This window comes from Pseudoalteromonas peptidolytica (genome assembly GCF_012641745.1).
In the GTDB taxonomy this organism is placed as follows: domain Bacteria; phylum Pseudomonadota; class Gammaproteobacteria; order Enterobacterales; family Alteromonadaceae; genus Pseudoalteromonas; species Pseudoalteromonas peptidolytica.
In genome coordinates this window covers 57,672-115,342 of sequence record NZ_WEHZ01000012.1, presented here as the reverse complement: position 1 = coordinate 115,342, position 57,671 = coordinate 57,672, and the positions used below count along the sequence as shown (strand labels likewise).

Here is a 57,671-nt window from a genome sequence, read left to right as displayed (position 1 = left end):
ATGATTTTAAGCATGATGGCTAGAGTTACCCTCGGACATACCGGTAGATCTTTAACTACTCATCTCAGCACAACGATTGCGTTTACCTGCATTGTAGCAGCGGGTATAAGTCGCGCGTTTCTCATTCACTTTACTAGCCCCCACAACGCTTGGCTGATCAGTGCATTAATGTGGGTGTTTGGTTTTTTTCTTTTTCTTATCACCTTTAGCCCAATGCTGTTAAAACAACGCCTCGATGGGCGACAGGGTTAATACTTCACCTGAGGTTTGGGTAAGGCATTCATTATTCAAAGCTCAGGCTACTCACATTACATTGGAGACAAAACAATCATGCTTACAAATGAAACGATTAGATTGGTGAAGCAAAGCGCGCCGTTACTCGCAAAAGTTGGCCCAGAAATTACCGCGAAGTTTTACCACAACATGTTTACTGAGCACCCCGAACTGAGAGGCGTATTCAACCAATCTCATCAAACCTCAGGTAGCCAACCATTAGCTTTATTTTCAGCGCTGGCCGCCTACGCTACTTATATTGATCAACCTGATGTACTTAATGATGCAATTTTACGGATCAACCATAAGCATGTCAGTCTAGGAATATCCCCAGCGCAATACAACATCGTTGGTCATCATTTAATAAATACGCTTAAAACAGAATTAAAAGAACAATTTACCCATGAGGTAGAACAGGCTTGGATCTCTGCATACCAATTTTTAGCCGATCTATTTATCACCGCTGAACATGGGCTTTACCAACATGCGCTTCAGCAAGTAGGCGGTTGGCAGGGGACACGAGATTTTTATATTGATGAAGTTGTCAATCACACGCCAAACATTAAGAGCTTTTATTTAAGCCCATGTGATGGCAAGGCCATACCTAAATTTAAAGCAGGACAGTTTGTTTCAGTATTTCTGCCAGCAAGCGCTCAAACAACTTCACAAATACGCCAATACTCTCTGTCAGCGGCACCTAACTGCAAATATTTTAGAATTTCGGTAAAATCAGATGGTCTCGTTTCCCAATATTTACACACTTTGAAAGCAGGAGATACGGTAAAACTAACGCCACCAGCCGGAGATTTTACTGCTAAAGAGACAAACCGTCCAAAGATCTATATTAGTGCTGGTGTGGGAATTACACCGATGCTTAGTATGCTAGCAGTCCATAGTCAAACGACGCCCGACATTGAGGCATACTTTTTACATGCCAACAAAATGTTCGAAGACTTAGGATTTCTTGGTGAAATTAACGAGCTAGGTAAAGGCATTAAACAATTTTCTGTAACTAATTGGTTGGAGTCAAAAGAGCATAACGCATTACCTGGGTTTATGGATATCAGTGCAGTCGCAGCATCGTTACCCTGTGCACATGGAGAGTTTTACTTGTGTGGGCCACTTTCCTTTATGGCAGCAATTAAGGCTCAATTGTTAAGAGCAGGCGTAAGCCCTTCACGTATTTATTATGAAGTCTTTGGCCCACATGAAAACTTGCCCAGTTCATAGCACTGTTCATAGCACAGACATCCACGTGTCTTAACGCTCAATTAATTTCACCTGAGCTTCGGATAATTTAGGCATAAAAAGCACCGTGATTGGTGCTTTTTGTTTTGCTCTTATCAAAAAATCGGTAAACTTTCGCCAAGGTGAAGTTAAAAAGGATAGACGCGTGAACTCAATTTCAAATATTTTAGTCGTATGTATGGGTAACATCTGCCGCTCTCCAACTATGGAGGCCGTACTAAAACATCAACTAGCACAAACAGACTGTAGCATTGAGATTGGATCCGCAGGCACCATTGGTTATCACCAAGGGAGCTTACCTGATCCCCGCAGCGTCATTGCTGGCGAGGCTCGAGGATATGACTTCTCAGGGATTTCTGCACAACAAGTAAAGCCCAGTGATTTTGAAGACTACGATATAATACTATGTGCAGATAAGTCAAACCGTCGAGATTTACTCGCACTTTGCCCAAGTGGATTAGAAGACAAAATAATGCTTTTTCTTGAATTTGGTGACCTAAATGAGCATGAGATACCCGATCCTTACTATGGAGGTACTCATGGTTTTGAGCTAGTACTTGATTTAATAGAAGCTGCGAGTAAAAACATCATTAACAAAATTTGTTTGTCGACAAGGTAAAATTAACTTGCTGGATTGCAGCACCACAACAAGGTAAAAAGGCGTCTTTGCGAATATAAGGACGCGGCTTTTGTTAGATTTAGACTTAACATTCCCATTCGAGAAAATAGCACAAGACTTACAATCAACTGGGATCAGCATATTACCCAACTTTATCGGTTCAGAGATTTTATCCAAATTAGAAATAAGGCTCGCTGAACTGACGAGCTCAGATTTTAAGCAGGCAGGTATTGGCCGCCTTACCGAGCATGAACAAAACCAGAAAATTCGCAGAGACAAAATACATTGGCTCGATGCTAACAACGAGCTAGAAGCTGCTTGGTTAGACAATATGGCAGAGCTGAAAACATACCTAAATAGACGCCTATTTATGGGACTTTTTAGCTATGAAAGCCACTTTGCTGTCTACCCTCCGGGTGCTTTTTATAAAAAACATGTGGATGCTTTTAAAGGTAAAGCAAACCGAGTTTTGACGACGGTACTTTATTTAAACCAGTCTTGGTCAGCTAAAGATGGCGGAGAATTAATGGTGTATAACCCTAACAACCACGAGCAAATTTTGACAACGGTAACGCCCAGCTACGGCACATTGGTCACATTTCTAAGTGACGAATTTCCTCACGAGGTGCTCGTGGCCAACAAAAAGCGTTACTCAGTCGCGGGGTGGTTTAGAGTGAATACCAGCATTAACCATGCGATTGATCCCCCAAGGTAGCTATGTATGCTAACGAAAGCACAACTATTTACCGTCAGACGTATTTCTGTTCAAAGCTGGCTGAGCTAAAGGGATGGTAATTGTAACATCAGTGCCTTTGCCTACCTGAGATTGAATGTGTAGCTGCCCACCATGAGACTTGATAATACTTGAGGCAACCGTTAGTCCTAAACCAACATGCTTGTCAGATAATTTAGTGGTATAGAAGGGATCAAATACTCTATGGATCAGCTCGGTATCTATTCCTTCTCCAGTGTCAGACACTGTAAATTGGATATGCTCATCAATAAGTTTGACTTTTACTTTGATGGTTTGACTTAGCCTACTAGAGCTTTCTAAGGCATTTCTAATGATACAGTATAAACTGTGTTCTAACAGCGCAGGAGCACAAAATAGCTCAAATCCGTCTCCTTTATCAAACTCAATCAATTGTAAACTTACGCCATCGAGTTCTAAATTAATCACTACAGGGTCTAAAATCTGCGTATAAAAGTCAACTAATTGAAATTGAGTCTGATTACTCTCGAAAAAAATGCTCAACTCTTTAACAATTAACTGGATCCTATCTAATCCTGAATGCATATCAGCTATTACATCGTCACTTTCACTTAGTGTCCAGTTGAGTTGGTACTCTGTCTCTATATTATTGAGAACTTGATTACAAAGCTGAGATTGAGAAGCGACCGTCTGCCAAGCTTTATAAAGTTTAACTAACGTGCTTTGTACAAACTCTAAATTACTTTTGAGGTAAGCTAATGGATTATTAATTTCGTGGGCAACGCCAGCAGCCAATTGACCAACTGACGCTAGCTTTTCAGATTGAACGAGTGCTTGTTGCTGCTTGGCTATCCGATCATATGCTTGTCGTAATGCTTTATTAGAGGCTTCTATTTCATGTGTTCGCTGTTTTACCTTGTCTTCCAAGCCTTCATTTAATGCCGTTAACTCTTCGGTAAGTAACGCTAAACGTTGAAGATCTTGATAGGATCGCAGTGAGCTGGTTAATGTCGTAAACAGTCTGGATTTAGTAAGATCAGTTTTATTTTTATAATCATTAATATCATAGCGTAACATTAGCTCATGCTCAGGTATGGCAGCGGGCTGACCAGTTCTGAGTACGATACGTACTTGATGATAACCTAGTACTTCTCGGATATATTGCACACACTCCAAGCCCGCTTCTTCACTTTCCATTATCACGTCAAGTAGAACAAGTGCGACATCTGTTCTTGAGTTAAGTATGTTTATCGCTTCTTTTTTACTGTAGGCGTGAACGAGCTCAAGTGGTTGTTGTTCGAAGCGGTATGAAGACAGTACAAGTTGAGTGACTTGATGCACTTCTGGCTCATCATCCACTATCAAAACAACCCAAGGTTTTACTAGGTTTGCAGATATAGGCTTAGCCGGTTCCGACTGGCTTAAAAATGATAACGTCCGCTGCTTGTCCATCGTGCTCACACTCTTTCGTTTTTTTAAAGCATGGTACAAGCTACGTGTTTTTCCAAATCATACGGATAAAACAGAAATTGTTTTTTGCGGTTTATCTAACCCAAAAAGCCTCTTGAGGGTGCTGTTATTATATCCTCAAGAGGCTCAATCACGAGAAATTTAGCGGTCAGTCTTGATGATTAGTTACTGCTTAGTGCCTCTTTATAATGTTTACGACAAAGCGACACATACCTATCATTGCCACCGATAACGACTTGATCGCCATCCGCAATCGCTTTTCCATGTTCATCCGTTCGTAATACACGGTTCGCTTTGCGACCACAATGACAGATAGTTTTGAGTTCAATTAACTTGTCAGCCCAAGCGAGTAAGTATTGAGAGCCCTCAAAAAGCTCCCCGCGAAAGTCGGTCCTAAGTCCATAACACAGCACTGGGATACGCAACTCGTCAACGATATCTGTAAGCTCAGCCACCTGAGATTTAGTCAAAAACTGACATTCATCTACCAAAACACAGTCAATTTTATTATTACCATGGGCATCACTGAGGAGTACTTTAACATCGGTATGGTTTTCAAAAACATGTGCCTCGGCCTCTAAACCAATACGAGAAGCAACCTTGCCGACTCCTGCGCGGTTATCTATGGCCGCCGTGATAATAAAAGGGCGCATGCCCCGCTCTCTATAATTAAATGCCGATTGTAGTAAAGTCGTTGATTTACCAGCATTCATTGCCGAGTAATAAAAATAAAGCTGAGCCATAATGGTTATTTGTAGATAAAAATTCGTGGTAGTTTACTGACTAAGCGAACAAAGGTCTATTGCTTATCTGAGTCTTCAGGCTGGGCATCCAAGTACAGCTGGTACATTTTATCAAGATCAATCCGCTGACTTTCACGCCACAACAGCCAACTGGCGTCTGGATATAGCTGATAGAATTGTTTAGAAAAAGCCATAAAGCCAAAGGTGGTCTCTAGTGGCGGGAACACTGGCTTAAGACGATTAAATGGAGGTGAAAGCGTAATCGGCATATTACCGATCTGGCACAACCCTATTGTCGCATCTAGTAGATCATTTTCAACTAACGTAATTGCATTTTCTAAGGAATCGGTTTCGAATACTGAAAAATTGGCTGGCATACTCTCTTTAATCGCGTATCCTCTTGGCACAGCAAGTTCAACCGCGTCTTGGAGTGTAATTTTGGTGTCGTTAGCGATACTTTGTAATAAACACACACCAATCTTATTTATAGCGTAGCGGTTGTCAATTTTACCATCTGCTCGCTTGGGATATGCCATGTGTTTATCTCTTGATTGACGATAGCTCGCTACCACTGCATCTACCTTACCCTGCTCTAACTCGTGTAAGCAACGGCTCCAAGGTTTTCTTACATAATTAATGCGAATGGGTGATAGCTGAGCGTCTAGTTGCTTTACAATCTCTATCGTCACCCCCGGATTTTCAGCAGGTACTACTTGCCCTGCTCCATGTATAAACGGTGGTGCATGTTTATCCTCGTAACAAAAACGTACCTCTGTAGCAGCAATCAGAGGCATACTAGCAAAAAAACAGAGGACTAAAAAAAATCTCAACCGTATCTCCAAGTGTACTTTGCAAACTAACTATACGCCTTGTTTAACAGTATATGCTATTTTTCGCAGATAACCCCTTCATGTTGTAAAAGCCAACGTTTAGCCTCAATTCCACCTGCATACCCTGTCAGTTTGCCATTTGTGCCAATAATGCGATGACAGGGTACAATAATACTGATGGGATTTTTACCATTTGCAGCACCAACCGCCCTTACCGCGTTGGGGTTAGCTAATTGCTTGGCTATCCAACCATAGGAGTAAGTCGCGCCAAAGGGAACTTTCGCCAATACATGCCAAACCTGCTTTTGAAAGTCTGTACCTGCTACATCCAAAGACACATCAAACTGCTTACGCTTGCCTGCAAAGTACTCGCGTAACTGGCACTTCGCCATGGTTGAATGTTGATTCTCCCCGTACTCGTATCGCGTTTTTGGGAAGAAACCGACATAACTTAACCCCTTATCGGATGCTTGAATTATCCACTCGCCAACAGGTGACGCCAATGTAGTTTCTATCATAATAGTTGCCAAAGTTGAAAAGTTAAATAAGAACGAAACGGCGCACATTTATCAACATTTATTGCTTGCTGCGACTTTTCTAGGGCTTTTTTTACCCCTAAGTCGCCGCCTAAATAAATATCAGGGTGACTCAATCCTCGCATTTTTGCATAATTCACAGTCCACGGACCAATCCCTTTTATATTTTGCCAACTATCAATGTCAACTTGTGGTTGTTCAACATATTGCTGCGCAAACGCGCGGATAGCAGCTTTACGACTTGCTGGCATATTAAAAAATACTAATTCGCTATCAAACACCGCCTGCGCTGATGGAAAATATTGCATGCCATTTTCGGTCTTCTCCCCAAGTTCACTCACCAGTAAGGTCAATAGGTTCTTTGCTGCCTGAACACTGATTTGTTGACCCAAAATGGCTCTGATCCCTGCTTCAAATTCATCCCAAACTCCAGGTAATCTTAGCCCTTCTTGTAAACGTAAATCAGGCGCTGCTTTGCGAAGATGTGATTCGATAAAGTGTGTATCTGCATCTAAGTCTAGCACTCGCCTGATCTGTGCAATCATCGGCACTAATAATGATAAATCAGACAAGGTAACATCAACTTTAAAACGATGTTTGTGTGGTTCTATAGTTGCGTAAAAACGCCCTGTTATACCCTGAACAGTGACAGTGCGACCATAACTTTGTTCATTCAGCCATTCTAGATTTGGGACAATTCGTTTAGCCAAAAATTGCTGCATGCTTTGCCAATTATATGGAGGGCGGTAAGATAAATAAATTGAGATCAAAGCGTCGCGGTTTGTTCCCTTTCTAAACTGGCTTGGTGATAACTGATATAACTTCTGAAACGCATCGTTAAATCGCCTCAATGACTTAAACCCTGCGGCAAAAGCAACTTGCGTTACAGGAAGGTCGGTTTGTTGCAACAGCTGTTTAGCCAAGTCACACTGCTTGTACAAGGCATATTGTTTAGGGCTGGTACCGAAATAATAGCTAAATATCTTATTGAGGTATCTGACGGATATACCTAGTCGCTCTGCTAAACATGAGGTTGAACTGCGCAACAAAGCTCCCTCATCTATTAGCTTTTTAGCTCTGACAGCTGTCGTTTCTGTTCCAAGCCACGCATAACTTCCAGGCGCACTATCGGGGCGGCACCGAATACAAGGCCTAAAACCTGCTTGAGCAGCATTATGGGCAAACTGAAAGTATTCCACATTACTTTCTTTGGCAGCAGGTGCAGGACAAATTGGCCGACAATAAATACCGGTGCTTTTAACAGCAACAAAAAATAAGCCATCAAACCTAGCATCGCGGCTATTTCTGGCTTCAGAACAAACCTCTGGTGTATACATGACCGTAGCTCATACATCGTTTTGTATCAGTCTACTGGCTATGGAAGTGGCAAACTAGCCATTTTTGGCACTCAATCACATAAGTTATGATATTAATAAGTACAAAAGCAGGGTTTAGCATTGAGTTACGACCAGTACTAACTCCTGCGCTAAAAATGCTGCTCTATTTTTTAAAGTTAGGCTAGTTTACCGACGGCTTCGTTATATCTTCTTTCTACTTCTGACCAGTTTATAACATGATAAAAAGCAGCGATATATTCTGGGCGGCGGTTTTGATATTTAAGATAATAAGCGTGCTCCCACACGTCTAAGCCAAGGATAGGTGTTTGTTGAGCCATAAACGGACTGTCTTGATTAAGGCTACTTGTTATCAATAACTTGCCATCTTCATCAACCACTAACCATGCCCACCCACTACCAAAGCGGCTCACCGCGGCGTTGGTAAACTCTGTTTTAAATTGCTCATATCCACCGAGTTCCTGCTCTATCGCTTGTTTCAGCGCACCATCACCTAACGGGAGAAAATTAGGCGTCATTATTTGCCAAAATAAACTGTGATTATCATGACCTCCAACGTGTTCTTGTACTGCTTTTTGCAGATTTTCTGGGAGGGCTTTTATGTTTCGCAGCAGACTTTCAGTGCTGTTATCAGCAAATTTTGTACCCTCGAGTGCCGCATTCGCTTTATTTATATATGTTTGATGATGCAAAGTATGATGGATCTCCATTGTCTTTGCGTCGATATGTGGTTCTAACGCGTCATAAGCATAAGGTAAATTAGGTAATGTAAAAGCCATTCGACCTCCAAGTTTTAGTGTAAAGCGCGCCCTCGTATATGCGTATTCAGCATCGCTTCGTTAATATGATGAATGAGCTCAGGTAGGTGTGGGTAGCGTTTGGCAAAATGTATGAGTTCTTGACGCGTTTTATGCAAATGGTGAAGGGCAATAGCCGCGACTTCACTCTCCAACTGACTAAAAACTTCGTGCACTTTAAAATGAACGGAAGTGAGCTGTGCACAGGCACGATTAGGTTGTTCAAGCGCAATGAATGTGTCTGCAAGATTATGCGCCGATACCACTACTGCTGGCAAACTGTGCTCAATGGCACCAATCACGATATTATCTTTTTGGTACAATAAGAACTCGTCCAAAATCCGAGTAGCCAGCACCAATGCGGACTGATATTCATCACGGGCACGCAAGAATGTTTGTGCTTTATATGCTTGATTACCCGACATTATTTTAGCTTGCCAAGGAGACAACACAGCAGAAAACTCGCAAGTATCAGAGATTGTGTAGTTCGCATCGCCAACCATAGAATCTTTCATATTTAACCCTTATTTAACCTTAAGCTTTACCAGAAGCTAACCCGAGCTTAGGCACACTATATGATCACAATAACACTAATGCAAACCATTTTCATTTACACCCAAATAACTCAAGAAGTGAGAATAATTCCCGGGTAAGCTCCGCCGTATAGTGGTGTAGTGCTAACTTTTGAGTAAGACCATCGTTAAGATCTGGTGAGGTTTTTTGATAACATGGTCATCAATGACACTCTTTGAATGCGGGTGAGAACCACCCGCTTCATTTATTTATGATTGCTCCGTTTGGAGAATAGAGGATAGAACGCAGGTAATACAAACAGCGTCAATAAAGTTGACGTGAATAATCCACCAACAATAACACTAGCAAGTGGCCTTTGAATTTCCGCCCCAACACCGGACGATAACAACATTGGTATAAGCCCTAAAGCTGAGGTAATAGCGGTCATCAGTACGGGTCGTAAGCGAGAAGTAGCACCTTCAAATACACTATGATGTATAGCTTCACCTCTGGCGATACGTGCATTGATACTATCAACCATCACCACTCCATTGAGCACCGCAACACCGAATAAAGTAATAAACCCGACCGAACTTGGCACCGATAGGTACTGACCTGAAAGGTATAACGAAAATACCCCGCCAATCACCGCGAGGGGCACATTGACTAAAATGAGCAGAGCCTGTGCAATTGAGCCAAATGCTAAATAAAGTAGCAATGTGATCAATAATAAAGACATAGGGATAACCAAAGCCAGCCGTTGCTGAGCACGTTGCTGGTTTTCGAACTGGCCACCAATTTCAATCCCATAACCGCTAGGTAAATCAACTTTACTATCAATAGCTTTGCGAATATCGTTTACAACGCTCCCCATATCTCGACCTTGCACATTGGCTTGTATGACCACTCTACGCTGAACATCATCCCGCCTCACTTGGGGTGAACCAGATTGGTACTCAACATGCGCCACATCAGACAGCCGGATCCAAGCGCCGGAACTTGATTGTATACGTATCTGTTCAATCGCCTCTTTAGTTTGGCGATACTCAGGTGCTAAACGCACATATATGTCATAGCGCTCATTGCCATTGATAACTTGCCCAGCCTGCTTCCCCCCGATCCCATCTTGTACCAAGGTCATTACATCACTCACAGCCAGTCCATAGCGGGACAGAACTTGGCGCTTAGGTGTAACAACTAGCTGCGCTTCCCCTGTAACCTGTTCCAATTGCACGCTCTGTGTGCCTTCAACTTGTGACACTACGGCTTCTATTTCTTGGCCCTTTGTTGCTAATACTGCCAACTCTGGGCCAAACAGCTTTATGGCCAGCTGTGCCTTTACTCCTGAGAGTAATTCATCTACACGAGTGGCGATTGGCTGCGAGAAATTGAAAAGTAAGCCGGGATGCGCTTGCAGCTTTTCTTCCATCAGTGTTTGTAGCTCGTCTCGGCTGTGTGCACTTTGCCACAGTGCTACAGGTTGTAGTCCAACATAAATTTCAATATTATTTACAGGTTCAGGGTCGCCGCCAATCTCTGCGCGACCAATCCGGCTTAAGGCATAAGTTACTTCTGGAAATGTTAGTAATATTCTTTCTAGTTTAGGTGCAACATCAAGAGCAGTCTCTAGGCTTGCAGAGGGGGCTAAGGTAACCCTAAGGTTAATCGTTCCCTCCTCTAGCTCAGGCACAAACTCAGTGCCTATTTGAGTAAATGTGAAACCCGCCATCGCCGTGAGTGATAGAACAACCATAAGTAACGACTTTCGCCAGTACATTATTCGGCTTAAGCTCAGGCGATATGCTTTTTCTAATCGCGTCAGTACATAACTTTCTCTCTGTTCGACGCCAAATTTAAAAACATAAACAGCCAAAGCCGGTACAATCACTAATGCAACAAATACCGCAGCCACCACCGCCAAAATGATACTAATTGCCATAGGGTGAAATAACTTTGCCTCAACCCCTTCAAAGCTAAAAAGTGGCGTAAAAACAACTAAAATAATACTGGCGGCAAAAAAAATCGGCCTTGCAACTTCCTTTGAGGCAAGTTTTACGACTTGAATAATAGCGTTATCGCCCTTGGGATCGTTTTGTATGATACGCCTAAAGATGTTTTCTACCATTACAACCGAGCCATCGACTAACATCCCAATTGCCACTGCAATTCCCCCAAGCGACATCAAGTTAGCTGACACTCCATACCAAGCCATTACAAAAAGTGCCATCGCAATAGAGGTTGGGATAGATATAAGTACAAGAAAGGTCGCTCGAAGATTCATAAGAAATAGTGCCAGTACGACGACAATAAAAACAAAAGCCAATATTAGTGCTTTCACAACAGTGTGTACGGCTTTACTGATCAAATCTGATTGATCATAGAATGGCTCAAATATTACCCCTTCCGGTAATGCTTGATTTATCAGTGTAATACGACTTTGGATACTATCTATCGTGGCTTTGGTGTTAGCTCCCATTCTCTTAAGTACAATACCGGTAACAATTTCACCCAATTGTTCTACCTCGCCGGACTCTCGTTTTTTTGACATCGTTACAGCACCTTGGCGGATCTCAGCTCCGACAGAAACCGTCGCGACTTGTGCCACCTTTACAACAGTGCCATCTATGGTTTTGATTGGCGCATTAGCAATCTCTTCAACTCCCCGCTCACCACTTTTAAACCAACCTGTGCCCCTGACCACTAACTGTGTTTGACCATGTTGCAGATACCAGCCCCCAACATTTTGGTTATTACGCTCTATCGCATTGATAACATCCTGCTGAGATAGCGCATAAGCTAGCAGCTTATTTGGATCGATATGAACTTGGTACTGGCGCACATCACCACCAAATGACAATACCTCTGTCACACCATCAATTGGCATTATTAATAGCTTTACGACCCAATCATTGAGGCTACGTAGCGCCATCGCATCATACTCAGCTCCCTCTTTAGTCCTAAGCATATACTGAAATATTTGCCCAAGTCCTGATGTATTAGGACCCATTTCAGGCGTGCCAACGCCATCGGGAATAAGTGCTTTTGCAGCTTCTAATCGTTCGAATACCAGCTGCCTTGCAAAATAGATATCAGTGCCTTCTTTAAATACAACTGTTACACCAGATAACCCTGTTTTGGAAATAGAACGTACTTGCTCCACATCTGGCAGGGCATACATCGTTGCCTCAATTGGATATGTGATCAGTTGTTCAACTTCTTCTGCTGCAAGCCCAGGAGCTTCTGTGTTAACCGCCACCTGTACATTGGTGACATCAGGAAACGCATCCAAATTAAGTTTGGGAATACTGACAGCGGATAACGCAACAATCACTATTAAGAACAGCACGCTGAGTAGCCGGTTATTTACTGACAAGTCGATTATTCTATTAAACATCATGAAGCTTCCTCAGTGATTATGTGGATCAAAGCCTGCCTTCGCCTGCTCTGATGCAATAAAAAACGCACCGTTGATTGCAATACGTTGACCTGGACTTAATCCAATAATTTCAACCTGTTCACCAAAACGTTCGCCCAGTTGCACTTCTTTGGGATAAAACGTACCTGGCGAGGCTTCAACATAGACCACCCAATCACCATCAGTGCTGCGATTTAGCGCATCATCAGGTACAGCTATAGCTTGTGCTGTTGAAGGGATACGGAAATAAACATTAACAAACATACCGGCATGCAGTTTGTGTTCTGAGTTTTTTACCAACAGGCGTACCCGTCGAGTTCGAGTGATTGGATCTAGTGTGTGGGCTTCTTGAATAACTTGGGCTTCGTGATCCTTGCCTTCAACATTAACCCATGCTTTTATATCGGACGTTAATTTAAGTTGTGAACTCGGTTGTATCTGCGCATCTACCCATAACTCGTTTTCATCGGAGATCGCCATTAAGGTTTTGCCTGCTGTGACATGCTGCCCTTGAGTGAATGAGTCTTGAGTCACAATCCCAGCACGTTGGGCAACTAAGGTATAGTGCCCAAACTCACTTGCTGGTTTATGTTTAATTGCATCGATCGCTGTACCTTCGACTCCCAGTGCTATTAACCTCGAATAAGCGGCACTAAAGTCAGCATTTGCTTGAACACGCGCTCGCTCACTAATGGCTGTTGCACTCAAGCGCTTAACTCTATCCCACTGTGTTGACGCAATTAGATACTGTGACTGTGCTTGCGCCATCGCTTCGGAAAACAAAGTGATCAAAGGCTCATTAACCTCGACCATTGAACCTAATGTGGTATGGCGCTCCAGTACAATAGAGTCCACTCGAGGTGCAACAAGATAGCTGGTATAACCATTAGCTTTCACTTCACCTGGCGCAAAATAAAGTCGCTCATGGTGTTGCAATTGTAGCGTTTCGATTTTAACTCCAGCAAAATCTAGTTGTTGTTGGGTGAGAACGATTTGATTGTCATTTTCATGCACAGCGTGGTCACCATCATCATGACTTTCACCTGCATATACAGATGAGCTAAACATCGCCGTGAACATTAAACAGAAAGTGCAATTTTTTAAGATTTGCATTTGACACTCTTATATTGTGAAACGCGCTTACCCTGCGGTTTGAATGAGGCATAAATTTAATGTGAGCTTAATACCGCTAAGTGAGCTCATTCCTTATTCAAAATTTGGGTGCTACCAATTCGCTTAATTGATATTTACCACACGTTTAAAATGGTTCTGTTGTAATACGAGGAGCGATGTAATACCCGCACAACAGCTCAAACTCGTAAACAAGCTTCGACTTTATACCAATTTGCTTAGTTAAGTGGTCCATTTTGAGGCGAGAAAATCTTGTCGATAACTAGGCAAAAATTTTGCTATTTAGTTATTCTAAATGAGAAATTTTTAACGCTGTTAGCGTCAGATTTACTCCTTCAAATTGAGCAAGTATTAAGTCAAATTGGTATTAATATCAATTTGCTTAATTAAGTGGTTTATTTTTAGGCGAACCACTGTTGGCGATAACACCGCTTGCACGTGTTGTAATCGCCAAATTTGCTCATTTAATTGAGCCGCTTTGGGACAAAATGGTATTGAAAAAAGTGGGCGCTATATCAGAAAAGTGATACCAATTTTCTTAATTAAGTGGTCTATTTTGAGGCGAGAAAATCTTGTCGATAACCAGGCAAAAATTTTGTTATTTAGTTGTTCTAAATGAGAAATTTTTAACGTGGTTAGCGTCAGATTTGCTCCTTCAAATTGAGCAAGTATTAAGTCAAATTGGTATTACTCCTTCAAATTGAGCAAGTATTAAGTCAAATTGGTATGAAATCAAAGCCAAGTCGATAAATTAATGCAATTGACATGAATGCGACTGAGGCTGACCTTTTTGGTATAGCGCTTTATTGGGCAGTATCATCAAAGAACACAAAAGACATTAGCTTTATAAAAAATCAAAAAATAGGATCAGTAAAAAGCTAATATCAACGACACAATGTTCGTTGATTGCTACTGCTTAAACGATTGGGGGGCGGTGAGTTTGCTCAACAAAAGTACGAACTTTGGCAGGAGCCTGACTATAGGCTTCGCTGTGAGTATACACAGACAGCACGGCTGGAGATCTCACAATGACTATCGTTAAATGTGTGCCACTGCAATGGCCACAATGGTGGCAATCCTGAGTATGGTGTTCTTTATTCTCCATGCTAGCGTCTTCAGCATGGTCATGAGGTTGCTGCAAGTGAGCTATTTCTATTTGGTGGAGGCTAGCTTCAGACGCAAAAAGGTTGACGGACTGAACCGATACCAGTAGCACCAATATCAACATAATCAGTTTTGCCAAACCTGCCCTGCACCTAATTTAGAAATCTCCTTAAATTTACCACTTACTTATAGCGTGTCAATAGCAGCTTAATATTTAATCTTTAACAATTTCGGTATTGCTCGTTTTTTATTCAAAGTGAAATAACAATAATTTGTATTGGCAGGCCATAACATCAACTTAAATGCGAATTATAATCAATATATAACACCCTGTTTTATAAAGATTTTTTATTGACACTAAAAATTAATTCGTTAGACTAGCGACATATTCATAGTTTGAGGTAACAGCATGCAAGGTAAACAAAAAGTCATTGACGCATTTAATAAGCTATTAGCCAACGAGCTTGCAGCTATCGATCAGTATTTCATTCATTCACGCATGTATGAAGACTGGGGTCTAGATAAACTTTATCAGCGCCTCGAACATGAACGTGAAGAGGAAACTACCCACGCAGATTGGCTAATCAAGCGTATTCTATTCTTAGAAGGTGTTCCAGACATGACTAAGCGTCGTGATCTACTGATAGGTAAAGACGTAAAGTCCATGATGCAGAATGATTTAAAATTAGAGCTAGAGGTGGTTGAGTGTGTCAAAGACGCAATAAAAATCTGTGAAGAGGAACAAGATTATCAATCGCGTGAAACCCTCGAAAAGTTATTATTCGATACCGAAGAAGATCACGTTTACTGGCTTGAACAGCAGATCCGATTGATTGATCTTATCGGTGCGCCTAATTATATCCAATCTCAGCTTTAAAGAAGGAACCGACTATGAAAGGTGATAAAGACGTCATCATAGTGCTGAACAAAGTGCTCGCCAATGAGTTAGTTGGTATCAACCAATACTTTCTGCATGCACGCATGTTTAAAGATTTTGGTTTTTCACAGCTTGATAAAGCAGACTATAAAGTATCAATTCAAAAAATGAAGAACGCCGATCGCTTGATTGAACGTATTTTATTTCTAGAAGGATTGCCAAATCTACAAGATTTAGGTCGATTACAAATAGGTGAAAATAGTGCTGAAATGATCGACTGTAATATGACGTTTGAGCAAACGTCTTTGGTAGATTTACAAGCAGCAATTAAGCTCTGTGAAGAGAAGCAAGATTATATTAGCCGCGAGGCGCTCGACAAAATTCAAAATGAGCAAGAAGAACAAATAGATTGGCTGGAGACTCAGCAACACCTGATCAAAGTGATGGGTATTGAGAACTACCTTCAGTCTCAACTGTAGATTGAAACACAACGATGGTTGCGTATAGTTTAGTTACGCAACCTGTTCGGTAACATCAACGATTGCAATTAGCTTTTCATTTAATATCTTCTTTGCACAGTTACAACACTTACCACACTGCTTTCCTACTGATAATGTCTGGCTAAGATCGCGCATCGAGCGAGCACCCTCGTCGATAGTTTCTGCAATCTTTTTATCTGTCACTCCATGGCAAATACATACGTACATAAATAAAAACCAATCTCAAACTCATTAACTGGATTTAGTTTAATCTAAACGATAACAATTATCAACAGTATCATTATCGATAAATAAGAATAATTTTCTTTTCACTAAAAGAGGTAGGGACTATCCCCTGCAATCATAGCTGTAAACAAAGATGATCCGTTACTTCCGACTACACATTGCATCTATCAATTTGCTGTTGAGGTTAGCAGGACTTAATACCAATTATACTTGATACTTGCTAAGTTTGAGGGAGTAAATCTGACGCTAACCGCGTTAAAAATTGCTCATTTAGAACAACTAAATAGCAAAACTTTTGCCTTGCCTATATGGATGTAGGTACCTTAGCGAAAGCAGGACGCGGTAGCGGAGTTATCGACAAAATTTTCTCGCCTCAAAATAAGCCACTTAATAAAGATAATTGGTATAAGCAGATAGAAAAAAAGCTGCTAACCTCTAAGGCATCAGCAAAGCAACGTATAAATGAACCACGCACAACAACAAAGCTTTTGAACAATAGTCCTATGACAAAACGATGTCGCACCATGTAAGCACAAACAAGGTATATAAAATGTTAAGTTTATTGTGAGGTAGTGCTATTTCTTGTTGATCTTTCGATAATAACTCCGCTAGACTTCGCGTCTCAGCTGAAGCGTTATAAAAGTAGATCATAACAGCTTGTTTTTTATGATTTCGGATTAAAGGACTAAGCCAGATTGGATATAGAAAGGTCTTTTAATGAAGCAAACGCTATTGTGTTTTTTAATATTATTTTTTTATTGCTGCATAATTCCCCCCAGCCATGCCCACAATGTTGGCCTACATACCTCTAGGCTGTCCGTTGAAGAGGGGCTGAGTCAGTCAGCCATTACCGCTATTACTCAAGACAAATATGGCTTTATTTGGATTGGCACTTTGCAGGGCTTAAACAGGTATGACGGCAATACAGTAACCAATATTAACACCAGCGCTAATTTGAATGAGCAAGAAATCGTCGGCCTTTTTCCCCTATCAGAAAATAACATCTTAGTTTCTACGCGAATGAATGGTGCTTTTTTACTTGATATTAATAGCTATAAAACCAAACATATTTACAAAGGCAAACACATAGATAGCAATGGCTTACCTATACCAATCACGACCGCTATCCCTCATAAAAATAATATCCTGTTTTCAATAAACAGTGTCCTTTACAGCTTAAATCTCGATACGCTTCGCTCTAGAGCGCTCGTTCACCTCGATGCTGATAAGCATATCCGCGCAATTACGCTCGTAGACAACTTTGTTGCAGTTGGAACAACCGAAGGGCTTTTTACCTACTCACTCGCAAGTGGACAACTAACTGAAATTAAATATAACCGATCTAATTCCGAACTATCGCGCAATGTTAAATTGTTAAAAAAAGACTCTGCTTTGGGTCTTTTGGTTGGGACTGTCGAAGGGCTATTCGTAGTTCCGTTAAGCAAGGAAGGCTTAGTTGTACCCAAAAGTTATAAATTGGTTTCTGATAAAAATATATGGGGACACCAAATCACACCGTACGGAGAGTTTATTGCAACTGAACATGGCTTGTATTCAATAGACAGAACAGATAAAAGTAGCGAGAAAGTGCTGTCTTTAACTGAAAGTAAGTATCATATAGCAGATCCGAGTATCACTCAGCTTTACGCTGATAAACACCACAATCTGTGGCTGGGTACTCACAACAGTGGCGTATACTTTTGGCCGTCTAACTCATTACGATTTCGCCCTATCGCTGCAGTGCAGGATAAATTCACCAATAACAATATCTGGTCAATTACCACCACTGACAATCGTACAATACTACTTGGCACAGAAAATGGTATTAATGAGGTTGACGCGCGTAGCCATCAGTTCATCACCACTTATCTACAAAATAGAGACCCCAAAGCTGTATATGGTAGCAATGCCGTTTTCACGGTCATGAAATCTCAGCATTTACCGACACAGACTTACCTGATCCAGAGCGCATCAAAGACCTCATTATTCAACACTAAAACAAGAAAGATTCAGCATATTCCAACACCAGATGGCACGCTCTTTTCTCGCTATGGCTGGGGGATGGCAAAATATTCAGAACGTTACTTTCCTTTTATCAGTAGCGATGGTTATTACGAATATGATGCTAAAGATAACATTGTACGCAAGCTCATTGGCTTGTCGAAGCAGCTACCAACATCTGAAAACTTTTTAATGCTACCACCAATATTTGGTGATAATTCAAACTATTGGATTAGCACAGATCAAGGTCTATTAAGATATAACAAAGCAACCAATACGCTTAATACTGTGTACCAACCACCGAATGACTCACCATCTTTTGCAATCACCAGCTGGCGTAGCACCTCCTCGGGTCAACTATGGCTCGCGACATCAACACAAGGGTTGATACAGCTGAATCAAACAACCTTTGAAACAGAGCTGCATCTAACCACTAAACAGGGGCTACCAAGTAACACCCTTTACACTGTCTTAATCGATACAAATGGCATCGTGTGGTCGAGTAGTCAAAGAGGGCTTATCAGGTTTGATCCTACAAGTAAAAATCTACAAATTTTTGCAGTGCCTCAAGGATTACCCAGCTCCGAATTTAACGGTGGTGCAGCTGCAACATCTCACACTGGCGAACTATTATTTGGCACTGTAAACGGCGCCGTGCAATTTAATCCAGATCAGTTTCTAGACAGCCCTAATCCCACGAGAAACCTACGACTAACCCAAATAGATGTGCTGAGCCAGCAACGACGCTATATAGCACCGAACGAAATAGCAAACGCATTAGATTTTAAGTTCGACGATATGGGCATTGAGTTACAATTTTCAGATTTTAATTTTAATGCCTACCATCAGCCACAATATCAAGCGCTGTTAAACGGCAAAAGTCATTCATCACTTTCAAATTTAAAAGGAAACAAGCTATTTTTAAATCAAGTGGCACCAGGTAATTACACTCTGGCCATATCTGCGCACTCAATGGTTAATGATAACTCACAAGCGAGTGTAGATTTGGAGTTCAGCGTTGCTTATTCACCATGGCGTTCACCTCTCTCTATTACTTTATATTGCCTTGCTGCTGCTCTACTATTGGTCTTTTTTGTGATTAAACATAAACAAAAGCAAAGGCAACTAAAAACCGCTTTAAAGGCCGTTACTCAAGCAAGTGAACAAACAAAACTGGCTCTGCACTCTACTCAAAGTGGCGTGTGGTCAGCTAACATATCGACCAAAAAAATTACCCAACAACGTGCGTTGGCATTGGGGTTTGAGGGTGAAACGATGACACTTCAAGAGCACTATAATGCTATTCACCCTGATGACCGGGAGATAGTTGAACGCGCTTGGAGGAAATTCATTGCGAACCCCACAAAAGAGCAACTTTCTCTTGCTTATCGGCTGCGTTGTGATGACGATAACTGGCATTGGTTTCACGACTTTGGTCAAGTAGCTGAGTTTGACGCATCGGGAAAGGCGATAGAGCTACACGGCATATATACGAATGTAACCACACAAAAAGCACATCAAATGCGTGCAAATATGCTTGGGGAAGCATTCAGCCAAGTCAATGACTGGATTTTAATTCTCGACCCTCGCTTACAGCCGATTTCTGTAAATAGTAGCTTTTGCAAAGCCTTCCAATTGCAAGAAGATGAAGCATTAAGTGCACTAACTGCAGAGCGTTTTATCAACGCGATAGGAGAAAAGCGCTTTCAAGGGCTCATTGGCAAGCTCAAATCGCTCGGCCCAAACCAATATTTACGACAAGAGGTTCAAGTAACTGATAGCTGGGATAACCTTCATCCAGTCCAACTTAGTATCAGTGCCGTTTCAAAAGACAACATCACGCTTGAGTACTTCGTCGTCGTGGTGACAGATCTCACTGAGCAGAAAAAAGCCGAAAATGAATTAAGGTATCTGGCAAATTATGACGCACTAACACAGTTACCTAATCGCAGTTTAATGTTACAACACATTGAATTTGCGATTTTCAATGCTAGCAACAGCCATCAAAGCTGCGCCCTGCTCTTTCTCGATTTAGATAGATTTAAACCAATAAATGATGCTTATGGTCATCGGATTGGAGATAAATTATTGATTGCAATCACCAACAGAGTTCAAGAGCAGCTCTGTGATGACTGTATCCTCGCACGTCAAAGTGGTGATGAGTTTCTGGTTCTCATCAAGTCCTTTGCAAGCATTGAAGATGTCAGTGATATTGTCAAACGTTTGGTACAGCGGATCCCTGAACGCATAGAGATTGATGGAATTACTATGAGTGTTTCTGCAAGTATCGGGATCGCTGTTTATCCATTCGATGCACCAGATTCCGATACCCTAATTAGAAATGCAGACATTGCGATGATCCATGCAAAACAGTCTGGGCGTAATGCTTTTAAGTTCTTTACTGAGTCCATGAATGCAGAAATCAGTAAAAAGCTGAACCTTGAAACCGCAATGAAAACAGCAGTAAAGGGCAATGCGTTTTTTAATCACTATCAGCCTATAATCAACACCACAACGGGACACCTTGCAGGCGTTGAGTTACTTCTGCGTTGGGATCATGATGGTGAGAGGATCCCTCCGAGTGACTTTATCCCTATCGCCGAAGAAAATGGACTGATAGAGATTTTAACTGAACAAGCCCTGCTCAGAGCTCTGTCCGAGTTGAGACCTTTATTTGAACAGTCGCCGAATTTCTATTTATCAATCAATTTAAGCGCAGTGCATATTCTACGATCTGATATTGCCTACCAATTCAGTGAAGTACTTCAAGCACATGGCCTGACCAGCAACAATTTAAGACTAGAAATAACAGAGTCAATATTTATGTCTGATTTAGTTAAAGCGCGCGCTACAATAAATGAAATGAAACGTGCTAATTTTGTTTTGTTATTAGATGACTTTGGTACCGGCTTTTCGTCTCTTACCTACCTTAATGAGTTTCCCTTGGACTTTATTAAAATCGATCAAGGATTCGTTAGAAATATGACTGAAAAGCCAGCAAATAAATCAATTATTAGAACTATTCATTTACTCGCGCAAAGCTTGAATATGAAATGTATTGCCGAGGGTGTTGAAAACGAACATCAACTGAGCTATTTACGCGATGTGGGGTGTGAGTATATGCAAGGCTATTTCTTTGCCAAACCCATGGCCATCAAGGCACTTCTCGAGTTTTATACCCAACATGAAAGCGCTCGGGCATAATACCAATTAGACTTAATACTTGCTCAATTTGAAGGAGTAAATCTGACGCTAACAGTATTGAAAATTTCTTTTTAGAACAACTAAATAGCAAAGTCTTTACCTTGCCTACACGGAGGTAAGTACCTTGGCGATAGCAGGACGCGGTAGCGGGGTTATCGACAAGATTTTCTCACCTCAAAATAGACCACTTAATTAAGATAATTGGTGTAATAACCACGACATTAGCTAGCGCAGCTAGTTGCAATAGGCTCTAGCTGTGCTGTCCATGTATTTGTGTAGGCAGAGAAAGAACGTATTATTTTATTCTAGATGAAAGTATAAACTATACTTTCAAAGGCGTTCACTTGTTAAGCTTTATCTCTGCAAGCGGCAAAAATCGGTTTTATACCTTCATTTCAGTTTGCTGCCACTGTGCTAGCTTCTGATAAAGTTCATTTACATCTATAGGTTTAGATAAAAAATCATCCATCCCGGCTTGCAAGCATTTGTGCTTATCTTCCTCATAGGCATTTGCAGTGATAGCTATGATATATGGTTCACCAAACACTTCGGGCTCATTTCTAATTGCTTTTGTGCAGCTAAAACCATCCATATTCGGCATTTGGCAATCCATTAATACTAACGCATAGCTTTTTGCCTTTATGGCAGATAATGCTTCTATCCCATCATTTACCTTGTCTAGCTTACACTGTGTCTTCTCTAGAAGCTTACCTACCACAACTTGGTTAATCATGTTGTCTTCAACGAGTAATATCGAGATCCCATTTAACCTAGGTACCTCCACGCTTTGCTGCTCAACTTCGACTTTTTCTCCTATCTCTGTAGGAATATTGACGACAAACTCGCTTCCCACCCCAAGTTCACTACGCAACGTAATCTCACCGTCCATTGCTTCTATCAACTTTTTAGTTATTGCAAGTCCAAGCCCCGTTCCACCAAATTTACGGGTTGTTGAAAGATCTGCTTGAGTAAACTCCTGAAAAAGCAATTCTTGCTGGGCTTGTGAAATGCCAATACCAGAGTCAGAAATACTTAGATTTAATCGACTTTGTCGATATTCTACCGCAAGTATTATATGACCTTGATGTGTAAACTTACCCGCGTTATTTAACAGGTTATTGATTATCTGAGTCACTCTCAACTCGTCAAGTAAGAGGTATCGGGGCAGCCTAGGATCTTTTTCATAGCGAAACGCTACACCAAGCTTCACATTGGCGAGCTTAAATACCCCGACTAAACTATCTAGCATTTTGTGCACGTCAATGGCGCGGCGATCAATTTTTAATGCTCCTGCCTCTATCTTTGAATAATCTAATATATCGTTGAGTATTAACATCAGGTTTTTGGCTGATTGGGCTATTATCGTTAGCTGCCCGCGCGTATCATTTGATAGCGACGTTTCTCGGAGCAGATTGTCAGCCATACCAATAATACCGTTTAGAGGAGTTCTAATTTCATGACTCATGTTAGCCAAAAAGCGGCTTTTAGATTTACTTGCTGCATTGGCATCCTCTAATGCCTTGGTAAGCTCACCCGTTTTTTCAGTAACTTGTTGCTCTAGTTCACGATTGAAGTCGGTTAGCTTGCTATTAAGGCGCTCGTTTTCAATTCGTGCTTGATTTTGTTTGGTAAAGCTTAACGTAAGTTTAAAAGCAAGTTGGTTGAACTGCTGCTGCAACTCTACTATCTCAAGGAAGCTGCTGTCTGACGTTGCTGAGTTTTCGATTAAAGTAGATGGTTCATACGCTCGAATATCTCGGCTTAATGTAACTATTGGACGAACGAGAAGGCGTGTTAGTTGACGAACAAAAACAGAGCTGAGCAAAATAATAACTAACGCAAGTCCTGCAGCATACAACCAAGCTTCAGCCGCGACAAAATTGAGATATTTGCGATCGAGTAGTGTGATCACCGACCACTCGTATTGCGTTGATACAGCTGCTTGCTTGAACAATAGCTGCCCAGTTGAGTCTGAATAGACAGCCGCCTGAGTATCAAATAATGCACTTAAGACATCGCCACTTGGCATATCTAGTGTTTTAAATTCTGTCATTAATGAGCTAAAAACGACGCGCTTATTCTTATCTATAACCACCAAATTGGCATCTTGCGCAAGAATTTTGGGAATAAACCGCTCAAAAGAGCCAAATATCAACGAGCCTTCGACTATTCCGTTAAATACACCCTCTTTGTAGATCGGCGCAGAGATGGCAACAATTGGCGCTTCATCAAACCCTCTCCCTTGAAATATTCCAGATACATAGCCGCTTGGGTTATCAATAGCGTATGTAAAATAGTCTCTGTCACTCACATTCGCAGTGACGCCTTTCATCGTTGCAGCAAAGTGCAGAGGATAAAAGTGGGTAACGTTAGCTTCAGCATCAGTAACAATTGCTGTTCTAAAGTTGCTGTACGTATTAAGTAGTCGTTCAATAACGTACGCTTTATCAATACCAAGAGCCACATCACTGGCAGATATAACCATAGCACGTCGGTAAGCATCTAAATAATCATCTATTTGCGCTGTGATGGACTGAGAAGCTGCCTCTAGCTGTGTGTTAATCTCTTTCTCAATTCGCTGATAGTAATTGTTTGTTAGTACTATCGTTGTTGTTAATACCACTAACACGATAACGAGATTAACCGTAGAGTTTAAAATTTGATTAAGTGGCATGCCTTGCCACTTACTACGAGTAAAGAAAAAGCTCAGCAAATCAACGACAGCAAGACAAATACCGGCGTTAATTAAGTACTTAGCAAGCGCGGTGAAAATGACTAAAAGTGGTAGCTCTAGCGTAAAATAGCCAAAAATAAAAAGTATCGGCAAGCCGAATAAGAACCAAAAAGCCGAACCTCGTACAAAAAATGGCTTTCCAAAACGTGCGCAAACAAACTGTAGCCATAGCACTTCCAGCAGAAATACCAGAGATGGCCAACAATGACCCCAGCGATAAAACAGAAAACTTGCACAAACTGCTACGGCAATCACGGCATACCGCCAGCCACACAGTAGCAACACAAACAAGACAAATAACTGACCGAATAAAAACTCTGAGCTGTCCAAAAACCAAATGGGTAGCAAGTTTGCCAAGCCACCCAAAACACCGAGGGCAATTGTTAAAATTAGCGCTTGTTTTTGATTCAAATGTCGCACCAGTTATTTATCTCGTAATATAGGTATAACAATAATACCGAATGAGTGAATTATCTAACCTATACTTCGGATAATCTATTTTAACCACACCATTTAATGGTGAGGGCAATCATGGCTTTCAATCTGAAGTACACTGTCATCTACTTTGAGTAACTTTTTAAGCGCCTCTTCCACTTCTAAACGACATGCTGAGTCATGAGATTCCAAAGTACAATGGTGCTTTAATACAATATGAGCTCCCACAACTAAGGCGCCATCTACCTTACTGATAGTTATATTATGCGCACTCTCAACATGCTCTGTATTTACAATCGTACTCTCAACATCCTTAACCGTAGGTAAAACCTCTGCTGGGATCGCAAGCCCTTTGATACATGACCAAATCACCTTGATACCAGTGAATAAAACAAACAATGAAATCAGCATACTTGAGAGGATATCAACCACTTCCCAGCCAGTTAAGTGAATTATCACTCCAGCGATAAAAGTTGAAACTGTGGACAACAAGTCAAAGAATGAATGCAGGAACACCGCGTATACATTGATACTATCTTTACGTCCTTTATACAGTACCCAAGCCGAAGCACCATGGAAAAGAAAACCGATAGCAGCGATAATTGACATTAGATAGCTGTTAACTTCCAGCTCGTGACCACCAGCATGGTGAGAGAGCCGTTCTCCGCCTTCAAGCAAAATAATTACCGCAATAGAAAGGTACAAAATACCGTTAATTAAGCCGCCGGTGTATTCAGCTCGCTTGTAGCCATCGTTGTATGTATTTGCAAGATAAACAGCAACACTGGAGGCGATTAAAGCAATAAATAAAGAGCTGTTATGAACGAACAAATGTCCTGCATCAGCGAGTACAGCAAGAGAATTAGCATAATATGCACCAACAACTTGAATAACCATAAACGAGCATGTAATTGCAAGCGCAATCAACAGCCTGCGACGAGAAGCTTGGTGCGTTGTGATATCTGTCATGAAAGGAGTCGAGTACCTGTATAATATTGAGCGTTACATGTGCTGTATGTGTCATTTTAATTGACATTATACTCAAAACCCAACTTTACCTTATATTACTTATATCAAAAGCCCGTTGCTCGAATTAAGTACAAGTAAAGTGTGGTAAAATAGATATGTAACGGTAGTCTAGTTTTTGCTCTAAATAGCAATGATATACAGTCGCAATTGTAACCTCTTAGCCATACAATTGCACCAACAATTGAACGACTCAATGAATAATTAAGACATCCCATTTATTTCTTTAACTCTACATAGCAGCTCAAATAACCTTAGCCCTATCCTACAATCTATTTAACCGGAGTTTGTGTTTGATACCAATTGCTCTAGATACTTGTTCTGTTTACAGGAAAAAAAGAGGGTACTGAATATATTAGAGAAGACTGCTAAGCCTATGTTATTCATAAAAAGAAATCATTTTCATGGCTTACTTATTTTGGATAGCAGTAACAATATCTTGTGCAAGTTGCTGTAAAATACCACAGTCGGCTTGAGTAAACTCTCTGGGCTCGACATCAATGATGCAGATAGTACCAATGGTAAATCCAGATGATAATTTTAAAGGCGCTCCGGCGTAAAACCTAATATGGGGGTCACCTTGAACCAAAAGGTTGTCGCAAAATCGAGGGTCTTCTAACGCATTGTGTACAACAAATATGGTATCTTCCAAAATAGCGTGTCCGCAAAAAGATATATCACGCTCAGTCTCTCGTGCATCTAACCCAAACCTTGACTTAAACCACTGCCTGTCCGTGTCAACTAGGCTAATAAGTGCGATTGGTACATCGAAAATATGTGCTGTGAACCGGGTTACTCTATCTAGGCTTTCTTCTGGCTCTGTGTCTAAAATTACTAAATCTTTGAGTGCTGCTACTCTCTCTTGCTCATTATCCGGTTTTTGAGGAGTCTTCATATTTATCGCATTAGACACTGTTTGTTTTTCTACTATAGTTGGATTTATGAAAAACGCAGATAGTTACTGTGAACAAATACCTAAAAATAACGGCACTGGTGCTCCTGGTCTCTGATCTGCTTAGGTGGATTTTATTTCGAGATTAATGAGTTCAACAAAAATCGCGTAGCACATAAAGGCCAGGTTCAATATCACGATAATCTCGTCGCGCTAAGCAGCGTGGTTGAATTAGTATTTAGCCTGCAACGTGAACGAGGTATGTCAACAGGATTTGAGTCAGAGGCTGAACACAGTATTAGACTCAAGACTTATCACCAAGAAACGGACGCACAAGTAACCGCATTACTTTCATAAACGTCCGCTAATTTGCCAAGTTTTAACCTACTAAAATCAACGATTGAAAATGATATTAAAAACCTGCGAGATACTCGCCAAAACACAACCACCGATAGAGAACAGTTGTTTCTGAGATATACCATCTTAATCACCAAATTAATTGATATTGTCAGGATGATCCAGACCGAGCAAACCTTTATACGTGGCCTGAGTGACACTGGGAATGTTGAGTATCAAAATATCTATGGTCTAGTTCGCGCCATCGAGCTTGGTGGTAAATTGAGGGCTAAAGTCAGCCGATTTTTAACCGCAGCGGAGCAGGATACTAGACTACTTGCAATGCGTAGCGCGTTGCAGTTTTATTCCACACATTTGTCACTGTTAGAGAGCCTAAAAGGCAATTTAAGTACAAAAACTCTCTACTCAAACGCCTCTACATCTAGTGAATTTAATTACTTACGTAACCAGATGAGTAACTTTAACCAAGGAGTAAATAATGATGTGCCACAGTATGTTTGGTGGGACAACAGCACAGCTTACTTAAATTTATTGGCCGACGAGAGTAAAGTGTTACTCAGTGAAATGCAGCTATTAGCTGCTGTAGCTGTATCCCAAACCAACAATAGCGCCCAAGTTTCACTGGTTTTATCCTGCATGATTGCCCTGTTCTACATTATATTAACTGGTTTACTAATCAGAACATTTTCTGCGCTAACACTCTATCAAGCTACTCCAATAAAAATGCAAACGGCACAGCTCGTTGTCATATTCTCATCCGTACTTTCTGTATTGTTCGTCGAGCACTTCGCCAGCCAAAAGCAATTACTTTATTTATCTGAGTTACAAACACAAAAGCAGTTGAACCAAGATGTGTTACAGCGGATCAACAGTTTAAAAATCTTTTGGTATAAACCAACAACCACCGCAATCAGACAAGCGAGTGTTGATGCAGATCCCCTACCCCAGCAGCTAAATTCGTTGAACATAATTCAACTTAATATACCAAGTGATACCTACTACCTCTCAAAAGAACAAGTCATGGTGCTTTATGCTGATCATCAAAAGCAACTTGAACAGGGCGGTATAATAATTAACGTAACGACCAATAAAAGTGGCCAAAGAATAGTGTTCATCACCGGTCTTGGATTATCCACGCAAGGGTTGACCAATAAGCTCTATTGGTATGAGGCACCTCTAGATTTACTTTTAGGAAATATAGGACAGAGCTTCGTACTTAACCAAACACGCAATTCTGGCTTCTATACACAACAAGACATAAAAAGTGCAGCGCAATTGAGTAATGCAAGCGCCATATTTCATCCGTTTGATGATGAATTAGCGACAAGAAATCTATTGAGTACGAGTGTTTGGGATCAAGAATTACAAATTGGTAGCTTTGCCTACTCTAGCGAAACTTTTAATCAAGATATGGTCTTTACAATTGAAAACAAGTTCATTTGGCAAATTCTCGCGCTTTTCGTTTTTTGCTTACTAGGCCTAGGTGTGAGCTATCGTGCTCAGAAAAAGGCGAGAGAAGAAAAACAAGCTGCCCATGATGCTATTCAAAAGCGACAAACTTTGCTCAATGCTTCTGAAAAGCTTGCTGCCATTGGCAGTTTTGAGCTCCCAGCACATAAAAGCTATGCTCACGCTTCCGAAGGATTCAAAGCACTATTTAACCTCCCTCCAGAGATTGAATATCATAACTTAAAAATAATCATCAAGCGGCTAGACCAACACAATAAAGATATATTGTTTACAAATCTTCGGGCGTTAACTACCAGGGAGTCTCGTGAATTTCAGCTTACCCTTAATCAAAGCAATGATCGCTGTTATTTAAATGTGGTGCTCAATATAAAGTACTACCCAAGCGAACAAGCACATTTTATTGTTGGTGTTGTTAAAGATATAACTAATCAAGTAAATGAGGCCAATCGTCAACAGCGGATCCAAAAAGAGCTAGTTGCAGCAAGAAAAGAAGCGCTGGAAAAAATGCACGAAGCCGAACTTGAGCGTACTTCGGCTCAAAAGCTATTAAGAATCCAAAAATCTATTGAAAAGCTTTTACAAGAGGCTATTGATGCTTTCCCTGCTTTTATTCTATTGTTAGACGAGCAGCAACACATTGCGATGATCAATCAATTTAATGACCACATCAAAAGGACCAATCATAACGAATATCAGTTCATGGGGACTTACCTAAATAGAGGCTCAGATATTACCGCATTTATCAAGCAACTCCCCCTAAAAGATAACGCAGAAATGCTTGAAATGCTCACAGAGTCAAAAAAAATGAACAGTATCAAGCGCAACGCATTTGTAAATATAACTACAATGATGAAATTTACTGGTTCAATGTATTAGTTAAAAACATTTCTACCGACTCTGGGAAATATACTCTTATTTATCAGACGGATATAACTAAAAATGTCAGTTTTTCCACAGAACTTGACGAGGCTCGAATACGCGCAGAACAAGCCAATGAAGCTAAATCTCGCTTTCTCGCCACCATGAGTCATGAGATCCGTCCCCCGATGAATGGAGTTGTCGGCATGCTGGATATTCTCTCACAATCAAATTTAGATATAGAGCAAGCACACCTAACAAAAGTCGCTAAAAGCTCAGCACTGGTTTTGCTTAGAATAATTAATGACATTCTTGACTTCTCCAAGATAGAAGCAGGAAAAATACAGCTAGAGTCTGTACCATTTAGCTGGCAAGAGCTGATAAAAGAACTTGCCGAACTACTTGCATATCAAGCCGACTCTAAAAAGTTAAAGCTTGCATTTTATCTATCACCGCAGCTACCAAACTGGCAACAGGGCGATGCAGTCCGTTTGCGGCAAATCCTTCTAAATTTAATAGGTAATGCCTTAAAATTTACCAAAACAACTGCCACATCAGCAGGCTTTGTTGAAGTGACAGTTAGCCGTTCTGACCTTAATAATCATATGGAGATAAGTGTAAAAGACAATGGAAAAGGTATGTCTGAAGCTCAAATCGAGAATCTTTTTAGGCCCTTTGAACAAGCAGATAGCAGTATACAACGACAATATGGTGGCACGGGCCTAGGCCTTTCTATTACTCATAAACTGGTATCAATGATGAAGGGTAATATTCATTGTAGGAGCTTGGAGGGGTTCGGTAGCAACTTTATCGTGACCTTACCCTACCATGAAGTACCTAAACAAATTGATGCCGCTGATATCACACTAGATAGGGTTAAGGTGGCAATCGTGGGTGATGAAGATAAGTTTGAGACTGATCTTCAAAATCAGCTTCGTATTCACGAAGCGCAATGCGAGATATTCCCAAGAGAGGTTTTTAACGCACAACTCATTACGAGCCAGCAATTTGATTATCTCGTGATCACGGCCGAAGCATTCCAGCAACTTACCACCGAAGGAAAAGAAGTCTTCATTGCAACAAGCAGGTGCAAATACATTCTATTAGATAACAGCCAAGCTGTATTACCTAGCCCTACTAATATTAGTGTTTCCCATCTATCGTTGTATCCTTACTACGCATATAAAGTAGTATCTCATATCGCCGCCTTGGAGGGTTTAATTGAGCTTGAATCAACACACGAAGTAACTTCACACCCAAGTAACATTTCAATGCCAAGCATTGAAGAAGCACAAGCTCAAAACCAGCTTATCTTGGTCGTTGAAGATAACCTCTACAACCAAGACTTATTTAAACGTCAACTCGCTATACTTGGTTACCAATGTATCATTGCTGATAATGGTAAAGTAGCATTACAGCTTATCGAGCAGTATAGTTTTGCACTTATTATCACTGATTGTCATATGCCGATAATGGATGGCTACGAATTTGCAAAAACGCGCAGGACACAAGAACAAACACAAGCTCTGCACTACCTTCCGATCATTGCAGCCACGGCAAATGCGTTAAGCGGAGAACGCCAAGTTTGTATTGATGCAGGTATGGATGACTATATTGCCAAGCCTATTGTGCTGCAAAAGCTAAACGCAAAACTCAAGAAGTGGATTACTACAGATATTCACCATAATGCCGACACCGCTATCTCAATTTCAGCGCCTGCTGTAGATAACCCACAAGAACTGCACCATATTGACCTAGCCATATTGAGTGAATATGTGGGTACGGATAAAGAAATTCAGAGTATATTTTTAAAGAGCTTTGTCAGCGATACAAAAAACCTATTTGATCAAGTTGACTTATCTCTTCCCGAGCGTATACGAGATATGGCTCATCAAGGGAAAACATCAGCCAAAGCAGTTGGTGCAACACAACTTGCTGGAAAATTAGCAGAGCTTGAGGAGTCGATTAAGGATGGTAAACCAGAAAAAGTAGAAGCCTTATTAAATTATTGTTTAGCGTTATTTGATAATGCACAAGCTGAAATAGCTTCTATACTTAGCGTAGCGGATCTTCCATGATCATTTGTTCAGTATCTAGGTCGAACATCTATGGCAAATAATAAGCCCCTAATCATTGCAATTGACGATAGTAAACTGATGCTCACCCAACTACAACTACTCGTCGCCAACCAAACTCCTTGCAAATTTATGGGATACAACAGCGGCAATAAAGCACTCCAAAGCAACCAGCTCAGTAAAGCTGCGCTTATTCTACTGGACATTAACATGCCTGAGATAGAAGGCGTCGAAATGCTAAGAAATTTTGCTGAATTAAATATCAAAGCACCTATCGTATTATTGAGCGGTGAAAAAGATATATTTATCAAAAATACCGCTGCACTCGCGGAGCTTCACGGCCTTACCATTATCTCTAGTGTAGAAAAGCCTTTATCTACGACAAAGCTTCAAGAGCTATATAATCTCTTATCCGCATCAAAAACAAACGAAAGTAATAGTGGTACTCAACTCATTTACAGTAAAGAGGAGATACAAGAGGGTTTGCTGCGAGAGGAGTTTTGCGCTTATTTCCAGCCTAAAGTTGCCACCGGCACTGGCGCGATTATTGGCGCAGAGGTTCTAGCAAGATGGCATCACAACAAAGATGGCACTGTTCTACCCTCACAGTTTATTGCTGTTATGGAGGAGCATGACCTTATTCACCTTCTCTCTTATAATTTGCTTAAACAAACATTGTCTTTGCTCGAACACAATAATGATGTCATTGGCCACCTTCAATGTAGTATTAACCTCAGTGTAAAAGAATTGGAAGACATTAAGTTACCTGAAAAGCTAAAGTCTATTTGTGACACTCACCATATTCCAACATCACAGATCACCTTAGAGTTAACAGAAAGCCACCTACTCGAAAATATTAAACGTGCATTGGATGTATTACTGCGCCTGAAATTAAAAGGATTTAAACTTTCTATTGATGATTTTGGTACCGGCTACTCTTCTATCAAACAACTCAATGAACTTCCTTTTGATGAGCTAAAAATTGATCGCTGTTTTGTTGATGGCTGTGCGGCTCAATCGAATAAACGAGAGATTATCTCAAGCACCTGTGAAATGGCACATCAGTTAGGGCTAGAGGTTGTTGCCGAAGGGGTAGAAAAGGCTGATGACTTAGTTGTGGTGCAAAGTTACGATGTGGAGTATGTCCAAGGCTATTACTATTACCCACCTTGCACGCCATCAAAGTTTTTAGAAGCAGTTTTACAGTCTGCATCTCAACAATCACAATCCAGCAAATAATACTTTAGCTTCAAAAATAGGGAACAATATCAAGCGAGGTCAATTATGCACAAAAGAGATGTAGAACACGCTCAGAGGCATCCTAAAGTTATCATTATATGTGATGACCCTGCGGAGCTTACCGGTGTTGTGGATATTGTGGCATCTCAGGTAAAAGAATATCGGACTTTTACCAGCTACAAAGAAGTTGCGGAATTACTCAGTGAGGCGCCTCCTGGCGTCATTGTAATTGCAAGAAAAACCGTAGCAAAAAGCGTAGAAATATACAGCCTACTAGCCAAACATGGGTTGCTTAACTACGCCCACGAGAATATTTTACTGTGCGAAAATAAAGAGTCAGGCATCGCCTTTAGATGCTGTATGAAAGGGATCTTCACAGATTACTTTGTTTACAAACCCATGTATGAAAACTATCGTTTTCGTATGATCCTGCACAACGCGTTAGTACGAACAGAAGGTAAATCTGAGGTTGCAAAGATTCGAGAAGAGCATTTTGGCCGCATTGATGATAACTTGAAACAGTTAATCGATGATGCCGCTGCTTATCATCAAAAAGCAGATGAAACACTACAAAATGCTCGCCGTAGTTTAGACAACGAAAAAGGTATAAACAAAGTACAAGATGACCTGTTAGAAGAATTAAAGCAAAAGCATTTATCTCCGCTATTGGATGAGCTTGAGCAACAGTTGTCGGAAAGTGTTCACGAATTAACAAGGCGACTAAAAGACAAACAGTTTTCTATTGCTGAGCTTACTGCGCTGTTGACTGAAAAAGACAATTCTACTCATGCACAAACCGCTCAACATGTATCCCCTGTCGGTAATAACGGAGAATTGGATATAACCGAGCCTAAATCCATTGCAGCTAAACAAGAAGAAATAAAGATCATGGTTGTCGAAGATAACGAGATTTACCGTGAAATGATCGCCAAAATTTTACGAGATGAAGGCTACAAAGTAGAAAGTGTAACCAGTGGCCTCAGTGCCATCAAGACGTTAAGAAAGCATAAGTTTTCTATGGTTTTTATGGACTTATTTATGCCGGAGCTAGACGGTTACAACACCACCAAAAATATTCGTAATATCTCTCATTGCAAAAAGCTTCCTATCATTGCACTTACCAGTAATAAGAATAAGGAAATCATAAGAAAGTGGGCGTCTTTAGGTTTGACCGGTTATATTACCAAGCCGTCAACGAAGTCTTCCATTCTAAAGGCTGTAGATAAAGCACTGGCGGAAAATAATGAGTTAAACTAAACAACCTGAGCAAATACGCAAACATTATCAAATCGACCTCTGTCATTATCATTCATAGCTTCTCCACCTATGTGAGAGGGGGAAGCTTTCACTGGCTGAAATAAACATATGAAGAAGTAGCTTATGACAACTAAGGCATCAACGTTATCCCATTACATCCATCGCTTAAATCAGGTTATTGATTACATCTATAACAATATTGATAGCGAGTTGGACGTAATAACACTGGCCGAACAATGCCATATGTCTAGCTACCACTTCCATCGTGTTTATCGCTCAATCGCTGGGGAAACGATTAACGTTACAGTAAGAAGAATGCGCCTGCAATTTGCAGCTGGTATGTTAATCCGAACTCAAGATCCGATTGCAAAAGTGGCGAAACTCACCGGCTATGCCAGCATAGAAGCATTTAGCCGCGCGTTTTCTCAACGATATAAGCAATCTCCCAGCCAATTTCGCCAGCAAGAACAAGCCAAAGCACGTTACTGTGCTGCGGATTTTTATATTATGAATGCTGAAGAGGACTCCAATATGTTTACTGTAGAAATTGATAACACTGAGGCAATGTCTCTAATTGGCCTAGAGCACAGTGGTGATTATATGCAAATAGGTCAAGCGTTTGAGAAGTTAAACATGCTCGCTCAGCAACATGGACTTTTAAGTGAAAATACACGCTTTTTTGGGATATATTTTGACGATCCACAAACAATAGAGACACAACAATTAAGAGCGATGGCAACTATTTTAGTACCTGAACTTCCCACGCCACTACCGTCAGAGTTTAGCATATTTTCACTTCCTAAAGGGAGAACGGCAACCTTATTGCATCAAGGGGATTATGCTTCTCTAGAAACTCCGTATGAGTATCTATTTGGCCAATGGTTACCAAACAGTCACTTTGAAGCGGCAGACATACCTGTAATTGAAGAATATTTAAATGATGTTCGAGATACTCAGCCCTGCGAGCTGTTAACACGTATTAGCTGTTATTTAAACTAAACGTCGTTTGTTATACCAATTAGAGCCAGTTAACCTTCCAAGTATGTTTTTACAGCAGTTCAATTGGTATTTATATAAGACAGAGCCTTTGTCGCATGGTTATTCTATGTGAGCCAGGCGATAAAGACTTTGCGTTCCTGCAAAGTCACCTTAACCCACAGCCCTTCGGGTTCACCCAAGTGCGCTTTATTCATTGTTGCTCGACTTTTGCTTAGATTACTAGGCGGCAAGTCGAGCGACGCGAGCAGTTATTATGAACACCCGAAAAAAAGAGGAAGCATACTTCCTCTTTTTACCAGTAAGCTTAGAACTTGTAGTTAAAGCTCAATTTAGCATTTCGCTCGTTACCTGGCATGCCACCGAGGAACATAGCTTTGCTGTAGTAACGTTCATCCGTTAAGTTTTCTAGGTTTAGTTGAACATTAAAGTGTTCAGCATCAAATTTGACCGCAGCGTCCCAACGAGTATAACCATCTATCGTTGCTGTTGGTAAACCAAATGAAACTGAGTTTATGGTTCTCTCACTTTCGTAGTTGACACCCACACTGTATTCAAAAGCACCGTTAAGCAATCCAACAGGTTGCGTATACTTTATCCAAGTACTCGCAAACTTTTTCGGGATCCCTTTCTTCTGACCTGAACGCGTGTCAGAACGAATTTCAACCGCATCTTGATAAGTCGCGTTAACATTCACACTAATTCGTTCATTTAGTGCTAAATTCAAATCAAGCTCGACACCTTGTGACTCATCTTCATCATCGAAGAAATACCGAGGAACACTGACATTATAATCATCACCCGGTGTATCATTATACTCAGGATTCGCGTACATCAGGTTAGTACGTTTTGTTTCAAACCATACAAGTGAGCCAAGTAAGTCTTCATCAAACGCTGTAAAACGCATACCAATATCAAGTGTTTCAGACTCTGAGTCAGGTCTATTCTTACGGTTTGCATCTGCTTCGTCCTGAAGGCTGCCCAATACGCTGTATGCAGTACGACCTTTCGCCACATTTATAAACGTAGAAAGTTGCGGCATTACCTGATAGTTGAGGCCAACATTGTATGTCATTCCAGCATCATCAGTATCCAACTCTTTACCTTCTTCAGGTGAGCGATCAGTACCTAAATGTTGATACTTCTGCTCAACTGAAGTATAGGCAAGACCCGCTCGAGCAGTTAGCGCAGAAGTAATATAAACCACTTCTTGTGCACTAATCCCGTATGCTGTAAGGGTTTTGTCATAGTTACTACGAAGCGATGGCGCGTAATCCTCAAAAGTACCTGTTGGCCAGTTTGGATTGCGAATATCTAAAATGTAAGGAACAGAGCCTTTGCCATCAGCGTCATAGGCAGACCAGCTTTGTAATCGCATATCACGATTTTCATAGTTGACACTCACTAAGTGCTCACCACTAATCGAGTCCATATCCCATGTTAATTGCAAATCAGCAAAATATTGCCACGTTTTCTCACTTGCAACCTGACGACGATACTCTTGTCGACGAGCGGCATACGGATACAGCTCACCATCAACAACTAAAGGTGCTCTTGGTGTTGCATTGATAATATCGTAGTACTCATCGTTATACTTGGCTCTGCGTTCCCAGTAAACATAGTTATATGCACCCGTTTGACGTACAAAATCTGAATCATAGCTACGCCATAATACTTGTTGAGTCAGTTTTGAGTTGCGATTTAAATACCAGTCATGGCGTAATTTAACACGTAACTCTTCACCTTCATTTGGACGAGAGAGTGGTGAGATCAGATTGCCATCACCAAGGTCGAACGGCTTTAGGCCATCAGATGCTAAAATAGATGTTGCTAACTGAGCTCGCTGCTCATCAGTGAGTTGCTGACCAAGCCACTTTTCAGCATCGACTATATAATTGTTGTCATTGGGTAACTGATCAGCAGTTACTAGGCCTGGTGCACCATCGATACTATCCCAGTTAATAATACGAACTGGGTCGCCTATCGAGTCAACCTGCTGTGTATCATCAATAAAGGCTGTAGATAGTAATAAAGAATGATCACTGTTTGGATCAAACCTTAAACTCGCGTACACCTCATCACGACCAGACTCAAGATCTCTATACCCATCACTACGCTCGTGATTGGCAACTACGCGAAATGCTAACTTATCTGTAATTGCATCGGTAAAATCTACACCGATGCCATACGTATTCCACGCACCAACTTTACCGCTGATCTCAAGCGCTCGCTCAAACTGTGGTTTTTTCTCGACTAAGTTAACCACACCTCCAGCAGCACCAATACCATACAAACCAGTTGCAGGGCCTTTCAACACTTCAATGCTTTCGATGTTAGTCAGTGAACGTGTTGGGTTGAAGCTATTACCCAAGTCTGCACCACCGTACATACCATCATAAGTATAGTTTACGCCCAAACCACGAACCGTTAGCGAGTCACCGATACCATAGTTATTACCGGCTTGTGATAAACCACTGACATTACGTAATGCTTCTTGAAGCGTAGCTGCACTTTGTGAATCCAATAGCTCTTTATCCACAACCACAACAGCTGCGGGAGTTTGCATTAGATCCATGTTTGATTTAGTCGCAGTACCTGACTGTAGAATTATTTTGTTATGTTTGCCATAAACACTAATTCGTTCAATGTCATCAGCAGCAAGTGCTGATGAACTGGCGCCGATAAGTGCCAACTTAACTGCAATACAAGATGCAGATAGCGCTGATGAGCGAGAGATTTGCATATTAGAACTCCAAACTACGCAATTGGGCCTGATACTATGTTGACTTAATACTTAAATAACTTCAGCGCGTGGTTCTGCCACCAATCGAGTTAAACTTTACCTGTTTAGAAAACTAAACAGAGATTTTTCAAATGGTTATCGATAAAGTTTCATCACCTAAAAAGAGGTTACGTATTAAGCAAATTAGTATTAGAGAAATAGAAAACTATTTCCATTTCATAAATTATTTATTCTGAGGGAGTGGAGTTTATCAAAACAATCGCAATGATAACAACTATCATTTACATTTTATATTTGTAATGTTTTTTGCAACAAATAGAATTGAGTAAACAAATAGATATCCATGTAATTAATCTGTATCTATTTCATAATAGAGATGGATCAAGTAAGTCACTCGTATGGTTTATTTGACCTGAGGTTTGGATAACAAATGTTCTAACTTATTGTTGCTAGAGCACAACTTGGTTTTCCTTGTCTAGCCATAGAGTTTTAGGGGAAACATCGCTCACGCGTCCTGCTCCCGCTAAGGTACCTAAATCCTGTAGTAGGCAAGGCGAATTTACGCGCCAATCGCAGGCTATCGGGAGTGAATTCAACGCAATTAGCACTAAAACTGGTTGCCAGAAAGACATGAATAATCCGCAGTTCAGGGGATTTACATTCAAAGCCTTCACTTAAAATTGAGACACAGGATGAATTTGGCTCTCGTTTTCACCCTTCTTTGACAACCACAGTGTATGGTGAAAAGTTTAGGTATCACGTAATTGGGTTTTCCTCTCAAATTACATCAATATAAGTAACATGTTACGCAGGTATCGCCACTCATCGGCTGATGGCACGAAATCAGCCATCTGTGCTTTGCTCTCCCAAGTGTTTTTTGGTCGTCGCGCTTAGCTTGCTTACTAGTATTCTGGGAAAAAGTTATTTAATACCAATTACGTAACGTTGGATATAACTCATAGCAGGTAAAGCTCACTTCCAAAGCAATTAAGATAAGCAAAAAGCTCACCAAATGCCCAACCTTCACTTTAGAACATACATAAGCACCTAACGGCGCCCCGACTACGACAATCGGGATAGCTGCAAGCAAATAGCTGTTTATCTCTGCGGTAATAGTATTGAGATGCCAGGCATTGATACTGCTTCCTACAAGGGAGGTAAAAGTCATGACAACGACAGATGTTGCCGTCGCTTTTTTAACGTCGGCGTTGTAAGCAATTACTAACAATGCAAAAAGAGCGATATCTGCACCTGAGCCAACAAGGCCACTGGCAACTCCACCGATGAAGGCCACTATCATAAACCTTACCATCTTTGGCTGAATAAATTCACTGCTTGGTTGATGGTGGGCTTTACGCCACCACCTAAGCACCAGAGTCAATGCAAAGCAGAGTAATAAAAAGCTAAAAATAGATTTCACAAGGAGCCGTGGCGCAAACGGCGCAATAAAAAACAAACTTAGCGTTACACCTATGCCTGCCATAGGTAAGGCCATGATGATCACATTCTTATAGACTGGGATGCGACGGCAAAAAATAGTGATTGTCGCAGCAGTCATACCGAAGCTTTGGATAGCGAGAGAAAATACTTTGGCAGTTGCAGGGTCGATATTTAATAGTTTTGTCATCACAGGAAATGCCACAGCTCCACCACCCAGTGCTGTGCCACCCGCAACAAAAGAACCTAATGCCATGGTTAACGCGATGCTCGATTCGCTAACGATTTGTCCCAAGGCTTGATAAAAGCCCTGGATCCAAATGAGCGTGGCATATACTCCCAAGGTAAAAAACAGCGGCCACATTGTTGGTCTTGCTATTCGTTGAAGCATGATATTTCCGTCTATAAATAAGAGGTTAATTCCTTACCAAAAGGTGATTTTAAAAAAATACCTATTAAGTGAACGCAATTAAACACGATGAAAACATATTTTTCAAATTAATTTTACATTAACCGTACTATATTTTGAAATGAAGAAACCCACCAACAATAGTTGAATCCCGCGCGTATCTGCCTTACTATAACTATAAATAATTACTTATTACTTTTTGTTATATGGGTAATTTGCTTATACCTTAAGGCACAGTCATGACACAAGAAACTCAGTTATCTCAAATCTACCTAGATGCTAATGCGACAACACCAGTGTTAGAACGAGCAGCAGATGCCGCATTGATGACCATGAAGACCATGTTTGGAAATCCAAGTAGTAGTCATATTACGGGATTACAAGCAAAGCAATTGATGGAGCAGACTCGCCAAAAAGCACGCACAGTGCTGGGTTCAGGTAACGGCCGCGTTATTTTTACCAGTGGCGCGACAGAAGGGATCCAAACAGGTATCTTGTCGGCTCTTTGCGCAGCAAAGAAGCAAATGAAGCCAAAGCAGCAATACACCTTACTGTATGGTGCAACGGAACATAAAGCGGTTCCAGAGTCATTAAAACATTGGAATAAAATACTTGAAATCAATGCTGAGGTTAAAGCCATTCCCGTCGATGGTCATGGTCGCCTAGACCAAGATTTCATTGCCAAAGAAGTGCCTAACGCTTTGATGATTTGTACCATGGCAGTCAATAACGAAACAGGTGTATATCAAGATCTCGCTGAGTTAGAGACGGTGATAAGAACAAACCATGCTACTGTTTTTTGGATGGTTGACTGTGTTCAAGCATTAGGTAAACGTAAGTTAAATCTTGCCCAAACAACTATTGATTACGCACCTTTTAGTGGCCATAAACTTTACGCTCCTAAAGGTATTGGCTTTGTCTATATACGAGACAATGCACCACTTACCCCCTTTATTGCTGGTGGCGGTCAAGAAAGTGGACTTAGGTCTGGCACGGAAAATCTGCCTGGTTTAGCTGCACTTAACGTTATTTTTGATGAGCTATTAAAAGAGGGTAACAGCGAGTTTGTTGACGTAGAAACACTCCGCCAATATCGCAACCAATTGGCAAAAACACTAAAACAAGCATTTCCTACTATCGTGTTTAATAACCAATTCACAAATAGTGTACCGACCACATTAAACTTTGCGATACCAGGCTTTAGTTCAAAAGAAATTATGGACTTATTTGATGCCGCAAATATCCGAGTTAGCTCAGGCTCAGCCTGTAGCTCAAAGGTAACGCGAAGTTTTGTTCTCGATGCGATGGGACTGCCGGCATGGCAAAGTGAATCTGCTATTCGCATGTCTTTTGGTCCTGCTACCACTCAAGCAGAAATCGATGCTGCATGTGAACGTATTGGTCACTGTGCTCAAGCTTTGGGTCACAGTTGTTTAATGCAAGCCAGCAATGAGATAAGTAACAAAGAATCACTTGATGGTCTGGTACAATTTAAAATCGGTGGCGCTTGTTGTTGGTTGTTTGCCGATAAACAGTCAAAAGTCGCAATCATTATAGACCCGTTACCAGAGCTGGTTGAGCGCCTAAAAACCATTTTAGAATGCCAACAGCTTACCCTGCTTGCAGTTTTAGATACTCATGGCCATGCAGATCACGAATCAAGCAGAGTCGCCTTTTCGCTAGCAACAACTGCGAGCGACCACCTTGGATGGCCACCTCAAACAGAGACAATTGAATATAATGGCCTACAACTCGCGAGTCTATCTTTTGGACGTTATCAGCTTGCTTTATTGCCCACCCCAGGACACACCGCCGACAGTGTTTCTTACATTCTATTGGAACAACTGCCAGCAAAACTGGTGATAAAGTATGTATTTTGCGGAGACTTAATTTTGATGGGAGCATTGGGTAGAACGAATTTTACCACCAGCTCCAATGACGCAATGTACAACAGTATCCAAGCGCTCGCCGAAGTAATCACTGAAGAGACCTTGTTATGCCCAAGCCATGATTATAATAATGAATTTACAACGACACTCAGCGCTGAAATGTCTAGAAATTCAATACTAAATCAAGTCATACAAGGTGAACTTTCAGCAACAGAGTTTGCCAAAGCAAAGAGACTTATTGATGCTGACATCAATGATGAGACGGGTACTGAAATCATGTGTGGTGCAGCAGTTTGCGGTAAAGACACATTTACCCTGCAAGAATATACGGCCACGGAGTTAGAAACACAGATAGCGAATAACCAAAACCTATTACTGATAGACATTCGTGAACCACATGAGTATGCACTTAACCACAACCGTGCGTTTGATCAAAATGTTCCGCTCACACGTTTAACCGATTTTGTTGGTAAACATAGCCATAACAAAGCACAGCCGCTGATTTTAGTGTGTCGTAGTGGTAGTCGCTCCCAAGCCGCTGCACAAGCCCTAGCCCGCTTAGGCTTTAATAATATCGGGCACCTCAAAGGGGGTTATGCGCTCATCTAAACCATGTAGGTTGTAATAGTTTCCTTTCTGAAGCCCCTTTTGCACAAGCAAAGGGGCTTTTTTCGATCGGGCCTGTGTTAGTTTACGTAATAATACCAATTATCCTTGATACTTACTCAATTTGAAGGAGTAACTCTGACGCTAACTACGTTGAAAATTTCTTATTTAGAACAACTAAATAGCAAGTTTTTTTGCCTTGCCTATAGGGATATCGGTACCTTGTTGGTAGCGGAGTTATCGATAAGATTTTCTCGCTTCAAAATAGACCACTTAATTAAGGTAATTGGTATAAACCTGGAATTCGGATAATTAATGCCTTATCCAAACCTCAAATGAATATCGAAAACGCTAGATGGCACATAAAAAACCACATTTACCTCAGAAGATATGCCCAGTTTGCAACCGTCCTTTCTTATGGCGAAAGAAATGGAGACAAAACTGGGAAGAAGTGAAGTATTGCTCTAAACGCTGCGCAAGCAAGCGTACAAGCATTTCTAACTCACAATAGAAATGTCTAAGCGCATGATATTAATAGAAAGATAATTTATTGTAACATTTGCAAAATACGGAACAACACTATTGATAATCACTATCATCTACAATATCATTTGCAAAAATTAAGTTTATAGGGATTAATCATGCGCTCATTCAAACATAAATACCCGACGCTTTTCGCCAGCGTTGCTCTTGCCTTATCATGCTCAGTAACCGCTCAAGAGCAGAGTAAAACAACCCAAGAGGACATTGAAATCATTGAAGTTAGTCCAAGAGGACTGATTTCGTACGTTAGTGCTACGGCTTCAAAAACAGCGGTTCCAATTATCAAAACACCTGTTTCTGTCTCTGTTTTGACCGCACAACGTATCTCAGACTTAGGTGCTGAAACGTTACAGGACGCAATTGGTTATGTTGCTGGTGTTTATAACGGTCCTTATGGTGTTGACACACGTGGTGACTGGTCAAAAATTCGTGGCGTTGATCCCCTACTGTATGTAGATGGGTTACAAAAACTGTTCGGCAACTACAACAATACTCGAACAAACCCATACGCACTTGAAAGTGTCGAGATCCTAAAAGGCCCCTCTTCTGTTTTATATGGTCAGGGCTCTACCGGCGGAATTGTAAATGCAGTATCTAAGCTGCCAAATGCAGATACCGGCGGTGAAATTTGGGCACAAGTTGGTAACTATGAGCGCAAGCAACTAGCCATTGACTATAACACTACATTTGGTGAACAACAGGAATATCAAGCTCGCGCCGTAGCTATGTATCGTGACAGTGGCACACAGACGGATTACGTTGACGATAACACACTTATGCTGGCTCCAAGTTTTACCTGGCTTGCGTCAGATGAAACTAAAGTCACCGTGCTGGCCAACTTACAGCGTAATGAGTCAGGTTCGTCTACCCAATTCTTTCCACACGAAGGCACTATATTACCTGCAAAATACGGTCAAATTCCAAGTGAGCGCTTTGTCAGCGAACCAGGCTGGGATAAATATGATACTGATCAACAAGCGATCACGGCGATTATCGAACACAGTTTTGATTTAGACACCCACATTAAATTTTCTGGCCGATATAGCGACAGTACCGCTGAATATCGCACCATTTACTCTTGGCCACCTAAATTTGAAGCGGATAAACGTACTGTAAATCGTATTGCTAGCCTCACAGATTCAAGCGCGCGTAGCTTAACCATGGATCTGCAGTTCCATAAATACTTAGAGCTAGATGCGTTAAAACTCACTATGGTATCAGGTGTAGATTATCAAAATGCTGATACCGACTCAGATCGTGGCCGTGGAGTTGCAGCACCGTTAGACTTGTATAACCCTGTTTATGGCTTAAGTACAGAGTTACCAACGGCGGTAGTAGATAACCCTGAAAACACTCTAAATAATAAACAGCTGGGCGCTTACGCTCAAGTCACGGCTGAAGTAAACAATTGGGTACTCAATGCAGCACTTCGCTATGATGATGTGTCAAATCAGCTGCAAACTGAAGGCGCAAATAAAAATAGCCAAACTGCGACTACAGGGCGAATTGGTGTGTTATACCAGTTCGAGAATGGCTTAGCTCCATACGCAAGTTACTCAGAGTCATTCAAAGCTGTATTTGGTCAAAAAGCGCAAGGTGGTGCCTACAAGCCATTAGAAGGTGAGCAAGTTGAACTTGGCTTGAAATATCAACCAGCAGGCACTGAGCACTTAATTACAGCATCAATATTTGAAATAAAAGATAAAAACCAAGTTCGCAAAGTATCTCCTGAATTTGAAGTGCAAGACGGTGAGATTGAAGTGAAAGGGTTTGAATTGGAAGCACAACTTGAGTGGCAATACCTCGATGTCTATGCTGCATACTCTTATTCTGATACCGAGCAAGACATCACTCCACTTACCAGCATGGAGCTATTTGCAGCACAAGACTTAAGAACACTTATCACTGATGATGCTCCGCTTTCAGCAACTCCTAAACACCTTGCATCTGTTTGGGCAACGTATCGAGCGGATAACCTGCTTCCAGGGCTTAAGTTTGGTGCAGGTGTTCGACATGTAGGTGAAACATATGATGGTAGTCGTACAATCGTCCTTAACGGCCAAACACTACATGAGCAATTAGTCACTGATAATTTCAACCTCATTGACATGATGATTGGCTATGATATTGACCAGTATCAGTTCAGTCTACAAATCGATAATGTGAGTGACAAAACGGTCATCACCAGTTGTTTGTATCGAGGCGACTGTTTCTATGGGCAACGCCGTACCGTTAGCGCCAACGTAAAATACAAGTTCTGATAAACCAAGTATCAGGATAAGGGTTACACCAATTGACTCGGTCAGTTGGTGTAACAACATAGCTCAGTGTTTTTACCTGCAACGAGACCCATCGTTATGTGTAGATCCACAATTATGTAACCTCACCACATACACCTAACCTGCATCTTTAGTCACTGGTTTCATGTGCCTCTGCGATGACGCCTACTCATTTTCTCCTTAAAGACAGTGGGTTCGCCTGTTGACTTTTAAAGTTTAGCTAGAAAATGTACCTGCAAAAGGGTTTTATGAGTTATCATGCACAAAAATAAGATTTATGAGAAAATATCGTGAAAGAAAACATAAAGATAATAACTAACCTATCAATATCTAAACTTATTTTTAATTACCGGAAAACTGTAAGAGATGTTGTAAAAAAAATTGAAGTTGAAGACACAACTAACCTCCATAGGTATTTTTCTCACCTTACATCAAAATATAAAACTACACTCAGTAACGCGGATAACACTGAGCTTCACCAGCTTGCTAACCAAGCGGTTAACCTTGGTGTAATCTCTATCACTAAAAAAGATGTCGATCCGCCAAGTGGGTGTACAAAAGATTATTTATCCTTCGCCCCTTATTACTACGTTAATGAAAACACAAACCCTTTAATAAAAAGTAAAGAAACGGTACAGCATAGAGATAGTAGATCAAACCCATTTTTGGCGAGTATATCTGATAAGCCAAAATTGGCGCAGGTATGTGCAAGACTACATCTCGTTGCTTTGTCTTATTGTGATGCTCCAGAGCAACAAAAGATTGAATATATCCAAGCGCAAATAAACACTTGGTTTATTGATGGTGAAACAGCCATGAATCCTCACATGGAGTTCGCACAAATTATGCCATGGACTGGTAATCAGTATGGGTTGGGGATCATTGACTCTCGCTGGCTGTTACTTGCGATCGAGGCTTGTGCACTACTTAACGATAAGTTGGACACCGATACCCTACGCGGCTTCAAATTATGGCTAAAAGCATTCGCAGCGTGGATCCTAAATTCCAAGAGTGGCCTTACAGAAGTGGCAAGAAAGAATAACCGCGGAAGTTGGGTTGATGTCTTATTATCTTATATTTTATTATTTTTGAATGAGGAAAGGTGTGTAGCACTTATTTGCAATCATACTTTAAAAAATAGATTTGACGTTCAGTTTGATAATAATGGCGACCAACCATTAGAACTAACGAGGTATAACCCCGTAAGTTATTCTCTATATAACTACTACCCTATTAAATATATACTTTTAATAGATGAATTAATTAACAATCAAGGAAATAAAGAAAAAAAGTTAAAAATGAATAAAACCATTTCCAGACTTGAGGCAGCAATCACATGTCATGAGCGTGGCTCTATAGAGCACATTGACTTAAAGCTAAGCAACAACTTAAACCTTTATTATCCTTATAGTTTCGCCCAAGTAAATACATTTCCAGCTGTGATGCCAATCACTTCACAGGTGAAGCTAAATAGCCTTAGTGTTGAATAACTAATATCTTCCTTGCTGCCAAACTTATCGATAACAGCGTGTAATTCACTTCCAATAGCCAAATATAGGAAGTGAATTACATTAAAAGGCCATAAAAATATCTAGAGCAGGAATTATCCACCACTGAGCTTATATTGAATTAGAGCCATTACATTAGAATTGGTAACTTATCGCCACACTGCCATCCGCACGCTTTTTATTCGAGTCACTACTTTCGCCGTAGCCTGCTATGAACTTAACATGCCAGCCCCTTTGGTTAATGCTTGAAAAGTAATAACTGTAACTTAAGCCGACACCGTTGGTGGTTTCATCATCAAACAAGTTAATAATTGGCTCAAAAATACCACATACAACATCATCATCTTCTTCACAGGCGGGACCGACATCTCTCGCCCCAAGCGCGCCCGCAACAACACCTACAGCATGTTTATTATTCGCTGATACCGCACGCTCATAACCAAGTAATAAGCCATCATCAAGTCCAATGCGATAACTACCATACCATTTACTCTGATTTTGCGCTTGAGGAACCGACACCTCAAGTTGACCGAAAAATGGATATCCTGTTCCAACTGAAAACTCCACAGGGTTCGCTAAGCTACTTAAACTACAAAAAAGTGCAGCAACCCCAACGGTTGTGTTGACTAAAAATGATGACATTGACTTATTCCCTCTGTGAAAAAGCAGAAAATAGTGAGTCACGTTCCTAAAGTCAACACGATATTTGTGAAAATTTCTTCAAACTAAACCTGAGTAATGCGTGAAAGTTCAGTAATAAATGTATCGATATCCGCCTGCTCAATCCCCAAGTGGGTAACCAATCTACACCCCTGGTAGCCTGGAGTGATGTTTATCCCTTTTCTCTTTAACTGCTCAGCGATAGTGAATAAATCTATGTGAGGCTCAACTTCAACAAACACAATGTTTGTCTGTACTGTATGCTTACATGGCTTAAACCCCGGGACTCGTTCAAGTTTTTCAGCTAAATATTGTGCATTTTGATGATCTTCGTTGAGGCGTTCCACATGATGCTGTAACGCGTAAAGGCCAGCCGCTGCAAGCATACCTGCTTGACGCATTCCACCGCCCAGCATTTTTCTTAGTCGACGCGCTTTTTCGATAAATGCTTTATTACCCAATAATAAAGAGCCAATTGGCGCACCAAGTCCTTTGGAGAGACAAATCGTAAAAGAATCAAAATGCTTGACAATTTCTCTAATATCCACATTTTGTGCTACAGCGGCGTTATACACACGAGCACCATCTAAATGCAGCATTAATCCGTGTTCGTCACATAATGCTCTTGCCTTTGCTAGATACTCAAGGCTAAGTACCTTACCACCAATGGTATTTTCTAAACTGAGTAGCTTGGTATTAGCAAAGTGAAAATCGTTAGGCTTGATAGCTTGCTTGATCCGTTCTAGACAAATACTACCATCAGCCTCATTTTCTAGAGGTTGTGGTTGGATTGAGCCAAGCACTGCCGCACCACCCGCTTCAAACCTATAATTATGCGCCTGTTGGCCACATAAATATTCGTCACCTCTTTCACAATGACTCATTAACGCCAGAAGGTTTGCTTGCGTGCCAGAAGAGGTAAATAGCGCAGCTTCAAACCCATGACGCTCAGCCGCAAATTGCTCTAGGGTATTTACCGTCGGATCGTCGCCATAAACATCGTCACCAAGTGCTGCATCAAACATACTTTGCTTCATCTCAGGCGTCGGTAGCGTAACTGTGTCAGATCTAAAGTCCATCAATCATATCCAAATAAAATGAGATGTACTCAGCATAACCGAAAATTGTCCACAACAGAAAAGCTGGACGAAAAAAGGAGTGTCGGTTTTCAGCTGCTCACTCCTTGAAAAGTCTATTATTTTTGTTACTACTATTGCAACCCAGGCCAAGTGCCGTTGTTAATTACTTTAGGATAACCTGGGTCTACTTTATCTAATGTAATGCTGTATCTCAGGTAACGACCGTCATCTAAAAAGAAGTAAGCACGTGTACTGTTCCACTTTAAAGCAGCGCTTATCTTGCTCGCATAGTCGCCCATCCCCGGCCAAGTGCTATCATTAATGGCCTTAGGGTAGCCACTATCAACACTGTCATCTCCTAAATCATAGCGTAAGTATCGACCATCATTTAGGAAAAAATATACTTTGTCAGACGTCCAGCGTAGTGTCGTCGTTATTTTGTTCGCATATTCAGCAAGCCCCGGCCACGAGCTGTTATCTATGGCTTTAGGATAACCCGTTCGTACCCTATCATTTTGTACGTCATAACTTAGGTACTGCCCCGTAGATAAAAAGTAATAGACCGTATTACGGTCTTTGTAGAAACTTGCCTGAATTTGCTCTGCATATTTTGCAAGCCCCGGCCAATTGCCGTCCGTCACCGCCACAGGATAACCATCATCAGTTTTATCTAACAAGGTGTCGTAACGCCAATAGCGTGCATCTTCAGAAAAAAAATAGCTTTTAGTGTTGTGCCATTGATGTGCTGCGGTCAAATTAAGCTCAGTCACACGATAGCCAACATAGACGCCCTGCTGCTCAAAGCTATAGTCATTGATACCAGAAGTTGGGGCTGAATCTTGCCACTGCGACACACCCGCGGGTAATGTCTCAAGCAATTGATTATTACGATAAACCCGAGTAGGCGCATGTGCATCATCAAGCCAGGTAAAAAGTTTATTGGCGTAATTTAGCTTACGGATCCCTACATCACCATACAGTGATGTACTCTCAAACCCCGCTTGGACACCCGTCTCTATTCCCATAAAGGATAAGATAGTCGGTACAATCGCAGTTTGTGCCGGGTAGCCATACAAACCAGAAAAGTCCGTATTAGCAGGGTTAACAGCCTTCGAACTAAATTCCTTATTCAGTCTCTTGTTAGAAGCTATGAAAATAGTTTTTTCTGGTTCTGTTTGCTCACCATGGTGACAACCAACAATCGGCGTGCGACCGTGATCTGTCGTGACCATCACTAACCAGTTTTCACCTTTTCGCTCTTTGGCTTCAACGGCATCAAGAAGCTTGCCTAATCTCTTATCTGCATCTTCGACCGCTTTATTGTACGCAGAGCCGAAGCATAAGGCATGCCCTACGGCATCTGGCTCATCTAAATGTAGAAAAACGAAATCTGCAGAGTCATTATGTAATGTCGCCAACGCTTTGTTCAAATTATCATCATCACTGCCGCCTTCTGACCTTTGCTTCATTAAAGTGAGATCGCTTCGAAAGAATTGGCTATGGATAGGCCCCCAAGTGCTAAAGCTCGCAATATGAGCGCTGGCGTCATGCTCTGCGATATAACGATAAAGGCTAGGATAGGCGTTATTCGCCAAGCCAGAGTCATTACTTGGGACTTGATGTTTGTTCACCCAAACTCCCGTTAAAATCGTTGCCCAGCCTGGGCCACTTTTGGTTTTTTGCTGTGTTTGAGTTTTTGAGAGCCCGCCTGTATACGCTTTACTTAGAAATAAGCGGTCAAAATTTGGGGTATGATTGCTGCCAATTTTTTCGTATTGCAATCCATCGATCCCAATCAGCAATACTTTATTTTCAAGTGCATCTGCACAGGCGGTGAATGAAAGTGCAAGTAATGCACTGCGAAGCACGGGTAATTTCATTATCTTTCCTTTACTAAGATTATCTGGACTAGTCCAAAAAAGATAATAGGAGGCTAACGTTAAAATCTATTTACAAAATAATTACATTGAAGTTTATTTACCCGACTTTTAGATCTGCGGCACTACCACTGTGATCGGCCAACAGCTCAAGTCGCTAAGAGTAACTATACTGCTTTGCTCAAATATCGTCGGCACATGAAAAATACACAAGCGTAAGCGCTTTTTGAAATAAACGGCAAGAATGGTGTTGCTTGACAAGAAACCAGCATTACCTGAAATTAACAATCATCACTCAACATGGATAATAAATATGAAAGTATTCGCTGCGCTTTTTGTCACACTTTTACTCACGACTGGATGTACCTCTACACAACCTAACAATATCCATCTTAAAAACTGTGAAAAGACACTACAAGAATACATAACGTATCGAGATGCTCAATCAGCGGCTGATTACCGCAGTGTTTTCACTGATAACGCTACATTTACCATACCCGCACTCAAGATTAGTCTAACAGGTGCAGATGACATCGTACTGCGGCAACAGCAAGCCATAAGCAAGACAAAAAGTATGCACATGATGACTAGTGCCAATATTAAACATATAAAATCTAATCTGTATGAGGCAAACAGTTACTTTGTGCTCCATCAACAGGCAATAGGACAGCCACATGCACCAACCACTATCTTCAACGGTACTTATGAAGATACATTAATAGTGCAAAATAGTCGGTGTCTGATAAAAAGCCGTCAGGTCAATATTATAAAAAAACAAGTCTGGTGAGCCAATTGTGCAATTTTGTACAAGACATATCGCGTTAAGGCGGATACCCTTCTTATCAATGGGGAGAGAAATATGCAACATGCAAAGTTTAGTTTTCACCGTGATCTCGGTGGCTTAGAAGTACTTCATAACATTGATAAAAAAGAGGACTTTGGCAGACATAGTCACAGTGGCTACACCCTAGCCTTAGTTGAGAGTGGCGCGCAGAAATTTTATCGCTCTGGTGGAGAGCACGTTGCTCAGCAACATAGCATTATTTTGATAAACGCAGAGCAAGTACATGACTGCCGAAAAGCTTCCGCAGGCCCTTCTTCATATCGCTCTTTGTACCCAACGCCCGAGCTTTTTAATCAACTTTTGGGAAGTGGCAGCGCCATAGCACCGTTTTTTCAAGATGCCGTAGTACATGATCCAACGCTTGTACAATTAATGAATGCTACATTCAATGTATTAGAGTCTGAAAATGGCTTATTAGCAAAACAGTCTCAGCTGGTAGCCTTACTGTCTTATCTGAGCCAAAAGCAAGGTAATGTGAGGCTTGAAGGGAAACAAAAATCGGTAAAAGCGCGCATCCGCACCGCCCAGCAGTTTTTATTGGACAATCTGTTTGAAGAGGTTTCACTCGATAAACTTGCCAGCCTTGTTGATATGAGTCCTTTTTACTTTATTCGAGTATTTAAGTCACAAACAGGCCTCACTCCCCACGCATTTCAAATTCAGCATCGCCTCAATCACGCAAAAGCACTTATGCGCTGTGGTAAAAGTGTTGCACATGCAGCTTTGACTGTAGGATTTTACGATCAAAGCCACTTTAATCGTCATTTTAAAAAAAATATGGGGATCACGCCCAGTCAATACAGTAAGGCCTGTTAACCATGAAAGTTGCAGTATACAAGGGCTTTTGGGATATGCTACCGCTCAACCTAGCAGTGCTCCCATGGGGAATATTATGTGGCTCTCTGGCCGTACAAAATGGTTTTACGCCATTAGAAGCGCAGCTTATGTCTTTACTCGTTTTTGCCGGCTCTGCGCAGTTGGTGGCAATAGAGCTTATTGCAAAAGATACCGCTTTGATCACCTTGCTCATCACCACATTTATCATTAGTGCTCGACACTTGCTGTATGGTCTTGCTATTCGCAATAAGATGGTAGATAAGCCACTCAAATGGCGAAGTTCTATAGCATTTTTTCTAACCGATGAACTGTTTGCATTTTCTCACCACCATCGCGCATATCAGGGGAAACTCAGGCTGCTTTATGCTCTGGTTGCTGGCGGAAGCTTTTATGTCGCTTGGAACCTTTGGACACTCATTGGCATTATTGCAGGTCAGTTCTTACCAGATTTGACCAATTTGGGGTTAGATTTTGCTATTGCAGCAATATTCATCGCGCTGGTTATACCAAGCATTACCACAGTGCCTATTTTATGCGCCTGTATCTGCTCTGCCATCAGTATTCTGATATTTAAGCTAGTCCACTTTGAGTTTGGGTTAATCGCATCAGCGTTACTTGGCATGACCGTTGGATATTTGCTACAAAGTTACAAGGAGCGCACATGATAACAACGATTTTAGCAATGGCCTGCGTCACATTCGCGACACGATATTTATTTCTCGCAAAGCAGCTGCCCTTTACTATCGGACCTAAATTGCAGCGATTTTTAAGCTTTAGCGCTCCGTGTGTACTCACCGCAATTTGGGTACCCATTGTGTTTATTCAAGATGAACAACTCGCACTGAGCGTACATAATCCTTACCTAATCGCTGCAACCTTTGCTGTGATACTCGCATATCGGTTTAAAAACTTATATATCACCACGCTTGGTAGCCTTGTACTCTTCTATCTACTGTATTAACACCCGTCTGATGTTTAGCCAATGGTGTGCTAAGAAATAGTCACTGCGGTGGGCTCAAATCCCAGCTGCATTAATACGCTCTGCTCAGCGCGTAGCTCTAGTTGCGGCTGCGCGGCTTGCTCAACGCGGGTAAAGCGCCCAGTAACATGGGCTTCACGCCCAATTGCAGCGGTAGGGAAAACCATATCACCTTGTTCCACCTGAATATTCACATCAAGACCGTCGGCAACTTGTAACGTCATCCAGCAACCTAACTTTTTGCACACACTGGTCACGACACCTTTGAGCGTGATGACATCACTACAATACTCATTCAAATTGGGTAAGATATGCTGTACATCTATCAATTTTGACATGTCTGCTCCCCCCGCAAATTCTAGAGGGCTAGAAAAACTAAAACGGGAGAAAATCGCAAGAGACAGTGCTGTTAATTTTATCGAATCCTTCATATTTCAGCTCCACAGCGTATATGTTGTTCTTATACGCGTCACTTGTCAGGCACCATAAAAAAGCCCCCTAGTGACGTTAATTGCACTATTATATAAAAGTACAATTTGCAGCTAAAATCAATACAAAAGTTAATAAAATTTAAATTAAAAGTTAAATTACCAATCAATCACTGTTGAAATTGATAGTAAAAATGTAGAGTCGGCGTAGCTGTCAATATCATTACTTTCGTATCCTAATGACATGCTCCAGCTGTGTATCGCGTATGTTCCAGTTAAATGCCAATGTGTGTAGTCATCATCCTCAGATTCCCATTCAAACTTATCACTGTCAAAGCTCATAGAATGGTCAACTCCTAGTGTGATAGACCAGTTATCGTCGAGTACAACGGTGTGAGTTAACATGACAATACCGTGCCCTGCACCGGTACCAAAGTAATCCCACGCATACCAAAAATTCAAGCTGGTATGGCCATAACCAAGCTTGGCGTAAGCTTCAGCATAATTGTATTCTGAACTCACGTCATCGCCATGGTAGGTATATTGAGAAACACCAATATCTAATGTTACGTTGTTAACTAGTGTAAATTTATACCCTCCATAAATATCTCCTTCAAAGTCAGTGCCATCACCAAAATCGACCTTTGAAACCCAGCCCCCTGCGTACCACCCAGTATCGCCAAGCCAATCTAAACTGACCTGTATTACTTCGTCTTCTTTACTTTGACTTACCCCATTGAACAAGTAATCCGAAGCCAATGTAATGGTTGAAGAGGCATCAGCATTTGCAAGTAGTGGACTGAGTAAAAGTGGTACAAGCCAATATTTATTCATGATCGATTCCATTGCTAAGTTCCGTATTAGCATCAAGCATAGAACAGTTTTTTTGATCTTGATCCATTTACAAACAATAACGTACATTTGATAATAAAAATGATTTTTATTTAGGAGTTAAATTATGAAACACCTTTTTTCTGTACTTTTGATTTCTCTTGCGGCGGGAACATTATCAAAAGCGGCCTCAGCCAATGAATGCGCACTGACTATTGAAGCAAATGACATGATGCAATTTTCAGCAAAGGCGCTTAGCGCTCCAAGCAGCTGTAAAGAAGTGTCTCTCACTTTAAAACACACAGGAAAGTTACCAGCAACAACTATGGGGCATAATTGGGTGTTGAGTAAGGCAGCAGATGTGCAAGCAGTCGCCACAGACGGCATGACCGCAGGTGCAAGCAATAGTTATGTTAAACCAGGTGATGATCGCGTATATGCGGTCAGTAAAGTCATTGGTGGTGGCGAACAAACTACGGTCACGTTTTCGACTGAACGCTTAAAAAAGGGTGAAGACTATCGGTTCTTTTGCTCATTCCCTGGCCACTTTGCCATCATGCAAGGTAGCTTCTCACTTATCTAATACCAATTTGACTTAATACTTGCTCAATTTGAAGGAATAAATCTGACGCTAACAGCGTTAAAAATTTCTCATTTAGAACAACTAAATAGCAAAATTTTTGCCTTGCCTATATGGATGTAGGTACCTTAGCGATAGCAGGACGCGTTAGCGGAGTTATCGACAAGATTTTCTCGCCTCAAAATAGACCACTTAATTAAGCAAATTGGTATAAAAGCTAATTCACAATCAAAAGCCGTGCTTTCTTGTCATTAGCCGCACGGCTTTACTCGGCAAATACACCACTAAGCCTTCTTGACTACTATTGGAACAAGCTGCTAGAGCTTATGGTGTAGATGAGAGTTACCCCCTCACCAACATGAAGCTATAGAGTTTGTAAAGGGCGAATAGTTAATCTCGCATCTCGCAAATAACAATTATCACTCTCCCTCTTGCAGTGCCTACCCATAATCATTACAATCAATTGCAAACAATAATGATTATCAGCATCATGAGCTTTTTCTCAATTATACCAATTTGGTTTGCAACAACCTTACTCTACTTCGCGAGTCCAAAACAGCGCTACTTGGCAACTTCGCTAAAGCGCTCACCGAGCTATGCTATCGCAGCCCTACTGATTTTATCTGGTTTTTATATTTTAACGCTACAATTTCCCATCGTTTCAGCAATGCTTGCTGTCGTCGTTGTGCTGATGTCGTCGTTAGTGTCGGTCACTCTGCTTAGTGCTTATCCAAAAAGACGCTTTTATCTGACCGCCACAATGGTTTGTGCTTTTTCATTGTTATTGGGAGGCATAGCATATGTGGCCTAAAACTTTACTTGGATTTTTTCTCGGGCTGCTACTGTCTATCTCTTTAGTTTTAAACTTGAATTTACTTTTGCCGTTTTCTGAAGCCGCTAAGCTTATGCTAGGCCTTATTCTTGCTTTTCCTATTTGGGCTGGCGTGATGACATGGAGCTATGCTTTTACCACCGCAGGGGCTGCAAGTAAGCGTTTATTTACTATTTTGATCCCTTCGATACTCCTCAACTCTGCACTACTGTTAATGAGATAAAACATGAAAAATCAAACGCTAAAATCGTTGACTGAGGCGCACGCTTGGATAGGACTGATTATTTCAACGGTACTGTTTATCGTATTTATTACCGGTTCTCTTAGCCTCTTTAGAGACAATATAAACGGGTGGGAGCGAGCTCAACTGGCAGTAAAATCAGCCTCCGCAGAAGAGTCTATTTCTTATGATAAAGCTATTTCAAGCTTGCAACAGCAATATAATATCGATACGCATCATAGCTTTTTCATGCGTGAACCAAGTGAACATAACCCATTTATTGAAGTTTATTTTGCTACCCATTTGGATGAGCCACACCCAGTAACAGGTGAAGACCACCAAGATCGCCACCTACTTCTCTCGCCAAGCTCTGGAGCCGTACTTGCAGACGCCGATACATTTGAGTTTGCCACATTTTTATATCAGCTCCACTATGATTTAGGGCTTGGTCGGATAGGTCTGTACTTTGTTGGCGTGATCACTTTATGCTTCTTTGTTGCTATCTTAAGCGGCCTTGTTATCCATTGGCGTAAAATTGCTAAAAACTTTTTTCAATATCGAACTGAAGGCAAGAAAGACAAGTGGCTTGATGCACACAACTTGATTGGCACCATGGGGTTGCCATTTCATATAATGTACGCATTTACCGGTCTGGTATTTAATTTAGTGATTATCTATCAGATCTCCTATGCGGTGTTGCTATATGGAGGCAACCAAACAGCACTGCTGCAAGCGGCTGGGTTCAACGAGCCAACCGTCGAGGCCGTCGAGCAATCAGCTACGATGACAGGCATTGATACGCTGCGTGAAAAAGCACTCAACACCTTTGGAGATGTGACAATCACCTCCGTTGAAATCACCCATTTTGGTGATAAAAATGCGGTAGTTAGTATTAGTGCAAAGAGCAATGACGCCTTCTCTAACTACAACGAAGTGCAATATAAACTTGCTGACCAATCACAAATTTACCTCACAGAAAACAATTACGACAATGCCGTCCGTGCTGGGCTATCAACGATAGCAAGTCTACATTTTGGTGATTTTGCAGGCTATGGCATGCGTTTAGCTTTCTTATGCCTTGGCCTTGCCACCGCTTATTTAATCGTCAGTGGGAATCTGATGTGGATAGACAAACGAGCCAAACAGCGCAAGCAAAGTCCAAGGAGTTTGCTTTTTGTTAAGCGCTTAACCAGTGGCGCTTTTATTGGCGTGTTATTAGCCATAAGCGTTGGATTTGCACTTACTACAGCACTCCCAGTAAGTCATATTGATAAATTGGAAACCGTGAAGTTTTCTATGTTTTCAGCATTTATATTTGCATTGCTCAGCAGTCAATTCGCTAAGCAGGTGCTGTCATATAGCAAAGTATTGCTCGGTCTTAGCTGCATTACATTTTGCATCACAGCAATAATCAATCTGGTCTCATTGATAACACAATTTGATGCGCTTCCCCCCACAACACGTTTTGATTTTGCTGTAGTCATCGCACTTTTAACATTAATGACCTTAATTTGTTGGAAAACAATCTCACGGATAAATACCACAGCTACAAACACACAAACGACACCTCATACCCACTCTCAGCAAGTGATAAACTAGGGTCTGTTGACCTTTGCTGTTGGTAACACACCTTCACCCATGCTTTTGCAATTATTGCAAAAGCATGGAGATACCCAAATCCCTCTAGATACTGGTAAAAGCATCCAAGCAGAACTACCTTTATGCTGTATACCAATCCAAGAAATACCAATTACTCTTGATACTTGCGCAATTGGAAGGAGTAACTTGGTATACCGCTTGCCGTAGGTTTGGGGCATACAGTTAGTACAGTTTTGCTTGATTTTAAAACAGTGAGTGCCCACACCCTGTCGCTAAGATTGGTGTTTAATCTTCGTCACCAATAACCAAGGATTTATAATGAGTAAGCAACAAAGTACCCCATCAGTTTGTCCGTTTGCACATGGCGCAAACACTTCCTCTGCACAAACCCAACACCAGTGGTGGCCAAACAGCCTTAATCTAGATATTTTACATCAACATGACACCAAAACAGACCCAATGGATGACGGGTTTAACTACAAGACCGCATTTAATAGTTTGGATTATCAAGCATTAAAGCAAGATCTCACTAGCTTGATGACTGACTCACAGCCTTGGTGGCCCGCTGATTGGGGACATTACGGTGGGTTAATGATAAG

Annotated in this window: 46 protein-coding genes (2 of these 46 cut by a window edge); 25 read left to right on the top strand and 21 right to left on the bottom strand. The window is 41.2% G+C overall.

Going from position 1 to position 57,671, the window contains the following annotated elements:
• The 4 genes from F9Y84_RS10110 to F9Y84_RS10095 form a co-directional block, all read left to right on the top strand.
• A protein-coding gene (locus tag F9Y84_RS10110) for an NnrS family protein (RefSeq protein ID WP_147390476.1) crosses the window boundary here: on the top strand, positions 1-252 show its end. Its footprint begins 966 nt before the window's first position; 252 of the gene's 1,218 nt are visible here — the last part of the coding sequence; its start codon lies off the left edge, out of view; its stop codon occupies positions 250-252.
• 78 nt (positions 253-330) lie between these two features.
• Positions 331-1,503, top strand: coding sequence for an NO-inducible flavohemoprotein (hmpA, locus tag F9Y84_RS10105; protein ID WP_147390477.1), 1,173 nt, complete (start codon positions 331-333; stop codon positions 1,501-1,503).
• 163 nt (positions 1,504-1,666) lie between these two features.
• Complete coding sequence (locus F9Y84_RS10100) at positions 1,667-2,140, top strand: low molecular weight protein-tyrosine-phosphatase (protein WP_147390478.1); 474 nt, start codon at positions 1,667-1,669, stop codon at positions 2,138-2,140.
• Positions 2,141-2,210: 70 nt separating this feature from the next.
• On the top strand, positions 2,211-2,855 hold the full coding sequence (locus tag F9Y84_RS10095) for a 2OG-Fe(II) oxygenase (RefSeq protein ID WP_147390479.1): 645 nt from the start codon (positions 2,211-2,213) through the stop codon (positions 2,853-2,855).
• 24 nt (positions 2,856-2,879) lie between these two features.
• On the opposite strand, the gene F9Y84_RS10090 is transcribed toward F9Y84_RS10095, so the two are convergent.
• From F9Y84_RS10090 to F9Y84_RS10045, 10 genes are all read right to left on the bottom strand, one after another.
• The gene (locus tag F9Y84_RS10090) at positions 2,880-4,304 is read right to left on the bottom strand and encodes a hybrid sensor histidine kinase/response regulator (RefSeq protein WP_147390480.1); all 1,425 of its coding nucleotides are present in this window, start codon (positions 4,302-4,304) and stop codon (positions 2,880-2,882) included.
• A gap of 179 nt (positions 4,305-4,483) precedes the next feature.
• Positions 4,484-5,065 (bottom strand): thymidine kinase, encoded by a 582-nt coding sequence (locus F9Y84_RS10085; protein ID WP_147390481.1) that lies wholly within the window; start codon positions 5,063-5,065, stop codon positions 4,484-4,486.
• Between the two features lie 56 nt (positions 5,066-5,121).
• On the bottom strand, positions 5,122-5,895 hold the full coding sequence (locus tag F9Y84_RS10080; RefSeq protein WP_225740802.1) for a type 2 periplasmic-binding domain-containing protein: 774 nt from the start codon (positions 5,893-5,895) through the stop codon (positions 5,122-5,124).
• A gap of 56 nt (positions 5,896-5,951) precedes the next feature.
• Positions 5,952-6,413, bottom strand: coding sequence for a methylated-DNA--[protein]-cysteine S-methyltransferase (locus tag F9Y84_RS10075; protein WP_147390482.1), 462 nt, complete (start codon positions 6,411-6,413; stop codon positions 5,952-5,954).
• Positions 6,410-7,768 (bottom strand): DNA-3-methyladenine glycosylase 2 family protein, encoded by a 1,359-nt coding sequence (locus tag F9Y84_RS10070; RefSeq protein ID WP_147390483.1) that lies wholly within the window; start codon positions 7,766-7,768, stop codon positions 6,410-6,412. The genes F9Y84_RS10075 and F9Y84_RS10070 overlap by 4 nt, the downstream gene beginning before the upstream one ends.
• Positions 7,769-7,944: 176 nt before the next feature.
• The gene (locus F9Y84_RS10065; RefSeq protein WP_147390484.1) at positions 7,945-8,565 is read right to left on the bottom strand and encodes a superoxide dismutase; all 621 of its coding nucleotides are present in this window, start codon (positions 8,563-8,565) and stop codon (positions 7,945-7,947) included.
• A 14-nt stretch (positions 8,566-8,579) separates the two neighbouring features.
• Positions 8,580-9,098 (bottom strand): hypothetical protein, encoded by a 519-nt coding sequence (locus tag F9Y84_RS10060; RefSeq protein WP_128730958.1) that lies wholly within the window; start codon positions 9,096-9,098, stop codon positions 8,580-8,582.
• Between the two features lie 263 nt (positions 9,099-9,361).
• Positions 9,362-12,490 carry an efflux RND transporter permease subunit gene (locus tag F9Y84_RS10055; RefSeq protein WP_147390488.1) on the bottom strand — a complete coding sequence of 1,043 codons (3,129 nt, stop codon included), beginning with the start codon at positions 12,488-12,490 and terminating at the stop codon, positions 9,362-9,364.
• Between the two features lie 12 nt (positions 12,491-12,502).
• Complete coding sequence (locus F9Y84_RS10050; protein WP_147390485.1) at positions 12,503-13,624, bottom strand: efflux RND transporter periplasmic adaptor subunit; 1,122 nt, start codon at positions 13,622-13,624, stop codon at positions 12,503-12,505.
• Positions 13,625-14,558: 934 nt separating this feature from the next.
• Positions 14,559-14,885, bottom strand: coding sequence for a DUF2946 family protein (locus F9Y84_RS10045; RefSeq protein WP_147391476.1), 327 nt, complete (start codon positions 14,883-14,885; stop codon positions 14,559-14,561).
• A gap of 270 nt (positions 14,886-15,155) precedes the next feature.
• Here F9Y84_RS10045 and bfr (F9Y84_RS10040) point away from each other — a divergent pair, with 270 nt between their 5' ends.
• Both bfr (F9Y84_RS10040) and bfr (F9Y84_RS10035) read left to right on the top strand, forming a co-directional pair.
• Positions 15,156-15,623: a bacterioferritin gene (bfr, locus tag F9Y84_RS10040; RefSeq protein WP_125253040.1), complete on the top strand. Its 468-nt coding sequence runs from the start codon at positions 15,156-15,158 to the stop codon at positions 15,621-15,623.
• Between the two features lie 14 nt (positions 15,624-15,637).
• Complete coding sequence (bfr, locus tag F9Y84_RS10035) at positions 15,638-16,102, top strand: bacterioferritin (protein WP_147391475.1); 465 nt, start codon at positions 15,638-15,640, stop codon at positions 16,100-16,102.
• Positions 16,103-16,135: 33 nt separating this feature from the next.
• On the opposite strand, the gene F9Y84_RS10030 is transcribed toward bfr (F9Y84_RS10035), so the two are convergent.
• Positions 16,136-16,330, bottom strand: a complete 195-nt coding sequence (locus F9Y84_RS10030; RefSeq protein ID WP_147391474.1) for a (2Fe-2S)-binding protein — start codon at positions 16,328-16,330, stop codon at positions 16,136-16,138.
• Positions 16,331-17,065: 735 nt separating this feature from the next.
• Between F9Y84_RS10030 and F9Y84_RS10025 the strand changes: the two genes are divergently transcribed.
• Entirely contained in the window at positions 17,066-21,553 is a 4,488-nt protein-coding gene (locus F9Y84_RS10025) for an EAL domain-containing protein (protein ID WP_147391398.1), read from the top strand.
• Positions 21,554-21,935: 382 nt separating this feature from the next.
• Here the strand turns inward: F9Y84_RS10025 and F9Y84_RS10020 are convergent, their stop codons facing one another.
• The 3 genes from F9Y84_RS10020 to F9Y84_RS10010 form a co-directional block, all read right to left on the bottom strand.
• On the bottom strand, positions 21,936-24,698 hold the full coding sequence (locus tag F9Y84_RS10020; RefSeq protein WP_147390023.1) for a hybrid sensor histidine kinase/response regulator: 2,763 nt from the start codon (positions 24,696-24,698) through the stop codon (positions 21,936-21,938).
• A 102-nt stretch (positions 24,699-24,800) separates the two neighbouring features.
• Positions 24,801-25,691: a cation diffusion facilitator family transporter gene (locus tag F9Y84_RS10015; protein WP_147390024.1), complete on the bottom strand. Its 891-nt coding sequence runs from the start codon at positions 25,689-25,691 to the stop codon at positions 24,801-24,803.
• Positions 25,692-26,157: 466 nt separating this feature from the next.
• Complete coding sequence (locus tag F9Y84_RS10010) at positions 26,158-26,643, bottom strand: GAF domain-containing protein (RefSeq protein ID WP_147390025.1); 486 nt, start codon at positions 26,641-26,643, stop codon at positions 26,158-26,160.
• A 366-nt stretch (positions 26,644-27,009) separates the two neighbouring features.
• Between F9Y84_RS10010 and F9Y84_RS22170 the strand changes: the two genes are divergently transcribed.
• The 5 genes from F9Y84_RS22170 to F9Y84_RS09990 all read left to right on the top strand — a co-directional run bounded on the left by F9Y84_RS22170 (position 27,010) and on the right by F9Y84_RS09990 (position 34,895).
• Positions 27,010-29,343: a nitrate- and nitrite sensing domain-containing protein gene (locus F9Y84_RS22170; protein ID WP_225740801.1), complete on the top strand. Its 2,334-nt coding sequence runs from the start codon at positions 27,010-27,012 to the stop codon at positions 29,341-29,343.
• Entirely contained in the window at positions 29,295-31,403 is a 2,109-nt protein-coding gene (locus tag F9Y84_RS22525; protein WP_318782848.1) for a hybrid sensor histidine kinase/response regulator, read from the top strand. The genes F9Y84_RS22170 and F9Y84_RS22525 overlap by 49 nt, the downstream gene beginning before the upstream one ends.
• A 30-nt stretch (positions 31,404-31,433) precedes the next feature.
• The gene (locus tag F9Y84_RS10000) at positions 31,434-32,639 is read left to right on the top strand and encodes an EAL domain-containing response regulator (protein ID WP_147390026.1); all 1,206 of its coding nucleotides are present in this window, start codon (positions 31,434-31,436) and stop codon (positions 32,637-32,639) included.
• Between the two features lie 45 nt (positions 32,640-32,684).
• Positions 32,685-33,896: a response regulator gene (locus tag F9Y84_RS09995; protein ID WP_147390027.1), complete on the top strand. Its 1,212-nt coding sequence runs from the start codon at positions 32,685-32,687 to the stop codon at positions 33,894-33,896.
• Positions 33,897-34,019: 123 nt separating this feature from the next.
• Complete coding sequence (locus F9Y84_RS09990; RefSeq protein WP_147390028.1) at positions 34,020-34,895, top strand: AraC family transcriptional regulator; 876 nt, start codon at positions 34,020-34,022, stop codon at positions 34,893-34,895.
• Positions 34,896-35,199: 304 nt separating this feature from the next.
• Here F9Y84_RS09990 and F9Y84_RS09985 read toward each other — a convergent pair whose 3' ends face one another.
• Positions 35,200-37,635 (bottom strand): TonB-dependent receptor, encoded by a 2,436-nt coding sequence (locus tag F9Y84_RS09985; protein ID WP_147390029.1) that lies wholly within the window; start codon positions 37,633-37,635, stop codon positions 35,200-35,202.
• Between the two features lie 925 nt (positions 37,636-38,560).
• On the bottom strand, positions 38,561-39,463 hold the full coding sequence (locus tag F9Y84_RS09980) for a sulfite exporter TauE/SafE family protein (RefSeq protein WP_125253053.1): 903 nt from the start codon (positions 39,461-39,463) through the stop codon (positions 38,561-38,563).
• A 257-nt stretch (positions 39,464-39,720) separates the two neighbouring features.
• Between F9Y84_RS09980 and F9Y84_RS09975 the strand changes: the two genes are divergently transcribed.
• The 4 genes from F9Y84_RS09975 (at position 39,721) to F9Y84_RS09960 (ending at position 46,288) form a co-directional block, all read left to right on the top strand.
• Entirely contained in the window at positions 39,721-41,979 is a 2,259-nt protein-coding gene (locus F9Y84_RS09975; RefSeq protein ID WP_147390030.1) for an aminotransferase class V-fold PLP-dependent enzyme, read from the top strand.
• 352 nt (positions 41,980-42,331) lie between these two features.
• Positions 42,332-42,487 (top strand): DUF2256 domain-containing protein, encoded by a 156-nt coding sequence (locus tag F9Y84_RS09970; protein ID WP_147390032.1) that lies wholly within the window; start codon positions 42,332-42,334, stop codon positions 42,485-42,487.
• Positions 42,488-42,617: 130 nt separating this feature from the next.
• Positions 42,618-44,780, top strand: coding sequence for a TonB-dependent siderophore receptor (locus F9Y84_RS09965; RefSeq protein ID WP_147390033.1), 2,163 nt, complete (start codon positions 42,618-42,620; stop codon positions 44,778-44,780).
• Between the two features lie 308 nt (positions 44,781-45,088).
• On the top strand, positions 45,089-46,288 hold the full coding sequence (locus F9Y84_RS09960) for an alginate lyase family protein (RefSeq protein WP_167508267.1): 1,200 nt from the start codon (positions 45,089-45,091) through the stop codon (positions 46,286-46,288).
• Positions 46,289-46,441: 153 nt separating this feature from the next.
• On the opposite strand, the gene F9Y84_RS09955 is transcribed toward F9Y84_RS09960, so the two are convergent.
• The 3 genes from F9Y84_RS09955 to F9Y84_RS09945 form a co-directional block, all read right to left on the bottom strand.
• A complete protein-coding gene (locus F9Y84_RS09955) occupies positions 46,442-46,948 on the bottom strand; it encodes a hypothetical protein (RefSeq protein WP_147390035.1) in 507 nt (168 codons plus the stop codon).
• A gap of 83 nt (positions 46,949-47,031) precedes the next feature.
• Entirely contained in the window at positions 47,032-48,045 is a 1,014-nt protein-coding gene (gene ltaE, locus F9Y84_RS09950; RefSeq protein WP_147390036.1) for a low-specificity L-threonine aldolase, read from the bottom strand.
• Between the two features lie 131 nt (positions 48,046-48,176).
• A complete protein-coding gene (locus F9Y84_RS09945) occupies positions 48,177-49,925 on the bottom strand; it encodes an alkaline phosphatase family protein (RefSeq protein ID WP_147390037.1) in 1,749 nt (582 codons plus the stop codon).
• A gap of 310 nt (positions 49,926-50,235) precedes the next feature.
• Here F9Y84_RS09945 and F9Y84_RS09940 point away from each other — a divergent pair, with 310 nt between their 5' ends.
• From F9Y84_RS09940 to F9Y84_RS09925, 4 genes are all read left to right on the top strand, one after another.
• On the top strand, positions 50,236-50,709 hold the full coding sequence (locus F9Y84_RS09940) for a nuclear transport factor 2 family protein (RefSeq protein ID WP_147390038.1): 474 nt from the start codon (positions 50,236-50,238) through the stop codon (positions 50,707-50,709).
• A 72-nt stretch (positions 50,710-50,781) separates the two neighbouring features.
• Positions 50,782-51,582, top strand: coding sequence for an AraC family transcriptional regulator (locus tag F9Y84_RS09935; protein ID WP_147390039.1), 801 nt, complete (start codon positions 50,782-50,784; stop codon positions 51,580-51,582).
• A 2-nt stretch (positions 51,583-51,584) separates the two neighbouring features.
• The gene (locus F9Y84_RS09930; RefSeq protein ID WP_125251663.1) at positions 51,585-52,268 is read left to right on the top strand and encodes an AzlC family ABC transporter permease; all 684 of its coding nucleotides are present in this window, start codon (positions 51,585-51,587) and stop codon (positions 52,266-52,268) included.
• Entirely contained in the window at positions 52,265-52,564 is a 300-nt protein-coding gene (locus F9Y84_RS09925; protein WP_125251664.1) for an AzlD domain-containing protein, read from the top strand. The genes F9Y84_RS09930 and F9Y84_RS09925 overlap by 4 nt, the downstream gene beginning before the upstream one ends.
• A gap of 29 nt (positions 52,565-52,593) precedes the next feature.
• Here F9Y84_RS09925 and F9Y84_RS09920 read toward each other — a convergent pair whose 3' ends face one another.
• Positions 52,594-53,013, bottom strand: coding sequence for a DUF4920 domain-containing protein (locus F9Y84_RS09920; protein WP_125251665.1), 420 nt, complete (start codon positions 53,011-53,013; stop codon positions 52,594-52,596).
• 156 nt (positions 53,014-53,169) lie between these two features.
• Positions 53,170-53,844, bottom strand: coding sequence for a TorF family putative porin (locus tag F9Y84_RS09915; RefSeq protein ID WP_147390040.1), 675 nt, complete (start codon positions 53,842-53,844; stop codon positions 53,170-53,172).
• Between the two features lie 124 nt (positions 53,845-53,968).
• On the opposite strand from F9Y84_RS09915, the gene azu reads away from it, so the two are divergent.
• The 5 genes from azu to katG all read left to right on the top strand — a co-directional run.
• Positions 53,969-54,424 (top strand): azurin, encoded by a 456-nt coding sequence (gene azu, locus F9Y84_RS09910; RefSeq protein WP_128730102.1) that lies wholly within the window; start codon positions 53,969-53,971, stop codon positions 54,422-54,424.
• Between the two features lie 472 nt (positions 54,425-54,896).
• Positions 54,897-55,232: a hypothetical protein gene (locus F9Y84_RS09905; RefSeq protein WP_125251668.1), complete on the top strand. Its 336-nt coding sequence runs from the start codon at positions 54,897-54,899 to the stop codon at positions 55,230-55,232.
• Complete coding sequence (locus F9Y84_RS09900; RefSeq protein WP_125251669.1) at positions 55,222-55,476, top strand: hypothetical protein; 255 nt, start codon at positions 55,222-55,224, stop codon at positions 55,474-55,476. Before F9Y84_RS09905 ends, F9Y84_RS09900 begins: the two co-directional genes overlap by 11 nt.
• Before the next feature lie 3 nt (positions 55,477-55,479).
• Positions 55,480-57,072 (top strand): PepSY-associated TM helix domain-containing protein, encoded by a 1,593-nt coding sequence (locus F9Y84_RS09895; protein ID WP_147391012.1) that lies wholly within the window; start codon positions 55,480-55,482, stop codon positions 57,070-57,072.
• A 318-nt stretch (positions 57,073-57,390) separates the two neighbouring features.
• On the top strand, positions 57,391-57,671 hold the 5' end (the start) of the coding sequence (gene katG / locus F9Y84_RS09890; RefSeq protein ID WP_147391013.1) for a catalase/peroxidase HPI. It continues 1,906 nt past the right edge of the window; only the first 281 of its 2,187 coding nucleotides appear in the window; its start codon is at positions 57,391-57,393; its stop codon lies off the right edge, out of view.

Coding starts and splice junctions, on each gene's coding strand:
- hmpA (WP_147390477.1), top strand. CDS start 331: ATGCTTACAAATGAAACGATTAGATTGGTGAAGCAAAGCGCGCCGTTA.
- F9Y84_RS10090 (WP_147390480.1), bottom strand. CDS start 4,304: ATGGACAAGCAGCGGACGTTATCATTTTTAAGCCAGTCGGAACCGGCT.
- F9Y84_RS10085 (WP_147390481.1), bottom strand. CDS start 5,065: ATGGCTCAGCTTTATTTTTATTACTCGGCAATGAATGCTGGTAAATCA.
- F9Y84_RS10075 (WP_147390482.1), bottom strand. CDS start 6,413: ATGATAGAAACTACATTGGCGTCACCTGTTGGCGAGTGGATAATTCAA.
- F9Y84_RS10070 (WP_147390483.1), bottom strand. CDS start 7,768: ATGTATACACCAGAGGTTTGTTCTGAAGCCAGAAATAGCCGCGATGCT.
- F9Y84_RS10065 (WP_147390484.1), bottom strand. CDS start 8,565: ATGGCTTTTACATTACCTAATTTACCTTATGCTTATGACGCGTTAGAA.
- F9Y84_RS10060 (WP_128730958.1), bottom strand. CDS start 9,098: ATGAAAGATTCTATGGTTGGCGATGCGAACTACACAATCTCTGATACT.
- F9Y84_RS10055 (WP_147390488.1), bottom strand. CDS start 12,490: ATGTTTAATAGAATAATCGACTTGTCAGTAAATAACCGGCTACTCAGC.
- F9Y84_RS10050 (WP_147390485.1), bottom strand. CDS start 13,624: ATGCAAATCTTAAAAAATTGCACTTTCTGTTTAATGTTCACGGCGATG.
- bfr (WP_125253040.1), top strand. CDS start 15,156: ATGCAAGGTAAACAAAAAGTCATTGACGCATTTAATAAGCTATTAGCC.
- bfr (WP_147391475.1), top strand. CDS start 15,638: ATGAAAGGTGATAAAGACGTCATCATAGTGCTGAACAAAGTGCTCGCC.
- F9Y84_RS10030 (WP_147391474.1), bottom strand. CDS start 16,330: ATGTACGTATGTATTTGCCATGGAGTGACAGATAAAAAGATTGCAGAA.
- F9Y84_RS10025 (WP_147391398.1), top strand. CDS start 17,066: ATGAAGCAAACGCTATTGTGTTTTTTAATATTATTTTTTTATTGCTGC.
- F9Y84_RS10015 (WP_147390024.1), bottom strand. CDS start 25,691: ATGACAGATATCACAACGCACCAAGCTTCTCGTCGCAGGCTGTTGATT.
- F9Y84_RS10010 (WP_147390025.1), bottom strand. CDS start 26,643: ATGAAGACTCCTCAAAAACCGGATAATGAGCAAGAGAGAGTAGCAGCA.
- F9Y84_RS10000 (WP_147390026.1), top strand. CDS start 31,434: ATGGCAAATAATAAGCCCCTAATCATTGCAATTGACGATAGTAAACTG.
- F9Y84_RS09995 (WP_147390027.1), top strand. CDS start 32,685: ATGCACAAAAGAGATGTAGAACACGCTCAGAGGCATCCTAAAGTTATC.
- F9Y84_RS09990 (WP_147390028.1), top strand. CDS start 34,020: ATGACAACTAAGGCATCAACGTTATCCCATTACATCCATCGCTTAAAT.
- F9Y84_RS09985 (WP_147390029.1), bottom strand. CDS start 37,635: ATGCAAATCTCTCGCTCATCAGCGCTATCTGCATCTTGTATTGCAGTT.
- F9Y84_RS09980 (WP_125253053.1), bottom strand. CDS start 39,463: ATGCTTCAACGAATAGCAAGACCAACAATGTGGCCGCTGTTTTTTACC.
- F9Y84_RS09975 (WP_147390030.1), top strand. CDS start 39,721: ATGACACAAGAAACTCAGTTATCTCAAATCTACCTAGATGCTAATGCG.
- F9Y84_RS09970 (WP_147390032.1), top strand. CDS start 42,332: ATGGCACATAAAAAACCACATTTACCTCAGAAGATATGCCCAGTTTGC.
- F9Y84_RS09965 (WP_147390033.1), top strand. CDS start 42,618: ATGCGCTCATTCAAACATAAATACCCGACGCTTTTCGCCAGCGTTGCT.
- F9Y84_RS09955 (WP_147390035.1), bottom strand. CDS start 46,948: ATGTCATCATTTTTAGTCAACACAACCGTTGGGGTTGCTGCACTTTTT.
- ltaE (WP_147390036.1), bottom strand. CDS start 48,045: ATGGACTTTAGATCTGACACAGTTACGCTACCGACGCCTGAGATGAAG.
- F9Y84_RS09945 (WP_147390037.1), bottom strand. CDS start 49,925: ATGAAATTACCCGTGCTTCGCAGTGCATTACTTGCACTTTCATTCACC.
- F9Y84_RS09940 (WP_147390038.1), top strand. CDS start 50,236: ATGAAAGTATTCGCTGCGCTTTTTGTCACACTTTTACTCACGACTGGA.
- F9Y84_RS09935 (WP_147390039.1), top strand. CDS start 50,782: ATGCAACATGCAAAGTTTAGTTTTCACCGTGATCTCGGTGGCTTAGAA.
- F9Y84_RS09930 (WP_125251663.1), top strand. CDS start 51,585: ATGAAAGTTGCAGTATACAAGGGCTTTTGGGATATGCTACCGCTCAAC.
- F9Y84_RS09925 (WP_125251664.1), top strand. CDS start 52,265: ATGATAACAACGATTTTAGCAATGGCCTGCGTCACATTCGCGACACGA.
- F9Y84_RS09920 (WP_125251665.1), bottom strand. CDS start 53,013: ATGAAGGATTCGATAAAATTAACAGCACTGTCTCTTGCGATTTTCTCC.
- F9Y84_RS09915 (WP_147390040.1), bottom strand. CDS start 53,844: ATGAATAAATATTGGCTTGTACCACTTTTACTCAGTCCACTACTTGCA.
- azu (WP_128730102.1), top strand. CDS start 53,969: ATGAAACACCTTTTTTCTGTACTTTTGATTTCTCTTGCGGCGGGAACA.
- F9Y84_RS09905 (WP_125251668.1), top strand. CDS start 54,897: ATGATTATCAGCATCATGAGCTTTTTCTCAATTATACCAATTTGGTTT.
- F9Y84_RS09900 (WP_125251669.1), top strand. CDS start 55,222: ATGTGGCCTAAAACTTTACTTGGATTTTTTCTCGGGCTGCTACTGTCT.
- F9Y84_RS09895 (WP_147391012.1), top strand. CDS start 55,480: ATGAAAAATCAAACGCTAAAATCGTTGACTGAGGCGCACGCTTGGATA.